This is a genomic window from Sphingomonas soli NBRC 100801, assembly GCF_001591025.1.
Lineage (GTDB): Bacteria > Pseudomonadota > Alphaproteobacteria > Sphingomonadales > Sphingomonadaceae > Sphingomonas > Sphingomonas soli.
Genome location: NZ_BCTZ01000012.1, coordinates 219,948 through 273,617 on the forward strand (window position 1 = coordinate 219,948; position 53,670 = coordinate 273,617).

The 53,670-nt window shown below is 65.3% G+C and carries 61 protein-coding genes, 1 tRNA gene, 1 pseudogene and 1 riboswitch (2 of these 64 running past the window's edge); of the genes and pseudogenes, 40 read left to right on the top strand and 23 right to left on the bottom strand.

Going from position 1 to position 53,670, the window contains the following annotated elements; translation table 11 throughout:
• On the bottom strand, positions 1-227 hold the 5' end (the start) of the coding sequence (gene crtY / locus SSO01S_RS09025) for a lycopene beta-cyclase CrtY (RefSeq protein WP_066798274.1). 937 nt of this gene lie to the left of the window's left edge; only the first 227 of its 1,164 coding nucleotides appear in the window; it begins with the start codon at positions 225-227; its stop codon lies beyond the left edge, outside the window.
• Positions 228-357: 130 nt separating this feature from the next.
• Positions 358-972, bottom strand: a complete 615-nt coding sequence (locus SSO01S_RS09030) for a glutathione S-transferase C-terminal domain-containing protein (RefSeq protein WP_066798275.1) — start codon at positions 970-972, stop codon at positions 358-360.
• A gap of 85 nt (positions 973-1,057) precedes the next feature.
• Between SSO01S_RS09030 and SSO01S_RS09035 the strand changes: the two genes are divergently transcribed.
• The 6 genes from SSO01S_RS09035 (at position 1,058) to SSO01S_RS09060 (ending at position 6,061) form a co-directional block, all read left to right on the top strand.
• Positions 1,058-1,687 carry a TetR/AcrR family transcriptional regulator gene (locus SSO01S_RS09035; protein WP_066798276.1) on the top strand — a complete coding sequence of 210 codons (630 nt, stop codon included), beginning with the start codon at positions 1,058-1,060 and terminating at the stop codon, positions 1,685-1,687.
• 146 nt (positions 1,688-1,833) lie between these two features.
• Complete coding sequence (locus SSO01S_RS09040; protein WP_066798277.1) at positions 1,834-2,553, top strand: hypothetical protein; 720 nt, start codon at positions 1,834-1,836, stop codon at positions 2,551-2,553.
• On the top strand, positions 2,550-3,305 hold the full coding sequence (locus SSO01S_RS09045) for a sterol desaturase family protein (protein WP_439646559.1): 756 nt from the start codon (positions 2,550-2,552) through the stop codon (positions 3,303-3,305). The genes SSO01S_RS09040 and SSO01S_RS09045 overlap by 4 nt, the downstream gene beginning before the upstream one ends.
• On the top strand, positions 3,256-3,672 hold the full coding sequence (locus SSO01S_RS09050) for a DUF2141 domain-containing protein (protein ID WP_245646680.1): 417 nt from the start codon (positions 3,256-3,258) through the stop codon (positions 3,670-3,672). Before SSO01S_RS09045 ends, SSO01S_RS09050 begins: the two co-directional genes overlap by 50 nt.
• A gap of 83 nt (positions 3,673-3,755) precedes the next feature.
• Positions 3,756-3,866: riboswitch (TPP riboswitch) on the top strand.
• Positions 3,867-3,902: 36 nt separating this feature from the next.
• The gene (gene thiC, locus SSO01S_RS09055; RefSeq protein WP_066798279.1) at positions 3,903-5,798 is read left to right on the top strand and encodes a phosphomethylpyrimidine synthase ThiC; all 1,896 of its coding nucleotides are present in this window, start codon (positions 3,903-3,905) and stop codon (positions 5,796-5,798) included.
• A gap of 62 nt (positions 5,799-5,860) precedes the next feature.
• Entirely contained in the window at positions 5,861-6,061 is a 201-nt protein-coding gene (locus SSO01S_RS09060) for a dodecin family protein (RefSeq protein ID WP_066798281.1), read from the top strand.
• A 219-nt stretch (positions 6,062-6,280) separates the two neighbouring features.
• On the opposite strand, the gene SSO01S_RS09065 is transcribed toward SSO01S_RS09060, so the two are convergent.
• Positions 6,281-6,511, bottom strand: coding sequence for a DUF2061 domain-containing protein (locus SSO01S_RS09065; RefSeq protein WP_066798283.1), 231 nt, complete (start codon positions 6,509-6,511; stop codon positions 6,281-6,283).
• Between the two features lie 157 nt (positions 6,512-6,668).
• Here SSO01S_RS09065 and SSO01S_RS09070 point away from each other — a divergent pair, with 157 nt between their 5' ends.
• Entirely contained in the window at positions 6,669-7,283 is a 615-nt protein-coding gene (locus SSO01S_RS09070; protein ID WP_066798285.1) for a DUF6445 family protein, read from the top strand.
• A 54-nt stretch (positions 7,284-7,337) separates the two neighbouring features.
• On the opposite strand, the gene SSO01S_RS17220 is transcribed toward SSO01S_RS09070, so the two are convergent.
• Entirely contained in the window at positions 7,338-8,588 is a 1,251-nt protein-coding gene (locus tag SSO01S_RS17220; protein WP_083942928.1) for a Fic family protein, read from the bottom strand.
• Between the two features lie 313 nt (positions 8,589-8,901).
• Between SSO01S_RS17220 and SSO01S_RS09075 the strand changes: the two genes are divergently transcribed.
• Positions 8,902-9,837, top strand: coding sequence for a hypothetical protein (locus SSO01S_RS09075; protein ID WP_066798286.1), 936 nt, complete (start codon positions 8,902-8,904; stop codon positions 9,835-9,837).
• A gap of 48 nt (positions 9,838-9,885) precedes the next feature.
• Here the strand turns inward: SSO01S_RS09075 and SSO01S_RS09080 are convergent, their stop codons facing one another.
• From SSO01S_RS09080 to ung, 3 genes are all read right to left on the bottom strand, one after another.
• The gene (locus tag SSO01S_RS09080) at positions 9,886-10,197 is read right to left on the bottom strand and encodes an alkylphosphonate utilization protein (RefSeq protein WP_066798287.1); all 312 of its coding nucleotides are present in this window, start codon (positions 10,195-10,197) and stop codon (positions 9,886-9,888) included.
• A gap of 83 nt (positions 10,198-10,280) precedes the next feature.
• Positions 10,281-10,742: a pyridoxamine 5'-phosphate oxidase family protein gene (locus SSO01S_RS09085; protein WP_066798288.1), complete on the bottom strand. Its 462-nt coding sequence runs from the start codon at positions 10,740-10,742 to the stop codon at positions 10,281-10,283.
• 41 nt (positions 10,743-10,783) lie between these two features.
• Positions 10,784-11,482 (bottom strand): uracil-DNA glycosylase, encoded by a 699-nt coding sequence (gene ung / locus SSO01S_RS09090; RefSeq protein ID WP_066798289.1) that lies wholly within the window; start codon positions 11,480-11,482, stop codon positions 10,784-10,786.
• Positions 11,483-11,527: 45 nt separating this feature from the next.
• On the opposite strand from ung, the gene SSO01S_RS09095 reads away from it, so the two are divergent.
• The gene (locus SSO01S_RS09095; RefSeq protein WP_066798291.1) at positions 11,528-11,899 is read left to right on the top strand and encodes a tRNA-binding protein; all 372 of its coding nucleotides are present in this window, start codon (positions 11,528-11,530) and stop codon (positions 11,897-11,899) included.
• Between the two features lie 74 nt (positions 11,900-11,973).
• A complete protein-coding gene (locus SSO01S_RS09100; RefSeq protein ID WP_066798293.1) occupies positions 11,974-12,498 on the top strand; it encodes a carbohydrate binding domain-containing protein in 525 nt (174 codons plus the stop codon).
• On the opposite strand, the gene ubiG is transcribed toward SSO01S_RS09100, so the two are convergent.
• Positions 12,499-13,230, bottom strand: a complete 732-nt coding sequence (gene ubiG / locus SSO01S_RS09105; protein ID WP_066798297.1) for a bifunctional 2-polyprenyl-6-hydroxyphenol methylase/3-demethylubiquinol 3-O-methyltransferase UbiG — start codon at positions 13,228-13,230, stop codon at positions 12,499-12,501.
• 58 nt (positions 13,231-13,288) lie between these two features.
• On the opposite strand from ubiG, the gene SSO01S_RS09110 reads away from it, so the two are divergent.
• The 5 genes from SSO01S_RS09110 to SSO01S_RS09130 all read left to right on the top strand — a co-directional run bounded on the left by SSO01S_RS09110 (position 13,289) and on the right by SSO01S_RS09130 (position 18,006).
• Positions 13,289-14,539 (top strand): aspartate kinase, encoded by a 1,251-nt coding sequence (locus SSO01S_RS09110; RefSeq protein WP_066798299.1) that lies wholly within the window; start codon positions 13,289-13,291, stop codon positions 14,537-14,539.
• A gap of 33 nt (positions 14,540-14,572) precedes the next feature.
• Positions 14,573-15,508, top strand: coding sequence for an oxygen-dependent tRNA uridine(34) hydroxylase TrhO (trhO, locus tag SSO01S_RS09115; RefSeq protein WP_066798301.1), 936 nt, complete (start codon positions 14,573-14,575; stop codon positions 15,506-15,508).
• 120 nt (positions 15,509-15,628) lie between these two features.
• A complete protein-coding gene (locus SSO01S_RS09120) occupies positions 15,629-16,348 on the top strand; it encodes a hypothetical protein (protein ID WP_245646681.1) in 720 nt (239 codons plus the stop codon).
• Positions 16,345-16,968, top strand: a complete 624-nt coding sequence (locus SSO01S_RS09125; RefSeq protein WP_066798310.1) for a glutathione S-transferase N-terminal domain-containing protein — start codon at positions 16,345-16,347, stop codon at positions 16,966-16,968. The genes SSO01S_RS09120 and SSO01S_RS09125 overlap by 4 nt, the downstream gene beginning before the upstream one ends.
• A 9-nt stretch (positions 16,969-16,977) precedes the next feature.
• Positions 16,978-18,006 carry an NAD(P)H-dependent flavin oxidoreductase gene (locus tag SSO01S_RS09130; protein ID WP_066798312.1) on the top strand — a complete coding sequence of 343 codons (1,029 nt, stop codon included), beginning with the start codon at positions 16,978-16,980 and terminating at the stop codon, positions 18,004-18,006.
• A 7-nt stretch (positions 18,007-18,013) separates the two neighbouring features.
• Here SSO01S_RS09130 and SSO01S_RS09135 read toward each other — a convergent pair whose 3' ends face one another.
• Together SSO01S_RS09135 and SSO01S_RS09140 are read right to left on the bottom strand one after the other, a co-directional pair.
• A complete protein-coding gene (locus SSO01S_RS09135; protein ID WP_066798314.1) occupies positions 18,014-18,976 on the bottom strand; it encodes a hypothetical protein in 963 nt (320 codons plus the stop codon).
• Entirely contained in the window at positions 18,976-19,320 is a 345-nt protein-coding gene (locus SSO01S_RS09140; protein ID WP_066798316.1) for a PadR family transcriptional regulator, read from the bottom strand. Before SSO01S_RS09140 ends, SSO01S_RS09135 begins: the two co-directional genes overlap by 1 nt.
• Before the next feature lie 147 nt (positions 19,321-19,467).
• Between SSO01S_RS09140 and SSO01S_RS09145 the strand changes: the two genes are divergently transcribed.
• The 8 genes from SSO01S_RS09145 (at position 19,468) to SSO01S_RS09180 (ending at position 28,204) form a co-directional block, all read left to right on the top strand.
• Positions 19,468-20,157, top strand: a complete 690-nt coding sequence (locus SSO01S_RS09145) for a hypothetical protein (RefSeq protein WP_066798318.1) — start codon at positions 19,468-19,470, stop codon at positions 20,155-20,157.
• 45 nt (positions 20,158-20,202) lie between these two features.
• On the top strand, positions 20,203-22,479 hold the full coding sequence (gene ptsP, locus SSO01S_RS09150; protein ID WP_066798320.1) for a phosphoenolpyruvate--protein phosphotransferase: 2,277 nt from the start codon (positions 20,203-20,205) through the stop codon (positions 22,477-22,479).
• 63 nt (positions 22,480-22,542) lie between these two features.
• The gene (locus SSO01S_RS09155; protein WP_157073698.1) at positions 22,543-23,535 is read left to right on the top strand and encodes a helix-turn-helix domain-containing protein; all 993 of its coding nucleotides are present in this window, start codon (positions 22,543-22,545) and stop codon (positions 23,533-23,535) included.
• Between the two features lie 73 nt (positions 23,536-23,608).
• Positions 23,609-24,547 carry a tetratricopeptide repeat protein gene (locus SSO01S_RS09160; RefSeq protein WP_066798322.1) on the top strand — a complete coding sequence of 313 codons (939 nt, stop codon included), beginning with the start codon at positions 23,609-23,611 and terminating at the stop codon, positions 24,545-24,547.
• Positions 24,548-24,551: 4 nt separating this feature from the next.
• On the top strand, positions 24,552-25,526 hold the full coding sequence (gene tilS / locus SSO01S_RS09165) for a tRNA lysidine(34) synthetase TilS (protein WP_245646684.1): 975 nt from the start codon (positions 24,552-24,554) through the stop codon (positions 25,524-25,526).
• Between the two features lie 81 nt (positions 25,527-25,607).
• Positions 25,608-27,575: an ATP-dependent zinc metalloprotease FtsH gene (gene ftsH, locus SSO01S_RS09170; RefSeq protein ID WP_066798326.1), complete on the top strand. Its 1,968-nt coding sequence runs from the start codon at positions 25,608-25,610 to the stop codon at positions 27,573-27,575.
• Positions 27,576-27,632: 57 nt separating this feature from the next.
• A complete protein-coding gene (locus SSO01S_RS09175) occupies positions 27,633-28,004 on the top strand; it encodes a hypothetical protein (RefSeq protein WP_245646686.1) in 372 nt (123 codons plus the stop codon).
• Positions 28,001-28,204: a hypothetical protein gene (locus SSO01S_RS09180; protein ID WP_066798330.1), complete on the top strand. Its 204-nt coding sequence runs from the start codon at positions 28,001-28,003 to the stop codon at positions 28,202-28,204. The genes SSO01S_RS09175 and SSO01S_RS09180 overlap by 4 nt, the downstream gene beginning before the upstream one ends.
• 84 nt (positions 28,205-28,288) lie before the next feature.
• Here the strand turns inward: SSO01S_RS09180 and SSO01S_RS09185 are convergent, their stop codons facing one another.
• The gene (locus SSO01S_RS09185) at positions 28,289-29,338 is read right to left on the bottom strand and encodes a DUF3667 domain-containing protein (RefSeq protein WP_066798332.1); all 1,050 of its coding nucleotides are present in this window, start codon (positions 29,336-29,338) and stop codon (positions 28,289-28,291) included.
• Between the two features lie 45 nt (positions 29,339-29,383).
• Between SSO01S_RS09185 and SSO01S_RS09190 the strand changes: the two genes are divergently transcribed.
• The 9 genes from SSO01S_RS09190 to SSO01S_RS09230 all read left to right on the top strand — a co-directional run bounded on the left by SSO01S_RS09190 (position 29,384) and on the right by SSO01S_RS09230 (position 36,189).
• The gene (locus SSO01S_RS09190; protein WP_066798334.1) at positions 29,384-30,640 is read left to right on the top strand and encodes a glutamate-5-semialdehyde dehydrogenase; all 1,257 of its coding nucleotides are present in this window, start codon (positions 29,384-29,386) and stop codon (positions 30,638-30,640) included.
• The gene (locus SSO01S_RS09195) at positions 30,637-31,263 is read left to right on the top strand and encodes a nicotinate-nucleotide adenylyltransferase (protein WP_066798336.1); all 627 of its coding nucleotides are present in this window, start codon (positions 30,637-30,639) and stop codon (positions 31,261-31,263) included. The genes SSO01S_RS09190 and SSO01S_RS09195 overlap by 4 nt, the downstream gene beginning before the upstream one ends.
• 8 nt (positions 31,264-31,271) lie before the next feature.
• A complete protein-coding gene (rsfS, locus tag SSO01S_RS09200; RefSeq protein WP_066798338.1) occupies positions 31,272-31,655 on the top strand; it encodes a ribosome silencing factor in 384 nt (127 codons plus the stop codon).
• Between the two features lie 10 nt (positions 31,656-31,665).
• A complete protein-coding gene (locus tag SSO01S_RS09205; RefSeq protein WP_066798340.1) occupies positions 31,666-32,088 on the top strand; it encodes a 23S rRNA (pseudouridine(1915)-N(3))-methyltransferase RlmH in 423 nt (140 codons plus the stop codon).
• Positions 32,089-32,092: 4 nt separating this feature from the next.
• On the top strand, positions 32,093-33,265 hold the full coding sequence (locus tag SSO01S_RS09210; protein ID WP_245646688.1) for a murein hydrolase activator EnvC family protein: 1,173 nt from the start codon (positions 32,093-32,095) through the stop codon (positions 33,263-33,265).
• A 101-nt stretch (positions 33,266-33,366) separates the two neighbouring features.
• Complete coding sequence (locus SSO01S_RS09215) at positions 33,367-34,698, top strand: S41 family peptidase (protein WP_066798342.1); 1,332 nt, start codon at positions 33,367-33,369, stop codon at positions 34,696-34,698.
• A 4-nt stretch (positions 34,699-34,702) separates the two neighbouring features.
• Positions 34,703-35,185, top strand: coding sequence for a disulfide bond formation protein B (locus SSO01S_RS09220; protein WP_066798344.1), 483 nt, complete (start codon positions 34,703-34,705; stop codon positions 35,183-35,185).
• On the top strand, positions 35,182-35,715 hold the full coding sequence (locus SSO01S_RS09225) for a demethoxyubiquinone hydroxylase family protein (protein WP_066798346.1): 534 nt from the start codon (positions 35,182-35,184) through the stop codon (positions 35,713-35,715). The genes SSO01S_RS09220 and SSO01S_RS09225 overlap by 4 nt, the downstream gene beginning before the upstream one ends.
• A gap of 69 nt (positions 35,716-35,784) precedes the next feature.
• A complete protein-coding gene (locus SSO01S_RS09230; RefSeq protein WP_066798349.1) occupies positions 35,785-36,189 on the top strand; it encodes a hypothetical protein in 405 nt (134 codons plus the stop codon).
• A gap of 38 nt (positions 36,190-36,227) precedes the next feature.
• Here SSO01S_RS09230 and SSO01S_RS09235 read toward each other — a convergent pair whose 3' ends face one another.
• Positions 36,228-37,436 carry a glycosyltransferase 87 family protein gene (locus SSO01S_RS09235; protein WP_066798351.1) on the bottom strand — a complete coding sequence of 403 codons (1,209 nt, stop codon included), beginning with the start codon at positions 37,434-37,436 and terminating at the stop codon, positions 36,228-36,230.
• 72 nt (positions 37,437-37,508) lie between these two features.
• Between SSO01S_RS09235 and SSO01S_RS09240 the strand changes: the two genes are divergently transcribed.
• The 5 genes from SSO01S_RS09240 to SSO01S_RS09260 all read left to right on the top strand — a co-directional run bounded on the left by SSO01S_RS09240 (position 37,509) and on the right by SSO01S_RS09260 (position 42,911).
• On the top strand, positions 37,509-38,759 hold the full coding sequence (locus SSO01S_RS09240; RefSeq protein ID WP_066798352.1) for a putative DNA modification/repair radical SAM protein: 1,251 nt from the start codon (positions 37,509-37,511) through the stop codon (positions 38,757-38,759).
• 33 nt (positions 38,760-38,792) lie between these two features.
• On the top strand, positions 38,793-39,269 hold the full coding sequence (locus SSO01S_RS09245) for a hemerythrin domain-containing protein (protein ID WP_066798354.1): 477 nt from the start codon (positions 38,793-38,795) through the stop codon (positions 39,267-39,269).
• Positions 39,270-39,330: 61 nt separating this feature from the next.
• On the top strand, positions 39,331-40,518 hold the full coding sequence (locus tag SSO01S_RS09250; protein WP_066798424.1) for a parallel beta-helix domain-containing protein: 1,188 nt from the start codon (positions 39,331-39,333) through the stop codon (positions 40,516-40,518).
• Positions 40,515-41,522, top strand: a complete 1,008-nt coding sequence (locus tag SSO01S_RS09255) for an SO2930 family diheme c-type cytochrome (RefSeq protein ID WP_245646690.1) — start codon at positions 40,515-40,517, stop codon at positions 41,520-41,522. The genes SSO01S_RS09250 and SSO01S_RS09255 overlap by 4 nt, the downstream gene beginning before the upstream one ends.
• A 6-nt stretch (positions 41,523-41,528) precedes the next feature.
• Positions 41,529-42,911 (top strand): UdgX family uracil-DNA binding protein, encoded by a 1,383-nt coding sequence (locus SSO01S_RS09260; RefSeq protein ID WP_066798358.1) that lies wholly within the window; start codon positions 41,529-41,531, stop codon positions 42,909-42,911.
• A gap of 146 nt (positions 42,912-43,057) precedes the next feature.
• On the opposite strand, the pseudogene SSO01S_RS17225 reads toward SSO01S_RS09260, so the two are convergent.
• From SSO01S_RS17225 to SSO01S_RS09275, 4 genes and pseudogenes are all read right to left on the bottom strand, one after another.
• A pseudogene (locus SSO01S_RS17225) lies at positions 43,058-43,162 on the bottom strand (NAD(P)-dependent oxidoreductase); the annotation flags it as partial.
• 465 nt (positions 43,163-43,627) lie between these two features.
• Positions 43,628-44,650: a GGDEF domain-containing protein gene (locus SSO01S_RS09265; protein ID WP_066798360.1), complete on the bottom strand. Its 1,023-nt coding sequence runs from the start codon at positions 44,648-44,650 to the stop codon at positions 43,628-43,630.
• Between the two features lie 115 nt (positions 44,651-44,765).
• On the bottom strand, positions 44,766-45,314 hold the full coding sequence (locus tag SSO01S_RS09270) for a peroxiredoxin (RefSeq protein WP_066798362.1): 549 nt from the start codon (positions 45,312-45,314) through the stop codon (positions 44,766-44,768).
• A 52-nt stretch (positions 45,315-45,366) separates the two neighbouring features.
• Positions 45,367-46,425, bottom strand: coding sequence for a phospholipase A (locus SSO01S_RS09275; protein ID WP_066798425.1), 1,059 nt, complete (start codon positions 46,423-46,425; stop codon positions 45,367-45,369).
• Positions 46,426-46,521: 96 nt separating this feature from the next.
• On the opposite strand from SSO01S_RS09275, the gene hisN reads away from it, so the two are divergent.
• Entirely contained in the window at positions 46,522-47,304 is a 783-nt protein-coding gene (gene hisN, locus SSO01S_RS09280) for a histidinol-phosphatase (protein ID WP_066798363.1), read from the top strand.
• 25 nt (positions 47,305-47,329) lie between these two features.
• On the opposite strand, the gene SSO01S_RS09285 is transcribed toward hisN, so the two are convergent.
• Complete coding sequence (locus tag SSO01S_RS09285; RefSeq protein ID WP_066798426.1) at positions 47,330-47,800, bottom strand: DUF6456 domain-containing protein; 471 nt, start codon at positions 47,798-47,800, stop codon at positions 47,330-47,332.
• A gap of 93 nt (positions 47,801-47,893) precedes the next feature.
• Between SSO01S_RS09285 and SSO01S_RS09290 the strand changes: the two genes are divergently transcribed.
• Both SSO01S_RS09290 and SSO01S_RS09295 read left to right on the top strand, forming a co-directional pair.
• On the top strand, positions 47,894-48,457 hold the full coding sequence (locus tag SSO01S_RS09290; RefSeq protein WP_066798427.1) for a helix-turn-helix domain-containing protein: 564 nt from the start codon (positions 47,894-47,896) through the stop codon (positions 48,455-48,457).
• A 70-nt stretch (positions 48,458-48,527) separates the two neighbouring features.
• Entirely contained in the window at positions 48,528-48,893 is a 366-nt protein-coding gene (locus tag SSO01S_RS09295; protein WP_066798364.1) for a hypothetical protein, read from the top strand.
• 66 nt (positions 48,894-48,959) lie between these two features.
• Here the strand turns inward: SSO01S_RS09295 and SSO01S_RS09300 are convergent.
• The 6 genes from SSO01S_RS09300 to SSO01S_RS09325 form a co-directional block, all read right to left on the bottom strand.
• A tRNA-Val gene (locus SSO01S_RS09300) sits at positions 48,960-49,035 on the bottom strand.
• A 44-nt stretch (positions 49,036-49,079) separates the two neighbouring features.
• Positions 49,080-50,003 carry a winged helix DNA-binding protein gene (locus SSO01S_RS09305; RefSeq protein ID WP_066798365.1) on the bottom strand — a complete coding sequence of 308 codons (924 nt, stop codon included), beginning with the start codon at positions 50,001-50,003 and terminating at the stop codon, positions 49,080-49,082.
• Positions 50,004-50,120: 117 nt separating this feature from the next.
• Positions 50,121-51,053, bottom strand: coding sequence for a hypothetical protein (locus SSO01S_RS09310; RefSeq protein ID WP_066798368.1), 933 nt, complete (start codon positions 51,051-51,053; stop codon positions 50,121-50,123).
• A 26-nt stretch (positions 51,054-51,079) separates the two neighbouring features.
• The gene (locus SSO01S_RS09315) at positions 51,080-52,540 is read right to left on the bottom strand and encodes an NAD(P)(+) transhydrogenase (Re/Si-specific) subunit beta (protein ID WP_066798372.1); all 1,461 of its coding nucleotides are present in this window, start codon (positions 52,538-52,540) and stop codon (positions 51,080-51,082) included.
• A 1-nt stretch (position 52,541) separates the two neighbouring features.
• The gene (locus SSO01S_RS09320) at positions 52,542-52,835 is read right to left on the bottom strand and encodes an NAD(P) transhydrogenase subunit alpha part 2 (protein WP_066798374.1); all 294 of its coding nucleotides are present in this window, start codon (positions 52,833-52,835) and stop codon (positions 52,542-52,544) included.
• 25 nt (positions 52,836-52,860) lie between these two features.
• Positions 52,861-53,670: the 3' portion of an NAD(P) transhydrogenase subunit alpha gene (locus SSO01S_RS09325; RefSeq protein ID WP_066798376.1), read on the bottom strand. 312 nt of this gene lie beyond the right edge of the window; the window shows 810 of its 1,122 coding nt (coding positions 313-1,122); its start codon lies off the right edge, out of view; the stop codon is at positions 52,861-52,863.

Genomic DNA, 53,670 nt, shown 5'->3' on the forward strand with positions numbered 1-53,670 from the left:
TCATAGCTCGCCCAGCCATGGCAGATCAGCGGCGCGGTGAGCCAGCGATTCGCGGGCGCCACATCGCTCGCGAAGAACGACCAGAGATGGTTTCCCCCCAGCGCGCGCCCGCTCTCGATCAGCCGCACATCGGCATGCGGGCGCTTCTTCCTGAGCGCCAGCGCGAGCAGTCCTCCGGATAGTCCGCCGCCGACAATGGCGACGTCGCACTTGATGGTTGCGGGCATCGGCCCGGCCTAGCCCAAGCTGTCTTGTGCATACAAATAAAAAGCCCCCTCCGGCTTGGGGCCGAAGGGGGCAGGTGTGGCGGGAGTGGCCGACGCGGCCACGCCCGAAAGGCGTTCAGGCGAAACGGGTTCAGGCCGCCTGTTTGAGCAGCGTCAATTCGGCGGCCATCGCGCGGGCGACCGACGGCCGCGCGCGCAGGCGGGTCCTGTAGGCAAGCAGCACCGGCCAGTCCTGGATCGGCACCTGGGCGGCCTCGCACCAGTTGAGCACCGCCAGCAGATAGGCGTCGGCCACGCTGAAGCGGTCCTCCAGAAAGTTTTGCCCCTCCAGATGCTGCGAAAGCACGGCAAACGGCCGGGCCGCGCGGGCGCGCGCACTATCCCTGTCGCCTTCGCCTGCCTTGCCGAGCAGCGGCGCGAAAACCGATTTGTGCAGCTCGGTCGCAATGAAGTTCAGCCAGGCTATCATCCGGTAATGCGCGTCGGAAAAGCCGGTGAAGTTGAGCGTCCCCTCGGGCGCCAGCTCGGCGATATAGGTCAGCACTGCGGGGCCTTCGGTCAGCACGAAGCCGCTGCTGGTCTGGATCGCGGGCACATATCCCATCGGGCTGATCTCGCGGAAATCGCGTCCGTCGGGCAGGCGGTAATCGCGTCCCACCTCGACATAATCTGCATCCAGCCCGGCCTCTTCCAGGGCGATCCGCGCCGCGAGCGAGCAGGCAAAGGGACGGAAATACAGCTTCATGGCGGCCTCCCGATGGCGCTTGTATTTTTATACAATCCCGCACAAAAATGGACCGGTCAAGAATTATTTGCGAGTGTGCATAAAAATGCCCGTCCGTGGGCGCGGCCGTCCGCGCAGTTTCGATCCCGATGAAGCGCTGCGTCTTGCCGGCGAGCGCTTCCGGACGCAGGGCCTGGCGGGCACGTCGCTCGACGATCTGTCCGAAGCCACCGGGCTCGCGCGCCCCAGCCTTGCCGCCGCCTTTGGCGACAAGCGCGCGCTCTACATCGCGACGATCGAGCGCCTCACCGCCCGCGTCGAAGAACATCTCCTGCGCCTCGGCGAACGCGGTCTGCCGCTCGGCCCCCTGATCGAACGCTTGCTGGTGGGCGGCATCGATCTCTATTTCGCGGGAGCCGATCAGCCGGAAGGCTGCCTGATCATCAACACCGCCGCCACCGCCGCCGCCAGCGATGATGAGGTCCGCGCCCGCCTCTCGGCGTTCATCGCGATGCAGGACCGGCGGATCACCGGATTGCTCGCTGCCGCCGGCAGCCCCGCGCCCGAAGCGCATGGCCGTATCGTCGCCGCGATGCTCCATTCGCTCAGCGTCCGCGCCCGTGCAGGCGAGCCGCGCGAGGTGCTGGTCGATCTGGCCAAGGATGCCGCCTCCCTGATCGCGGGAACCAACTCCTCCTCCGGAGGGGGGGCGGCGAAGTTGGTGGGGGGGGCGTAACCTCTGGGCGGTACCGCTGTTGCTCTCGCGCGCCTCTCGCCCGATCCCGCTCCTTCAACGCCTTCCAGAATCACCTTCGATGCGCAAATTTGCAGTTTCGTTTCCGTAACTTGCAACACCCGCAAAGCCCGGTATCGCTTTGCCCCATGACCATCGCACTTCTCGTCGCGGCGCTCGCAGCAGCGCCTTCCGGACAGGATGTCCCGCTTCCCCCTGTCCAGTTCCCGACCCTGCCTAAAGGGGCGGATCAGGCCGCGAGCTTCGGCGTGCATGGCTGGGCCCTCGAAGCTTCGGCAAAGGGCGATCTGAACGCTGACGGAAAGCCCGATATCGCGTTCGTCCTGCGCGGCGTCTTCACCGCCAATCGCGTGAAGCGCGAGATGTGCGAAAGCCCGCTCGATACCAATCCGCGCATCCTCGCCGTCGCCTTTGCCGACGGCGATGGCTATCGGCTCGCCTTCACCGACACCACGCTCATTCCCCGGCGCGAGGATGGTTGCGCGGTCGATCCCTTCGGCGCTGAATCGCTATCGATCGTAAAGGGCACGCTGCGCATCGGGTTCGAGCGGATGATGAGCATGGGCGGCGGGGATGCCGGCTCCACGACTTTCACGTTCCGCTGGCAGGATAATGCCATGCGCCTGATCGGGTGGGACTATTCGAACGTGCAGCGCTATAGCGGCGAAATGGTCAGCATCAGCCTGAACTATCTCACCCGACGCGCCAAGACCGCCACAGGCCGGATCGACAGCGACAGGGAAAAGATCGTGTGGAGCGGGCTCAAGCCCGCTCCGCTGCTGACGCTCGACGCGGTTGGCGATGGTCTGGCGTTCGATCCCGAGGGCCGGATCGCAAAGATGCCATGAGCCTGCTGGCCGCCGCCGCGCTTTCCGCGCTGGCGATGACGCTCATCGTCGGCGTGCGCTATCTGATCGTCTCGGGCGCGTTCGCCTTTGCCACGCGGGCGCGGCATCCCGGCCTCTATGCCGGGCAGGGGCGGCAGATCCGCCGCGAGATAGGCTGGAGCCTCGCCAGCGCGGCGATCTACGGCGTCCCTGCAGGAATCATTGCCTGGGGCTGGCAGAATCGGGGCTGGACGCTGATCTACACCCAGGCCGATGCCTATCCGCTCTGGTATCTGCCCGTTTCGGTTCTGCTCTATCTGCTCGCGCACGACACCTGGTTCTACTGGACGCATCGCTGGATGCACCGCCCGCGCTGGTTCCGCATCGCCCATGCCGTCCACCATGCCAGCCGCCCGCCCACCGCATGGGCGGCGATGAGCTTCCACTGGGTCGAGGCGCTCAGCGGCGCTGTGGTAATCCCGCTACTGGTCTTCATAATTCCGATTCACGCCGCCGCGCTGGGTCTGGTGCTGGCGATCATGACGGTTATGGGCGTCACCAATCATATGGGCTGGGAGGTTTTCCCCCGGTTCATCCATAGCGGGCCATTGGGGGCCTGGCTCATCACCGCGAGCCATCATCAGCGGCACCACGAATTTTATGGATGCAATTATGGCCTCTATTTCCGGCACTGGGACCGGCTCTGCGGCACGGACCGGGGTCTTGGCGATTTCAGCCGCGCTGCTGCTGGCCGCCGCCGCGCCGGTTCCTGAGACCAGCCTTCAGATCGACATTGTCGGGCTGCGCTCGCAAAAGGGCGTCGTTCAGCTCTGCCTGACGCGTGAGCCAAAGGGTTTTCCCGATTGCACCAAGGATCCCGGCTCGATCCGCCGCACGCTGCCGGCCAGCAATCCGCGCATCCGGCTGACCGGCCTCGCCCACGGCGATTATGCGATCTCGGTGATCCATGATGCCAATGGCAATGCGAAGCTGGATACCGCGCTGGGCATCCCGCGCGAAGGCTTCGGCTTTTCGCGCAACCCGGCGATCGGCTTCGGCCCGCCCAGCTTCGCCGCCGCGCGTTTCACCATCGGCGATGCCGCCCAGACGCAACAGGTGCGGATGAAGTATCTGCTTTAGCCGCGCCGGCGCTTCCAATCGCGTCCTCGACCACGCGACCGGCGCGGCGGGGCTGGCGCTTGGCTTCCAAGCCTTCTACAAGACGGCCATCCCCGGGGGAGCGCTATTCCTGCGCTTGAGAGGAGGGCAGGAGCCTTCGACCCGCTGAACCTGATCCGGTTGACACCGGCGTAGGGAGGGAGCGGTCCGTCACCATAAGGTCCGTTTCCTCCGCATGGAGTGGAACTGACATGGCCGACATCCCCGCACGTACCGAACTGAACGTCACCACTGGCCCCATTCGCGGCAGCCGCAAGGTCCATGTCGGGCCGCTGAACGTCGCGATGCGCGAGATCGATCTCGAGCCCAGTTCGGGCGAGCCGCCCCTGCGCGTCTATGACACGTCCGGCCCCTATACCGATCCGCAGGCGCGCATCGATATCATGGCCGGCCTGCCCGAGCTTCGCCGCGAATGGATCCGTGGCCGCGGCGATGTGGAGGAGGTCGCCCAGCGCGATGTCCGCCCCGAGGACAATGGCCAGCTCGGCCCCGATCGCTCCGGCGGTGTCCAGCCTTTCCCCAATGTGCGCAAACAGGTGCTGCGCGCCAAGCCGGGCATGAACGTCACCCAGATGCACTATGCCCGGCGCGGCATCATCACGCCCGAGATGGAATATGTCGCCACGCGCGAGAATCTCGGCCGCCAGCGCCTCAAGGAATATGCCCGCGACGGTGAGAGCTTCGGCGCGTCCATCCCCGATTACGTCACCCCGGAATTCGTCCGCGACGAAGTCGCGCGCGGCCGCGCGATCATCCCGTCGAACATCAACCACCCGGAATCCGAACCGATGGCGATCGGCCGCAATTTCCTGGTGAAGATCAACGCCAATATCGGCAATTCGGCGGTCGCCTCCAACGTCGCCTCCGAAGTCGACAAGATGGTCTGGTCGATCCGCTGGGGCGCGGACACGGTCATGGACCTCTCCACCGGCCGCAACATCCATGACACGCGCGAATGGATCCTGCGCAACTCGCCCGTCCCGATCGGCACCGTGCCCATCTATCAGGCGCTCGAAAAGGTCGGAGGCATTGCCGAGGATCTGACCTGGGAAATCTTCCGCGACACGCTGATCGAACAGGCCGAGCAGGGCGTCGATTATTTCACCATCCATGCCGGCGTTCGCCTCGCTTATATCCCCATGGCGGCGAAGCGCGTCACGGGCATCGTCTCGCGCGGCGGATCGATCATGGCGAAATGGTGCCTCGCGCACCACCGTGAGAGCTTCCTCTATGAGAAGTTCGACGAGATCACCGAGATCATGAAGGCCTATGACATCGCCTATTCGCTGGGCGACGGCCTGCGCCCCGGCTCGATCGCCGACGCGAACGACGAAGCCCAGTTCAGCGAACTCTACACGCTCGGCGAGCTCACCCACCGCGCGTGGAAGCAGGACGTCCAGGTGATGATCGAAGGCCCCGGCCATGTGCCGATGCACAAGATCAAGGAGAATATGGACAAGCAATTGGAGGTATGCGGCGAGGCCCCCTTCTACACGCTCGGCCCGCTCACCACCGATATCGCGCCCGGCTATGATCACATCACCAGCGGCATCGGCGCGGCGATGATCGGCTGGTACGGCACGGCGATGCTCTGTTACGTCACGCCAAAGGAGCATCTCGGCCTCCCCGATCGCGATGACGTGAAGGTCGGCGTCGTCACCTATAAGCTCGCAGCCCACGCCGCCGATCTCGCCAAGGGGCATCCGGCAGCGCAAATGCGCGACGACGCGCTCAGCCGCGCGCGCTTCGAATTCCGCTGGCGCGATCAGTTCAACCTCAGCCTCGATCCCGATACGGCGGAGGATTACCACGATCAGACGCTGCCCGCCGAAGGCGCCAAGTCCGCGCATTTCTGCTCGATGTGCGGCCCCAAATTCTGCTCGATGCAGATCAGCCAGGAGGTCCGCGAATTCGCCGGCAGGCAGAACCAGTCGGTCGAAGGCTTCCTCGCCACCGGCCCGACAGGCGCCGAAACCGCGCAGGCAAGCAAGGCCGCAGCGCTCGCCGGCATGGAAGAGATGAGCAAGCGCTTCAAGGAAACCGGCAGCGAACTCTATATGGGCGCGGGTGGCCGCGAGCACGATTGACAGGTTCGGCCCGTTGCGGTCCAAGGATCGCAGCGGGTTGGGGCTTCGTGAGGAGTCCGTAAATGTCTGTCGCCAAGAATATCGAAGTCATCGCATCGTCGACCACCAGCATCGAGGATGCGGTCAAATCCGGCGTCGCCAAGGTGGGTGAGACGGTGAAGAACATCCAGGGCGTCTGGGTGAAGGACATCAAGGCGGTGGTCAGCAGCAATGCCGTCACCGAATGGCGCGCGACCCTCGCGATCACCTTCGTCGTGGATTAGCCTGCGCCTCCCCTCCCTTTATGGGAGGGGACGATCTGCCCGATCAGCCATCCGCTATTCGCGCTGCCCCGCGAACAAAGAAAGGCCTCGCGCTTTCCCCGCGATTCCAGGAGACGGCGCGCGACGCGCCACATCGTCGCGTCCTTGCGCGCAAACTCCCTTCTTCTCCGCGCCTTCAGCGCCTCCGCGCGAACAATTTCCGCTCCCCGGGCCTCGCCCTCAATGCGCCGCGCCCATCCCGTCATGCCGGTGCATCAGCACCGCGCGCCAGCTCAGCTCGCCCCGCCAGGCGCGCTCGTGAAAGAAAAACACCACCGCATTCACCATCGGCTCGATCAGCGCGATGCCGCCGGCGATCGCCACCGATCCGGTCAGCGCATAGGCCACCGAAAACCCCACCAGCAGATGGAGCGCGAGAAAGCTGAGCGTTTTGGCAAGGTCGCGGTTCATAGCGCATCTATTTATTGCGAATCGTTCGCAATTCCAGACCCGCGTCTCGCTTTCTGTGATCGCCCCCGCCGATCAATCGAGCGTGCGCCGCCGCATCACGAGGGCTACCCCCATGCCCCCGATGGCCATTCCCCGCAGACCGCGTTAGCCTCCGCTTATGCCGCCCAGCTTCCTCATCATCGATGATTTCGCCGCAAACCCGCACGAGTTGCGCCGACAGGCGCTCGGCCTCGGCTATGATCCCGCGACGAAGCTCGGCAACTATCCCGGCATCACCTCCACGCGCGCGCTCCCGATCAAGGGGCTGGACGATTATGTCGGCCGCGTGATCGGTGCGCCGGTCCAGCCCGCCCCCGGCACCCTCCACGGCCATTGCCGCCTCACGCTGCGCGGCGATCGCGGCGTCAGCGGCGTCCATATCGATCCGGCTTTCTATTCGGGCATCCTCTATCTGAGCCTCCCCGAAGACTGCAAAGGCGGCACCGATTTCTACCGCCACCGCCGCACCGGCCTCGATCGCGTGCCGTTGAGCGCGGAGGGCATCGCCGCCGCCGGCTATACGGACGTGAACCGGCTGATAGAGGAAGTCGTCAATCAGGACACGCTCAAACCCGCCAAATGGGAAAAGACCTTCACCGCCCCCATGCGCTTCAACCGCCTGATCCTGTTCAGCCCCTGGATGTTCCACAATTCAGCGGCGGGATTTGGGGACAGGGCGGAGAATGGGCGGTTGGCGTATTTGATGTTTTTTGCGGGTGGCCTAGGGAGGTAAGCCCGCACAGCATTAGCTCCCCGTGAGCTTGCGGTGTCGCTATCATTCCTATTTCTACCGGATAAGCGTCGCGGCTTGCGGCGGAAAACTCACGTGGAAATCTTCTTTTCGGCGACGTGGGAGAAAGGCAAGTATGATGCCCTTGTTGGCTTTGAAAACGCTGCCTTCCCGCACGATCAACCCCTCTCTAATTAAATTATTAATGTCGCGAGATAGGGTCTTAGATGTCTTATTTGCGTACTCTTCTGCAAGCTCGGCGGTCAACCTCCTAATTTCCGAACGCGGTGCGCCCGCCTCCCGCTGAGTTAAGGCGAGAACTAGCTTTATCTGTCGTTTATCTGAGGAGGTCTTATCCTGACCAAATTTCTCGTAAACGTAATTTTCCCAAGCCACGGTCCATTGATAAGTACGAACTAGCGTCAATTGCGACCGAAGCTGGTCAACAAGGCCTCCAATTGAATAATTAACAAATGGCAGAGGATCTCCTCCATTTTTAGAAGATCTGGATAGCATCCTGTAATACTCACTACGAGTTTCATTGTAGTGATTACTTAGAAGATGAGCCGCGGTAGAGGGTAATCCCGACTCCATTAATATTCTAACCTCTACTGCCCTCGCGGTTCTACCATTTCCATCACCGAACGCGTGAATCCACGCCAAATACAAATGTGCAATTATCGCCTTTAAAATGCCATAGGTGATAACGTCTCCTTGGTTTGGAGCTTTGAATTGGTTGAGCCAGTCGCAAAGTTTTTCCATTAAGTATGGGCAATCTCTGCAATCAGGAGCCTTATAATCCATCACCCCAACGGAGGTTGTTCTATAAACTCCAGGATTTACATGCTCGTCTACGTCGAGGCCTGCTAATATTTCTCTGTTATATAATTTAATGTCATCGGGAGTAATCGGGCGGCATCCATTGGTTTCTATGGAATCCGCGATCTCGTTACTAATCCGCAACACATTATCAATTTCAGTTTGGAGGTATTTTTGTGATTGAGGCACCACCTCGGAACCCTCAATCCGAGCCAATACTTGCTCTTCGCTCAATGTGTTGCCTTCGATGGCGGCGGTCGCGTGGACGCCCTTTGCGAGATAGAGCCGGTGCAGCGTGGATGCGATGTCGGGGCGAAGTGGCACGCCCGCCAGATGCTCGCATTTCGATTTCGCCTCCCCGAGGTTGAGCCACATCGCAGCGACCGCTGCCTTTAGATCCATTCGAAAAGTTATGAATGGATGTGTCTTCTCGAATGTCTCTGGACCTGTCCTTTTGAGGAGTTCAAAAAGTGGCGTATATTCCGGCATATAGCTTCTCTCGATGGCCAGATGTGACGTTCTGATGTCCGCCTTACAGGAGCTATTTTCGGTAGGAAACCCTATATCATCCCTAAGCAGGCGATAATGTGCTCTCGATAGCGAGGTTTCTGAGTGATGCTCTTTGAAGACGGTGACGCGCAGCCTAATCCCGAAAGGATGGATGCCGGAACGCAGGTGGCTCGATCGGCAGATCGATCTTGCGAGTCTACCTTCCCTGATGGATGCTCCCGCGCCACACCTCGGGCGAAATCCATCCACCAATCGCTTCCAATGTAGGATTTCACCTGCTCCAAGCTCGTAGATGAGCAAACGATCCGATCCCGAAACCTTCGCACGCGCCACCAAGGACGCGCCCGAACCCGTCAACCTTGCCGATCTGCAGCAGCCTGCGCCTGCCTCTGCCGGGGCGCTCGCGGTGCGCGCGCCGGGCAGTCCGGGCACCGCGCTCGCCACCACCGATATGGAGGCGGATTCGCCCACGCCCTATATCGACGAGAACGGTTTCGATCCCGCCGATTACAAATGGGTGCCCGTGCGCCGCCGCAAGCGTGACGATGGCTGGACGGAGGAGAAGCAGCGGCGCTTCATCGAAACGCTCGCCGATACCGGCATGGTCGAGGAAGCGGCGCGCACCGTCGGCATGTCGCGCCAGAGCTGCTATCGCCTGCGCCGCACGCCGGGGGCGGAGGCGTTCGCGCGGGCATGGGATGCGGCGGTCCAGCAGGCGGCGCTCCATCTGGTCGATCTCGCCTTTGATCGCGCGATCAACGGGTCGGACGAGCCGATTTTCGATCGCGAGGGGCGTCGCGTCGGGCGGCGGATGAAGACCAATGATCGCCTGCTGATGTTCCTGCTGCGCGCGCATCTGCCCGATCGCTATCGCCACGCGCATCTGGGCACGCGGCATCCGTCCGAGCCGCCCGCGCCGCCCGCCTTGCCGCTGGCAGAGGCGATCGCCACGCTCGAGCCCGCCACCCCGCCCGATCCGCATCTGCTGCTCGCGCCCGAGGAGCTGGATGTCGAGGTGGAGGTCGCCGATATGCTCGATGGCGAGCTGCCGCGCTGGTATCGCGATCCCGGCGACGAGCCGCCCGCGCCCGAGCGGGACGAGGAGGATGAGGAGGAGGATCAGGGCCTTGGCGAAGCCTTCGAACGCGCGCTGGAGGCCGCGAAGCAGCAGGTCGCGGCCACCGCCCGGAAGCTGAAGGAGGCCTCTGAGGGCGACGCCGACGACTAGTGTCTTGGTGTCACTTTAGTGTCACCTTTCGCCATCGCGCGCGTCGGTTCAGCGCTTGCGGACGAACTCGGCGCGCAGCACCAGCCCCTTGATGCCGTCATGCTTGCAGTCGATCTCCTGCGCGTCGCCGGTGAGGCGGATCGATTTGATCAGCGTGCCGCGCTTCAGCGTCTGCCCCGCGCCCTTGACGGTCAGGTCCTTGATCAGCGTCACCTGGTCGCCATCGGCCAGCAGGTTGCCGACCGAGTCGCGGACTTCCACCACGTTCTCCGCGCTCGCCTTGGCGGCGGCATCGGCGGCGCTGATCCATTCGCCGGTTGCTTCGTCATATACGAAACTGTCTTCGTCGTTCGTGCTCATCCGGCCCTTGCCCGTTGCGGTGCGGGCGGCATGCCCGTCACCGGAGCCGCCCTAGCGAGCGGGAGGCGCGGGATCAAATCGGGTCAGCCGGTCGGCGTCGCCACCTCCGCCGCGCCGATCACCAGGTCGCCCTGGTCCTCGCCGTCCCAGTAGTGTGCGCGCTCGCCATGCACCTGGATCAGCACCAGCCCTGGCGTGTCCACGCCCTGCTCGAACCACATGTCGAGATCCTTGGCCCAGTGCGCCTCGAACGCGGCCTTGTCCTGGATGATGCTGGCCGTGCCCTCGATCGATACGAAGACGGGCTTCATCTTGAGCAGCCCGGCCTTGCCCTGAAAGCCCAGCGACACGCTGGGGTTGGCGCGGATGTCGCTGACGAGGCGGGTGTCCTCCAGCGCGAAGAACCAATTGTCGCCGTCATAGTCCACGTCGCGATTGTTGCTCATCGGCCGCGACGCGATCGTGCCGCCGTCGCTGTGGGTGGAGAGCATCGCGAAGTCGATGTCGCGCATCATCGCGGCGATCTCGGCGAGGGTCTTGGCCATGTCCTGCTCCTGTCATGTGTGGAGCGGGTAACGCGGCTGGCCTATTTTGGTTCGGGCAGCGCCCAGTCGATCGGCGCGAGGCCCCGGCTTTCGAGAAAGGCATTGGCCTTCGAGAAATGCCGGCAGCCGAGAAAGCCGCTATGGGCGGAGAGCGGCGAGGGGTGGGGAGCTTTGAGCACCAGGTGCCGCCCGCCCTTGTCGATCGAATCGACGAACGCCGCCTTCTTCTGGGCATGGCTGCCCCAGAGCAGGAAGACCACCGGTTCGGGCTTGGCGTTGACCAGCCGGATGATCGCGTCGGTGAAGCGTTCCCATCCGCGCCCCTGATGGCTCGCCGCCGCGCCCATCCGCACGGTCAGCACCGCGTTGAGCAGCAGCACGCCTTGCTTTGCCCAATGCTCCAGAAAGCCGTGCCGCGCGCGCGGGATGCCCAGATCCGCCTCCATCTCCTTGTAGATATTCTGCAGGCTGGGCGGGGTGCGCACGCCGGGCTGGACCGAGAAGCACAGGCCATGCGCCTGCCCCTCGCCATGATAGGGGTCCTGCCCCAGGATCACGACGCGCACCTGCTCGAGCGGCGTCAGGTCGAGCGCGCGGAACCAGTTGGCAGAGGCCGGGAAGATGCGCTTGCCCGCCGCCTTCTCGGCCACCAGGAACTGCCGCAGCGCCGCCATATAGGGATCGGCGAACTCGTCACGCAGCGGCTCCAGCCAGCTTGGATGCAGTTTCGGTTCGCCCATCCGCGCGGTCTCCCGGAAAGCAGCGTTCTGTGCAAGAGGGCGCCCATGCATATGACCCATGATCCCGCCGCTTTGCCTGCCGATACGATCGGCTTCGATCAGTTCCTCGCCGTCGATATCCGCGTTGGCACCGTGGTGGAGGCGCTGCCTTTTCCCGAGGCGCGCAAGCCCGCCTTTAAGTTGCTGATCGATTTCGGGCCTGCGATCGGCGTCAAGCGCTCCTCCGCGCAGATCACCGAGCATCACGGGCCGGAAGATCTCGTCGGCAGCCAGGTCGCCGCGGTGGTCAATTTCCCGCCGCGCCAGATCGGCCCGTTCATGTCCGAAGTGCTGACGCTCGGCTTTCCGGATGCGGAGGGGAAGGTGGTGCTGATCCGCCCCGCCAAGCCCGTCCCGAACGGTGAAAGGCTGTTCTAGTTTAACGCTAACATTTGCCGTTGAAACATGCCGGACACAGGCATAGCCTCCTCCAAAATTGACGGAGGGGAACCATGATCGCTCGTCTGGCCATCGCTGCCGCCACGTTGATCCTTGCCGGCCTCGCCACCGCGGCGACTGCGCCCGATCCAGTGATGCTCAACAATCCCAATCCGGCGGGCTTCCAGGTTTACGGCGTCCAGCCCCCGCCGCGCACCGTGGTGGACGAGGGCGTCGAGGGCGGCCGCGCGCTGCCGGTAACGGTCTCGGGCAAGGGTGAGGTCTGGGCGACCGGCGTCAACGTGCCGATCACCAAGGCGGTCAAGGCGGGCGACAAGATCACGATCTATTTCTGGGCGAAGCTTCAGGGAGCAACGGGCAGTGCGCGCATCGCCGCCGCCCAGCTCCAGCTGGCCGCCGCCCCCTATACGAAGATCTTCGGCGATGGCGTCACCATCACGCCGCAATGGAAGCTCTATCAGGTCAGCGGCGTCGCCGATGCCGCTTATCCCAAGGGCACGCTCAACGCCGCCTTCCACCTCAACACCGGCAGCCACACCGTGGTGCTGGGCGCGGTGGCGGTGCTCCAGGGCGGCTGATCAGGCGCGGACCGCCGTCACCAGATAGTTGAGCGCCTCGTTCGGCGAGATAACGAAGCCGCGCGCGGGCGAGAAGCTCAGGCCCTGCCGGTCGATCACGCGCATCCCCGCTTCGGCCAGCAACGCTTCCAGCTCCTCGGGGTTGATGAAGCGGCGCCAGTCATGCGTGCCTTTGGGGATCGCGCCCGTGCCTTCGCCGATCGTGATCATGGCCAGCCGCGACAGGGGCGTGCGGTTCGGGGTCGAGAGGATCATCAGCCCGCCCGGGGCCAGCGCATTCGCCAGCCCGCGCACAAAGGCGGCCGGATCGCTCACATGCTCGATCACCTCCATCGACACGACCATATCGAAGCTGCGTCCGGGTAGATCCTCGATTCCACCGTCGACATAGTCGATCGCGAGCCCGCCGGCCGCCGCATGCGCCCGCGCCGCGCCGATATTCTCGGCCGCAGCATCCACGCCCGTCATCGCCGCGCCCAGCCGGGCCAGCGGCTCGGTCAGCAGCCCCGCGCCGCAGCCCACGTCCACCCCCGTCTTGCCGGCGAGCGGGGTGAACGAGGCGCCATCGCCGCCCCAATGCGCATCCACCGCCGCGCGGATATAGCCCAGCCGCGCCGGGTTCAGCCGGTGGAGCATCGCGGATGAGCCCTTTGGGTCCCACCAGTCGGCCGCGAGCTTGCCGAAATGCTCAGCTTCTTTGCGGTCAATAGTTGCTATCATTGCTTTGGCCATGCTCGGCTCCTATCAGCCTGCCGTCCCACTCCCAAGGCCCGGAAGCAAGAACTCCCCAATGGCGCGCATCGTGATGAAGTTCGGCGGTACGTCGATGGCGGGGATCGAGCGCATCCGCAGCGTTGCCCAACGGGTGAAGCGCGAGCATGATGCGGGCAACGAAGTAGCAGTCGTCGTCTCGGCCATGGCGGGCGAGACCGACCGGCTGGTCGGCTTCTGCCGCGAGGCTTCGTCGCTTTACGATCCCAAGGAATATGACGTCGTCGTCTCTGCCGGCGAGCAGATCACCAGCGGGTTGTTGGCGATCGCGCTCCAGGCAATCGGCGTACCGGCGCGTAGCTGGCTCGGCTGGCAGCTACCGATTCGCACATCGGATGGCCACGCGTCGGCGCGCATAGCCGATATCGATACGACGGCCTTGCTCGCCTCGCTGGCGGCGGGGGAAGTCGCGGTAATTCCCGGTTTCCAGGGTCTGGCGGCAGGAGAGCGCGTGACGACGCTGGGTCGCGGCGGATCGGATACCTCGGCGGTGGCGATGGCCGCTGCGATGAAGGCGGATCGCTGTGATATCTACACTGATGTGGACGGCGTCTACACGACCGATCCGCGCATCGTGCCCAGGGCGCGCAAGCTCAAGCGCGTGACCTATGAAGAAATGCTCGAGCTCGCCAGCGTCGGGGCCAAGGTGCTCCAGACCCGCTCGGTGGGGCTCGCTATGAAGGAGAACGTCCGCGTCCAGGTGCTCTCGTCGTTCGTCGATGCCGACGGCGACAGCGAGCCCGGCACCCTGATCGTGGGCGAAGAGGAGATCGACGACATGGAACGCCAGCTCATCACGGGCATCGCGCACGACAAGAACGAGGCCAAGGTGACGCTCACCGCCGTTTCCGATCGTCCTGGTTCGGTAGCCTCGATCTTCACGCCGCTTGCCGACGCCAATATCAATGTCGACATGATCGTGCAGAACATCGCGCATTCGACCGGCTCGACAGATGTGACCTTCACGGTGCCCCAGGCCGAGCTCGCCCGCGCGCTCGATGTGCTGGAAAAGGCGCAGGCGTCGATCGGCTATACCTCGCTGATGCATGACACACGCGTCTCCAAGGTGTCGATCGTCGGTGTCGGGATGCGGAGCCATGCGGGGGTGGCTGCGACGATGTTCAAGACGCTGGGGGATCGGGGCATAAACATCCAGGCGATCGCCACTTCGGAGATCAAAGTCTCGGTTTTGATCGAAGAGGATTATACCGAGCTGGCCGTTCGCGTGCTCCACACCGCTTATGGTCTCGACGCCGAAGACGCGGCCTGACTTTTCGCGCGGCTTCCTGCTAGGGGCGCGGGCGTGACCCAGATTCCGCCCGTTCGCGTCGCCGCGCTGTACCAGTTCACCCGCTTCGAGGATTGCGCGGCGATCCAGAAGGCGCTTGCCGCGATCTGCCGCGCGCAGGGCGTCAAGGGCACGCTGCTCATCGCTCGCGAGGGCATCAACGGCACGATCGCAGGAAGCGATAACGGCATCGGCGCGGTGCTGGAGCATATCCGCACGCTCCCCGGCTGCGCCGAAATCGAGGTCAAGGAATCGCGCGCCGAAACCCTGCCTTTCCACCGGATGAAGGTACGGCTCAAGCGCGAGATCGTGACGATGGGCCAGCCCGATATCGACCCGCTCGACACCGGCCATTACGTCGCGCCCGAGGACTGGAACGCGCTGATCGCCGAGCCCGGCACGATCCTGATCGACACGCGCAACGATTATGAAGTCGCGCTCGGCACCTTCTCCGGCGCGATCGACCCGCACACAAAGAGCTTCGGCGAATTTCCGGATTGGTTCGAAGCGCATCGCGAGGAACTTGCCGCCGCACCCAAGGTGGCGATGTTCTGCACCGGCGGCATACGCTGCGAGAAATCCACGGCTTTCCTGAAAGCCCAGGGCATCGATCAGGTCTATCACCTGAAGGGCGGCATCCTCGCCTATCTCGAGCATATTCCCGAAGAGCAGAGCAGCTGGGAAGGCGAGTGCTTCGTCTTTGACGAGCGCGTAACGGTCGCCCATGGCCTCGTGCCCGGGGGGTATGCGCTGTGCCGCGCATGCCGGATGCCGGTGAGCGAAGGGGACAAGGCCTCGCCGCTCTATGAGCCCGGCGTCTCGTGCCCCGCCTGCTACGCGAGCCGCACCGACGAACAGCGCGCCCGCTATGCCGAGCGCCAGCGCCAGGAGCAGCTCGCCGCCGCGCGGGGCGAAGCGCATGTCGGCGCGGTGTTTCGCGACGCTGACTGACGCAAGCCGCCATTTTCCAGTCGCCTTCCCGCCGCATCCATTGTGTTGGGTCGGCGGGTGACGTGGCGGCTTCCCCCCTTGCGACTGGATTCGGGGCCGTTCCGCCGCCGCGGCGCGGCGTTGCTGCTCACGCTCCTGCTCGAAGCGCTGTTGATCCTCCTGCTCCTGTCCATGATCCCGCCCGTGCCCGGCAACAAGAAGCCTGGCACCACCACGGTATTCTCGGTCGCGGCGGAGGGGGAGGACGAGGCCGATTCAGCCAAATCCGAGACGGCCGAGAGCAAGGCGCGGTCCAAACCCGCCACCGCCACGGTCCGGCCCGCCGTGCCGCCGCCCGAAATCCCGCCACCCCCCGTGCCGCCCACGCCGCGCGGCCCGCTGCCGTTCATCGTGATGACCCGTGACGAGTATCGCGCCGCGCAGATCAGCAACCTGCCCCAGCGCCCCTCGGATCCCGGCGCGGCGGCTGCGCCATCGGGCACGGCGGGCGCTTCGGGCGAGATGGCGGGCGACACGCCGCTCGCGGGTGGAAAGGGGCCGGGCGGCGAGCCGCTTTATGCAGCCGAATGGTATCGCAGGCCGCGCCAGTCTGAACTGGCATCCTATCTTCCGCAGCGATGGGCGCGCGAAGGCACGGGCCTAATCGCCTGCCGGACCGCACCGCGCTACCGCGTCGAGGATTGCAGGATCCTGGGTGAGAGTCCGCCTGGATCGGGCTATGGCTATGCCGTGCTTCAGGCGTCGTTCCAGTTCCTCGTCAGGCCGCCGCGCGTTGGCGGCAAGGAGATGGTGGGCGCCTGGGTCTCGATCCGTATCGACTATACGGTGATCGTCAAATGACGATCCTCTACAGCTTCCGCCGCTGCCCCTACGCGATCCGCGCCCGAATGGCGCTGCTGGTCAGCGGCGTGGCGTATGAGCATCGCGAGGTAAGGCTCCGCGACAAGCCGCCGGAAATGCTTGCGGCCTCGCCCAAGGGAACGGTGCCGGTGCTTGTGCTGTCAGACGGTCAGGTGATCGACGAAAGCCTGGATATCATGCGCTGGGCGCTTGACCGGAACGATCCCGAGCATTGGCTGGCGGGCGATGATACGGGTCTGATCGCCGCCAATGACGGCGCATTCAAGCATCACCTCGACCGGTACAAATATCCCGATCGCCACGCCTCCGATCCGCTGGAGCACCGCGCGGCGGCGCTAGCGCTTCTGGCTCCGCTGGAAGCCCGGCTAGCCGCCGCGCCATGGCTTTGTGGTGACACCCGGACACTCACCGACGCCGCGATCACGCCCTTTGTCCGTCAGTTCGCGGCTGTTGATCGGGAATGGTTCGACGCGCAGCCCTTGCCCGCGCTTCAGCGCTGGCTGGCGTTGCAGCTCGCTTCGCCGCTCTTTGCCGAGGTGATGCGCGTGCACGAACAATGGCGCGCGAGCCCCTTGCCCGACGCCCCTGCCCGCGAGTAGGCGAGGCGCATGAGCAATGAAAGCATCGGCGCCGAGCGCCTGCAACGCCGCATGGCGCGGGGCGCGGAATTCCTGGGCAGCGAAGTCGCTATCCTGTGCGGTGCGATGTCCTGGGTCAGCGAGCGGAATCTCGTCTCGGCGATGTCCAACGCGGGCGGCTTCGGCCTGATCGCCTGTGGCGCGATGAGCTCCGAGCTGCTCGATGCCGAGATTGCCGCGACCAAGGCGCTGACCGACAAGCCGTTTGGCGTGAACCTTATCACGATGCACCCGCAGCTTATGGATCTGATCCAGGTTTGTGCGAAGCATCAGGTCAGCCATGTCGTGCTCGCCGGGGGCCTGCCGCCCAAGGGCTCGGTCGAGGCGATCAAGGAAACCGGCGCCAAGGTAATCTGCTTCGCGCCCGCGCTCAGCCTTGCCAAGAAGCTCATCCGTTCGGGCGTCGATGCGCTGGTGGTCGAGGGGATGGAGGCTGGCGGCCATATCGGCCCCGTCTCGACCAGCGTGCTGGCGCAGGAAATTCTCCCCGAGCTCGCCGAGCAGGTCCCGGTCTTCGTCGCGGGTGGCATTGGCCGGGGCGAAGCGATCGCGGGCTATCTCGATCAGGGCGCGGCGGGCGTCCAGCTCGGCACGCGCTTCGTTTGCGCGACCGAGAGCATCGCCCATCCCAATTTCAAGCGCGCTTTCCTTCGCGCCTCGGCGCGGGACGCCGTCGCCAGCGTTCAGATCGATCCGCGCCTGCCCGTCATTCCGGTCCGCGCGCTCAAGAACGCGTCGTCGGAGCTGTTCACCGCCAAGCAGCGCGAAGTTGCCCAGTTGCTCGACGAGGGCAAGGTCGAGATGCTGGAGGCCCAGCTCCAGATCGAACATTATTGGGCAGGCGCGCTCCGCCGTGCCGTGATCGAAGGCGATGTCGACAATGGCTCGCTGATGGCGGGTCAGTCGGTGGGCATGGTGACGAAGGAAGAGCCGGTCGCCGAGATCATTGCCACGCTGATGGCCGAGGCCGCCCATGCTCTGGAGAAGCGGGCGGCCTGACCTGCCTTCAATTGCGGCGCTCGCGATAGATCTGCCACAGCTCCACGCCGCACTGGAGGATCGTGATCGCGCCGATCGCGGGAATGCCGATCTGCATTGCGATATCGAGCCCCTCCTGAATATGCGCGAGTTGTTCTGCATCCGCGTTGACGGGAATGACCGTCGCCAATTGCCCGGAGCGGTACAGGATCGCGCAGATTGCGGCGGTGCCGGCTGCGCAAGCGACACACAGCAAAGCCCGCAGCGGTTTCCAGGCGGGTACCAATAAAGATGCCGCATCGCGCGCGATCCCTGCCGCGATCAGCGCGGCTACCGGCCAGTACAGCGCGGTCCAGATCGGCGCGGCCTGTATCAGCACGTCCGATTCGCGCGGCATCCAGTTGATATGGAAGGCACCCATCCACCAGCCAAGAAAGGCGATGCCCAGAATAACTCCCGCGATCGGCTCGCCGATCTTGCGCGGCCGGGCCTCGATGCGTGGGAGGCTGGGGAGGGATTCGGGCTTCCACGTGCGCAGGTAATCGGAAAGCCAGCCCGTTCGCTCCATCACCGCAAACGCCAGAGTGACGAGTGCGGCGCTAAGCAGCAGCGAGGTTGCAGCCCCGCTGCTCGCCTGGGAGATCGTCTGCGCCAATGGCGCGGCGCTGGCGATCACACGCCCTCCAAACCGGAACGCTTCGATCACCAGAACGATGGCCAGCACGATGCGGAGCGCCAACCAGTAAAAGGGAAACAGCTGTGCGCCGATCAGCGCGCGCTGATCGTGATAGCCGCCCGCTACGGTGATCGGGTGGCCGAATTCTTTGAGAAGCACGCTGATTTCGCGTTGGTCCAGCGAACGGCCCAGCGCTTCTTCGCGATCCTCGATCCGGCTTTCGATCACTTCGCGCAGTTCGGCGAGAATGTCGTCGGTTTTGCCAGCGGGCAGGTTCCACCGCACCGCGCCAAGATAGCGTTCGATCAGGTCCATTATTCGTCCCCTTTTGTGTCGAGGCGAAGGATCGATTCGGAGATCGCATTCCATTCGCCGAGCAATTGCGCGAGCACAGACTCCCCGTCGGCGCTGAGACGGTAGAACCGCTTGTTGCGCTTGGCGTCTTCGCGCCATTCGCTGGTCAGAAGTCCCTGGGTCTCCAGGCGACGCAGCAACGGATAGAGTGCGCTTTCCTCGATCGGCAGCCCCGCCGCCTCAAGGCTCTGGCGCAGCGTGTAGCCGTAGCGCTCCTCGCGAAGCGCCACGAGCACGGCCAGCACCAGCGAACCGCGCCGCAACTCCACACGCATCTTTTCAAACAGGTCGCCTTCGACTGGCATTTGCTGTGTCTCACATCGTGTACAACATACACTGTATGCCATACAGTATGTGGCGGCGCAACCCTTGGTTTCTGCGATGCGGTTAACGCGATCTTCAGCCTGTGGCGTCACGGGTTGATGACGCCGGGGGGCGATAAGGATTGAACGATGCGCGCCCCGCTTTTCCACGCCTTGCTGCTGGTCCTGATGGCTACGGGCTGCTCGCGCGGCACGCAGCGCGCCGAGGTCGCAGCGTCGGTGGCGCAGAGGCCGGTTGCAAGGCCGATGCCGGTCCCGCCCGCGAGCGCGGCCCCCAATCTCCTATTGCCTGCCCGGCTTCCGGATGGCGACTATGCCACTCCCAATCGCAATCTATCCGAGGCCGCGACGATCTGGCACGTCCGCTCGGCGTTCAACGTGGCGGTTCTGACCTGCACAAGCGAGCCAGGGCTTGCCCCGGACTATAACCAGCTTCTCCGCCTCCACCGCGAGCCGCTGAAGCGCGCGCATGCCAGCCTTGCCGCGGAACAGAGCGGCGGTTTCGATGCGACGATGACGCGGGTTTATAATTATTTTTCGCAACCACCCGTGCAGCGCGATTTCTGCCCGGCCGCAAAGGGTCTGCTCGCCGAAGCTTTGGCGACGCCGCCCGCTGCCTTTCCCGCCTTTGCGCGCGAGGCATTGCTCCGGCTCGATGCGCCGTTCATCGCATTCTATCGTGCGTACGATGCCTATCGCGCCGATCTGGCGCTCTGGCGCGCCGGCGGCGCATCGCCCCGGATCGCTTATGATTCGCATGGATTTCTGAGCGAGACGGCGCTCGCGGGCGGCGGCCCCGCGCAAATCGCGATTCGCTGAACCGCAGCGTTGGAAAGCCCGCGCGCAATCTGTTAGCGCTCACCCATGGCCCAAGCCGCAGCAGCCTCCGCTCGTGAAATCCTGACCCGCCTTCACGAAGTGATGGCCAGGCGCCTGCCAGCGCAATCGAAGCTCAATTCGGTGGTCCAGACGATCGGAGAGGTCCTCAACAGCGAGGTCTGCTCTATCTATCTCCTGCGCGAGGGGGTGCTCGAGCTATATGCGACGCGCGGCCTTTCGCAGGATGCGGTGCATGTGACCAAGCTTGCGCTCGGCGAGGGTCTGGTCGGCACGATCGCGGCCAATGTCGAAACGCTCAACCTCGATGAAGCGGAGATGCACCCGGCCTTCGCATACCGGCCGGAAACGGGCGAGGAGGCGTTCCACAGCTTTGCCGGCGTGCCGATCATCCGGCGCGAGCGCGCGGTGGGGGTACTCGCAGTCCAGCATTCGGACCCGCGCCGTTACGCAGAGGTCGAGATCGAAGCGCTGCAGACCGTGGCGATGGTGCTTTCGGAACTGATCGCAAACGCCGATCTGGTCGATTCCACCGGCGCCGCATCGAGCCGGCCGCAACCGACCAGCGCGAGCCATGCGCGAGGCTTCAAGCTCGTCGAAGGCATGGCGGCGGGCGTCGCGGTGTTCCATCAGCCGCGCATCACCATCGAGCATACGGTCGCCGAGGATACCGAGGCGGAACGGCACCGCGTCTATGCCGCGTTTGACAAGATGCGCGAGCAGATCGACCGGATGGCGAGCCAGGCCGAGTTCGGCGTCGGCGGCGAGCATGACGAGATTCTCGCGACCTACCGGATGTTCGCCTATGACGAAGGCTGGTCGCGCCGGATCAACGAGGCGATCGACAGCGGCCTTACTGCGGAGGCCGCGATCGAGCGCGTGCAGCAGCGTACCCGGCAGCGCATGCGCGAGATCGACGATCCATTGCTGCGCGACCGGATGCACGATCTGGAGGATCTGGCGAACCGGCTGCTCCGTATCGTCTCGGGCCAGCTGGGCACCGCCGCGCAGATGGGGTTGCGCCAGGATTCGATCCTGATCGCGCGCAACATGGGGCCCGCCGAGCTGCTCGAATATGACCGCCGCCGGCTGAAGGGCGTGATCCTGGAAGAGGGCTCGCTCACCGCGCACGTCACCATCGTCGCCCGGGCGATGGGGGTGCCCGTGCTCGGCCGCGTGCGCGACGTGCGGCGGCTGATCGCCGAGGGCGACATGCTCTTGCTGGATACGGCGGAGGAGAGCCTCTTCATCCGCCCCACACCGGCGACCGAGGAGGCCTTTTCGGCCAAGCTCGCGCTCAGCCAGAAGCGCCGGGCCTCGTTCGCCCGGCTGAAGGGCGAAGCGCCGGTCACAGTGGACGGGCACCGCGTCACGGTGATGGTCAATGCAGGGCTGCGCGATGATCTCGCCGCGCTCGATCTCACCGGGGCGGACGGTATCGGCCTGTTCCGCACCGAATTCCAGTTCCTCGTCTCGGCCACGCTTCCCCAGCGCGAAGCGCAGCGCCGCCTCTACAAGGATGTTCTCGATGCCGCCGGCGATCGCCCGGTAACGTTCCGGACGGTCGATATCGGCGGCGACAAGGCGTTGCCCTATCTCAATCATGACGAGGATGGCGACGAAGAGAACCCCGCAATGGGCTGGCGCGCGTTGCGCCTCGCATTGGACCGTGATGGCCTGATGAAGGCGCAGGCGCGTGCGCTGATCGAAGCGGGTGCGGGCAAGACGCTCAACATCATGTTCCCGATGGTTTCCGAGCCCTGGGAATTCGATGAAGCGCGCGCGCTGTTCGAGGCCCAGCGCGCCTGGCTCGTGGCCCGCGGCAAGAAGGTGCCCGTCGATATCCGCTACGGCGCGATGCTCGAAGTGCCGGCGCTCGCCGAAGTGCTCGATATCCTGTTGCCCAAGCTGGATTTCCTCTCGATCGGCACCAACGATCTCACACAGTTCCTGTTCGCCGCGGATCGCGCCCACCCGCGACTGGCGCTGCGCTATGACTGGCTCAGTCCGTCGATCTTGCGCTTTCTCAAGCGGGTCGCCGATGCGTGCCATGCAGCCGAGGTCCCTGTCGGTGTGTGCGGAGAAATGGGCGGGCGTCCGCTTGAGGCGATGGCCCTGATCGGGCTCGGGATCGATCGGCTTTCGATCACGCCCGCTGCCGTGGGACCGATCAAGGCGATGGTCCGCTCGCTCCAGCGCGACGCTTTGGTCGAGACGGTGGAGGCGCTGTTGAAGGACGGCAATGTCCCGATCCGCGAAGCGCTTACCGCCTGGGCTTCGGAACATTCGGTTGAACTGAGCTGATCCGGGGCCGGATTCGCATTTGCGAGCGTTGACAGCGACCTGCGCCTGAGGGACACCCCCGCTGTGGCGGCCAAACGGGCGTACCCGCTGCTGGAGAGCGTGATGGAAGGCGAGACTGCGGAAGACCCTACGCTGTTTCCCGCGACCGTCGGCGAAAAGCTTCGTGGCGCGCGCGAAGCGCTGGGCCTTGAGCTCGCGGAAGTCGCCGCGCGCACCCGGATTCCGCAGCGCCATCTCGAAGCGATCGAAAAGTCGAATTACGATGGCCTGCCGTCGGTCACCTATGCGGTGGGCTTCGCCAAATCCTATGCGCGCGCAGTCGGTGTCGACGAAGTCGAGCTTGCCCGCGCGCTGCGCACCGAACTCGGGCGCAATCCGGAACGGCTTCAGTCCGTACCATCCTATGAGATGGAGGACCTGACCCGCGTGCCGCCGCGCGGACTTGCATGGGCAGGGATAGCGGTCGCTCTGCTTGCGCTGATCGGGGTCACGCTCTGGTACGGTACCGGCCTGTTCCGCGGCAGCGCGCCACCGCCCGAAACGCTGCTCATCCCGGAAAGCAACTCGTCCGAACCGGATAACAGCATAGCTGCGGCACCGGTCGCCGGAGGCCAGGTCACGCTGGTCGCGCTTAATACCGTATGGCTGCGGGTAACCGACGCGAACGGCCAGAAATTGTTCGAGAAGGAAATGGCTGCCGGCGAGCGGTACGACGTGCCTGCCGATGCGCAGGATCCCCGCGTCCGCACGCCGCGCCCGGACCGCCTCCAAGTGCTGATAAACGGTTCGCAAGTGCCGCCCTTGTCGCAGAAGGCGGAGTTGGTCGAAACCGGCATCAGCGCGGCTTCGCTCCAGGCGCGCGGTCAGCCGGTGGCCGCCGCTTCTCCGGCGCCCGCGCCAACGCCTTCGGGAAGCCCGGCACCATCGCTCAGGCTCTCGCCAAATGCTACGCCGACGGCATCGCCGACGCGCGCGCCGGTTTTGCCGTCTCCCACCCCGGCGCCGGTGCGTCCGGCCGCACAGCCTGCGACGGGTAACACCAGCGCTGCGCCGTAAGGACTGGCGGGAGCGGCGGGATGGCCGCTATATGCGCTATTTTCCGTGAACCTGCACCGGGGGGTGTGAACCTATGCGTATCTTGATCTCTGCGGCGCTGATGACCTCCGCTTTTGGTTTGACCGGGACCGCGCTGGCGCAGGATGCTGCGATCACCGGCCGTGTGGACCGGCTTGAGCGTGAGATGCGGGCCGTGCAGCGCAAGGTGTTTCCGGGCGGCGCGGGCCAGACCGTCGAGCCGCAGATCGTGCCCGAATCGAACGTCACCTTGCCCGGCACGCCGTCGGGCAGTGCGCTGGTCGATCTGAGCGCCCGCGTCACTGCGCTGGAGAGCCAGTCTGCATCGCTCACCGGCCAGATCGAGCAGGGCCAGTATCGCCTGCGCCAGCTTGAGGAGGCTTTCGCTGCCTATAAGCGCTCGACCGATGCGCGGATCAAGGCGCTGGAGGACACTGCATCCTCGATCGCTGAACGCGATCCGATCGTGCCGGCGGGTGACGTTGTGATCGCTCCTCCCGCCAAGCCGGCGGCCAAACCGGTCGCTGAAACCCCCGTGAGCCCCGCAGTTGCCGGAACCCGCGCGCAGCAGGTCGCCGCGATCGCAAAGCCCGAGAGCGGGGATCCGGCCGAGGACGGCTACACCTATGGGTTCCGGCTGTGGCAGGCAAAGCTCTATCCGGAGGCGCGCCGCGAACTAGAGGCAGTGGCGACCAAATATCCCAAGCACCGCCGCGCCAGCTATGCCCAAAACCTGCTGGGCCGCGCCTATCTGGATGCCAATGCACCCAGCCTCGCCGCCGTCGCATTCTATCAGAATTACAAGAATAACCCGAATGGGGAGCGGGCGCCGGACAGCCTTTATTATTTGGCGCAGGCGCTGGTGAAATTGAAAAAACCGGCCGCCGAAGTTTGCAAGGTCTATGGCGAGCTCACCCAGCTTTACGGTGACAAATTGTCGGCGGAGATGACAGCCGGGGTTGCCAAGGGGCGCGCCGAACAGAAGTGCAAGTGATCCGGTGACGCTCGATCCGCAAAGGGTCGAGCGCTTCGGGGATGACGCGGTGGCGCTGCTCGGCGCGGAGCCATCGGCGCAGCATCCGCTCGCGCTGGCCGTATCGGGCGGCCCGGACAGCATGGCGATGCTCGCACTGGCGCACGCCGCCTTTCCCGGCGCGATCATCGCCGCGACGGTCGATCACCGCCTTCGCCCGGCAGCGGCGGACGAAGCCGCGATGGTCGCCGCGCATTGCGCCCGGCTGGAGGTGCCGCACGCGATCCTGTGCCCGCCAAACCCGGTCGCAGGATCGAGCATCCAGGCCCGCGCCCGCGAAGCCCGCTACGCCCTGCTCCTGCAATGGGCGCTGGACGCAGGCGCAACGGCGCTGCTCACCGCGCACCATATCGAGGACCAGGCCGAAACCTTCCTGATGCGCGCCGCGCGCAGCTCGGGCGTCGCGGGGCTCGCCGGAATCCGCCGGAGCCGGGCAATGAAGATGCCGGATGGCCGCAGCCTGCGGCTGATCCGCCCTTTGCTCGAATGGCGGCGTGCCGAGCTGCGCGCCATCGCGGAACAAGGCCCCTTTGCCGAAGACCCGACCAACCGGGATCCCGCACATGACCGCACCCGTTTCCGCCAGCTCCTAGACGAAAGTCCTGAGCTCGACCCCGTCCAGATCGCCGCAACCGCCACCTACGCCGCGGAAGCCCAGCAGGCGCTGGAAGACGTCACGGACCTGCTCTGGAACAACCGGGCCATGCTGAGCGAGGGATGCGTCGAGATCGAGCTTGGCGACCTGAACCGCGAGCTTCGCCGTCGCCTCGCGCGGCGCGCCGTGGGGCATGTGCTGGCACGCCCGTTCGACGGCGCGGCGATCGAGCCGCTGCTCGATGCGCTGGAGGCGGGCAGGGGGGCGACCCAGGCAGGCGTGATGGTGTCGATGAAGGGCGCCGCAGCGCGATTTCGCCCGGCTCCACCCCGTCGATCACACTGATCGACCCAAAGTCGCGCCCGTTCCATTGCCATTAACCTGCGCGCGCCTATCTTAGGGTGACCATTAAGGTACCAGGATTCGATGAGCGACAACGACAAGCAGCAGGGCGGTGACAATCAGGGGGGCAGCCCCTGGATGAAGAGCCTGTTGATCTGGGTGGGTATTCTCGCAGCGCTCGCGCTGTTCGTATCCCTGTTCCCGCAGCCCGAAGGGCAGAAGACGGGCAACACGATCCCCTATTCGACCTTCCTGGACAAGGTGGAGGGCGGCGAGGTTCGCGACGTAAGCCTGTCGGCGGCGAATGGCGCGGTCACGGGCACCTTCACCACGGGCGACACCAAGTTCCGCACGACCAATCCCGGCGACGCGCAGCTCGTCGAGCGCCTCCGCGCCAAGGGCGTGGTGATCAACGCGCGCCCCGAAGAGCAGCCGTCGATCTGGCTCTACATGCTGTATAACTCGCTGCCCGTCCTGCTCTTCCTGGGCATCGCTTTCTTCGTGCTGCGCCAGATGCAGAAGAATTCCGGCTCGGGCGCGATGGGCTTTGGCAAGTCGCGCGCCAAGCTACTGACGCAGCGCGAAGGCAAGGTGACCTTCGACGACGTCGCGGGCATCGACGAAGCCCGCGAGGAGCTGCAGGAGATCGTCGAGTTCCTGAAGGACCCTACCAAGTTTGCGCGCCTTGGCGGCAAGATTCCGAAGGGTGCATTGCTCGTCGGCGCGCCGGGCACCGGCAAGACCCTGCTCGCCCGCGCGATCGCCGGCGAAGCGGGCGTGCCCTTCTTCTCGATCTCCGGCTCGGACTTTGTCGAGATGTTCGTCGGCGTCGGCGCGAGCCGCGTGCGCGACATGTTTGAACAGGCCAAGAAATCGGCCCCGTGCATCGTCTTCATCGACGAAATCGACGCGGTCGGCCGCGCGCGCGGCGCTGGCCTCGGCAACCAGAATGACGAGCGCGAGCAGACGCTGAACCAGCTCCTCGTCGAGATGGACGGCTTCGACGCGAACGAAGGCATCATCATCGTGGCGGCGACCAACCGCCCCGACGTGCTCGATCCCGCATTGCTGCGTCCGGGCCGCTTCGACCGCCAGGTCCAGGTGCCGCGCCCCGATATCGAGGGCCGCGTGAAGATCCTGCAGGTCCATATGAAGAAGGTGCCGCTGGCGCCCGACGTCGATCCGCGCGTCATCGCGCGCGGCACGCCGGGCTTCTCGGGCGCGGATCTCGCCAATCTGGTCAACGAGGCGGCATTGCTGGCCGCACGGCGCGGCAAAAGGCTGGTGGCGGCGCAGGAATTCGATGACGCGCGCGACAAGGTGCTGATGGGCGCCGAGCGCCGCTCGATGGTGATGACCGAGGACGAAAAGCGGATGACGGCCTATCACGAGGCCGGGCATGCCCTGGTCTTCGCGCACGAGCCGACCGCCGATCCGATCCACAAGGCGACGATCATCCCGCGCGGCTTTGCGCTGGGCATGGTCCAGCCGCTGCCGGAGCGCGACAGCTATTCGTACCATCGCGACAAGATGCATGCCGATATCGCCGTGGCGTTTGGCGGCCGCGTCGCCGAGGAGCTGATCTTCGGCTATGACAAGGTCAGCTCGGGCGCATCGAACGACATCATGCAGGCGACGCGCCTGGCGCGTGCGATGGTTACCAAATGGGGCCTTTCGGACGAGCTCGGCCCGCTCGATTTCTCCGAAAGCGAAGACAGCTTCACCGGCTATTCGGTGGCGCGTTCCAAGCCGATGTCGGACGAAACCGCCCGGCTGATCGACAGCGAGGTCAAGCGCTTCGTCGAGCAGGGGCTGGCGCGTGCGCGGCAGATCCTGACCGATCATATCGATCAGCTCCACACGATCGCGCTGGCGCTGCTCGAATATGAGACGCTGACCGGCGAGGATATCAAGCGGCTGATCGCGGGCGACGACATCCACCGCGAGGATCCCGGCGCGAAAGCGCCGACGGTCGCGGTCGCGGGAACGTCGATTCCCAAAATCCGCAGGCCCAAGGGGCCCTTCGGCAATCCGACGCCGCAAGGCGCCTGAGTTCAGCCACAAGTGTTTCGTAAAACCCTCCCGGGAGCGATCCTGGGAGGGTTTTTCGTGCGCAAGCTACTGATTCCGGCGGCAATGGGCCTCAGCCTCGTCGCAACGTCCGCCAGCGCGATGACCGTCGCCGAGTTTCTCGCCAAGGCGAAGGCGCTCCAGGCCAGGGGCATGCTTGCGGCCTTCTCGTCCGACGTGACCCTGCTCAAGAACGAGATGGCGGGGATCGCCACGGCCTATCGCGCGGAGCTGGAGGGCGCGCGCGCCGTCGGCCGCACGCCGCATAGCTGCCCGCCGCCCAAGGGGCAGACAAGGCTCCAGCCCGCCGAGTTCATCGCCGAGCTGGAGAAGATCCCGCCCCCGCGCCGCGGCATGAGCATGAAGGCTGCGTTCTACGGCATCATGGCGCGGCGCTATCCGTGCCGATGAGCAGATTTGGCTGGGCGATGGGCCTGTTGCTGCTCGGCGCGGCGGCCCCGGTTCAGGCGATGCCAGTCCGCGAATTCCTCCAGCGCTGGGAGCGGCTCGCCGCGCTTGGCGATATGGTCAAGCTCGATCCTCCTATCTCGCCGCATTGCCGCCCGCCGAGCAGGAGAGCGAGCTCAAGCCCGCAATCTACGCCTATATGATCAAGACCTATCCCTGCTGAAAAGCGTCCCTGACCGAGGGCGATTCCGGAGGGAAAGGGGGACATTGGGCCGGATGGACCGGGCCTAGCTCATGCCCAGCGCGAGCAGGATGATGAGGAACAACAGGATCACGATCAGGATGAAGAAGCTCAGGATCACCGAGCGCACGATCGCCGGGAACCAGCGCAGCGCATAGGCCTGTTTCAACTGGCGGGTGAGGTGGACGAAGGGCACCACCAGCACTGCGAATATGATCAGCCCCTCGCTTGCCCCGATCTCGCCCAGCACCGTGACGGCGATCAGCAGCAGCGACATGAAGGCGATCGAATAGGTGACGAACACCGTGTGATCGTAGAGGTGGAATTCGCGCCGCCACGCGAAGAGCAGCCACATGAAGGGCAGCGACAGCGGGATGAGCAACCAGGAGAATTTATAGCTGCTGGCCTGCAGCTTGTAGAGCATCAGCGACGGGTTCTTCTTCCATTTCTCGATGCCGTGATCGAGCATCGCCCAGCCGCTGAGACTGGTCGATACCCGGTAAGTGCCATTCTCACTGGCCTTTCCGACCGCTGCCAGGCCGGCGATTTCCTCGTCCAGCTCGGCGATGCGCTGCGCGTCGCGCGCGCGCTTGGGGTCATCGGCCGCGCGCGCGTCCCGCGCCTTGATCAGCTCGGCGCGATCGTCGGCCAGCCCCTTGCGCACCAGCTCGATCTGCTCGGACGCGTTGCCGGTCTTGAGATCGGCCGGCGCGGAAATTCCGGCCCAGGAGAAGACTGCGAACATCGCGAAGATCGAGAAGAGGAACAATGCCATCGGCGAGACGAATCGCGCGCGTTCCCCCTCGACATAGCGCCGCGTCAGCTCGCCCGGCCACCATGCGAGCAGCGGCAGCGTGCGCCAGAGCTTGCCCTCGAAATGCGCGACGCCGTGCAATATTTCATGCCCGATCGCGCCCAGAGAGCGATGGACATGCCCGCTCTGCCCGCAGCGATGGCAATGCGCGCCGATCAGCGCCGTTCCGCAATTCAGGCACAGATGCCCGGCGTCATGCCCTTCGCCCCGGTTCGGTTCCACCGCGCGGCCCAGCAATGCGCCGGTCGCCAATTCCCCTGCCGCTTCGATTTCCCCGACCATCAAGCGGGCCTATCAGCTTCGTTTCGCGCGTGCTAGCGGGGCGGAATGGCTGAGAATGTGCCCCAGATGATCGCCCGGATGGGCAGCAATGCCCGGAGCGCCGCCGCGCAGCTCGCGGGCATGTCGAGCGCGGCGAAGCGCAATGCTTTGCTTGCCGCGGCACAGGCGATCCGGGCCGATAGCGCGGCGATTGTTGCGGCCAACGCGCGCGATATGGCCGCCGCCGAGGCAAATGGCCTGTCCGGCGCGCTGCTTGATCGGCTCCGGCTCGATGCCGCGCGCGTCGAGGCCATGGCGGCGGGCGTCGAGGCGGTGGCGAAGCTGGCGGACCCGGTGGGCGACGTGATCGAGCGCACCGAGCGGCCCAACGGGCTGGTGCTCAGCCGCGTTCGCGTGCCCATCGGCGTGATCGGCATCATCTATGAAAGTCGCCCCAACGTGACCGCCGATGCGGGCGCGCTCGCGGCGATGTCTGGCAATGCGGCGATCCTGCGCGGCGGATCGGAAGCGGTGCACAGCAACCGCGCGATCCACACCGCGCTTGCCCGCGGGCTCGAAGCGGGCGGCATGCCGGCCGATGCGGTCCAGCTCGTTCCCACCACCGATCGTGCCGCGGTCGGCGCGATGCTGACGGCCGAGGGACTGATCGACATGGTGGTGCCGCGCGGGGGCAAGAGCCTGGTCGCGCGCGTGCAGAGCGAGGCGCGGGTGCCCGTGCTCGCGCATCTCGACGGAATCAACCACAGCTATATCGATGGCGCCGCCGAGCCCGGCATGGCGCGCGATCTGGCGCTCAACGCCAAGATGCGCCGCACCGGCATTTGCGGCGCGACCGAGACGCTGCTGATCGACCGCGCCTTTGCCGATCCCGCCCCCGTGCTGGCGGCGCTGGCCGATGCGGGCTGCGAGCTGCGCGGCGATGCGGAGGTGCAGGCGATCGAGCCGCGCACCCGTCCGCTCGAAGATGGCGACTGGGACACCGAATATCTCGACGCGATCCTTTCGGTGAAGCTGGTCGACGGGGTCGAGGAGGCGATGGCGCATATCGCCGCGCACGCCTCGCACCATACCGACGCGATCATCACCGAGGATGCGGGTGTGGCCGAGCGTTTCCTCGCGGGCGTGGATAGCGCGATCGTGATGTGGAACGCCTCGACGCAATTTGCCGATGGTGGCGAGTTCGGGCTGGGCGCCGAGATCGGCATCTCCACCGGGCGGCTGCATGCGCGCGGCCCGGTCGCGCTGGAGGGGCTGACGACGTATAAATGGGTGGTGCGCGGAACCGGCCAGGCGCGGCCTTGAAGCGGGTCGGCCTGCTCGGCGGTTCGTTCAACCCGGCGCACAAGGGGCATCGCGCGATCTCGCTCCATGCCCTGCGCGCGCTCGATCTGGATGAAGTGTGGTGGCTGGTGTCGCCGGGCAATCCGCTCAAGCCGGTAGAGGGCATGGCGCCGCTCGCCGCGCGGCTCGCCTCGGCGCGCAGGATGGCCCGGCATGCGCCGATCCGCCCGACCGAGATCGAGACCCGGCTCAAGACGCGCTACACCATCGACACGCTTACGAAGCTGCCGCGCCTGTTTCCCAAACATCGCTTCATCTGGCTGATGGGGGCGGACAATCTCGGCCAGTTTCATGCGTGGCGCGATTGGCGCGGGATCGCGCGTCAGGTTCCGATTGCGGTAATCGCCCGTCCGGGATATGATCGGCAGGCCCGCGCAAGTCCTGCGATGGGTTGGCTGCGGCGCGCTGTGCGGCCCGCAGGCCAGGCAAAGAATTGGACGCGTTGGAGATTGCCGGCCCTCGTGCTGCTGCGCTTTCGCCCCGATCCGACTTCGGCGACGAGCCTTCGGGCCGCCGACCCTGCCTGGCATCGGCGTTTTTCGTCGTCTCCATCAAGCAATCGCGCAGCTATCGTTCACCCTTAGGAGGCCCCTTGGCCACATCGCCCAATGTAACGCGTGCTTCCGGCTCCGAAGGAGTCGAGGCGCTGCACAAGCTTATCCTGGCGTCACTCGACGATGATCAGGCGGTCGAGACCGTCTCGATCCCGCTCGCGGGCAAGAGCAGCATCGCCGATTACATGGTAGTATCGTCGGGCCGCTCGACGCGGCAGGTCGCGTCCATGGCGAACAAGCTCGCCGAGAAGATCAAGGCCGAAAGCGGCCGCAGCCCGCGCGTCGAGGGTCTGCAGACCGCCGATTGGGTGCTGATCGACGCGGGTGACGTGATCATCCATCTGTTCCGCCCCGAAGTGCGCAGCTTCTACAATCTCGAGCGGATGTGGTCGTTCGGCGAAGCGCCGACCGCCAACGCCTGAGCGGCTCCGCGTGCTGCTCCATATCGTAGCGCGCGGGAAGATCGGCCGCAGCCCGGAGGCGGAGCTGGTGACGCGGTATCTGAAGCGCGTCACCTGGCCGACCAGGATCACCGAGCTTCCCGATACGGGCGGCAAGATGCCCGATCTCGCTCCGGGCACGCGGCTGGTCATGCTCGATGAGCTGGGCGAGAACCTGCCTTCGCGCGTGCTGGCCGAGCGGCTGGGGGCGTGGCGCGACGAAGGGGTGCGCGAAGCGCGCTTCCTGATCGGTGCGGCGGACGGGTTCGACGACGCCGAGCGCGAGAAGGCGGACCTGCTCCTTTCGTTCGGGCGGGCCACCTGGCCGCACATGCTGGCGCGCGCGATGCTGGCCGAACAATTGTGGCGCGCCGCGTCGATCCTTGCCAACCACCCCTATCACCGCGAAGGATAAGCGCGTGTTCCGCGCCGCCACCCTCTCGCTCAGCATGCTGGCGATCCTCGCGACGGGCAGCTTCGCCGCTGCGCAGATCCCCAGCCTGGAAGAGCAGCAGTCGCGCCTGCGCAGCGCCAATAACCAGTCGCGCGAAGCGCTGGCCCGCAGCCGAGCACTCGAGCAGGCCGCCGCCGCCGAGCGCGACCAGGCCGCCCAGGCGCGCGCGCAGGAAGCTGCCGCCGCCGAGCGAATCAAGGCCGCCGAGGCGGATATCGCCGCCGCTGCCGCGCGCATCGGCATCGTCGATCGCCAGCTCGCCGATCAGCGCACCCGCGTCGCCGAGCGCCAGGGTCCGATCCTCCGGCTGATCGCCGCGCTGCAATCCATGGCGCGCCGGCCCCCGGTGCTCGGACTCGTCCAGCCGGGATCGACCGAGGATATGGTCCATGTCCGCGCGGTTCTGGGCACGGCAATGCCGGTGGTCGAGGCGCGGACCGCCGATGTTCGCGCCGAGCTTGGCCGCATCCGCGCGCTTCGCGCCGAAGCCACCGCCGCAGTCGCAAGCCTCAAGCAGGCGCGCAACCGGATCGAGGCCGAACGCGTCGCGCTGGTGAAGCTCGAAGCCGAGCATCGCGCGCGTTCGCGCGAGCTCGATCGCGGCGCGCTGATCGAATCGGATCGCGCGCTCGCGCTGGGCGAGCAGGCTCGCGACCTTGTCGACCAGATGGAATCCGCGGGGCAGGCCGCCGAGCTGCAGGGCGATCTTGCCGCGCTGCCCGGGCCGCTGCCGCGCACCGGCGATCCCGCCCCGCCGAAGCGCAGCGCAGGCGGCGCGCCCTATCGCCTGCCGGTTGCCGGCCAGGTCGTGACCGGCATGGGCGAATTGTCGTCCACCGGCGTTCGCGCTCGCGGCATCACCATGGCCTGTGCGCCCGGCGCGGCGGCGGTCGCGCCTGCGGGTGGCCGGATCATCTACGCCGCCCCCTTCCGCGCATATGGCGGGGTGGTGATCGTCGATCATGGCAATGGCTGGACCTCGCTGATCACCGGCCTGGGCGCGGTATCGGTCAAGGTGGGCGATCAGGTGGCGCAAGGCGCACCGATCGGCCAGGCGCCCACAGGCGACGCCCCGCGCCTCACCATCGAGCTGCGCCGGCGCGGCCAGCCGATGGACCTGGCGCAATTGCTCGACTGACACGCCGTGCAAATGCCGTTATCCTGCCCTACATCACTGCTGCGCCAGCCTGGCCGCCGGCTCGTTATCCTGGGCGGTTCGTTATTGTGAAGGTCGTTCCCATGCTTCGTCCCCTTCTCCAGGTCACCGCCGCCGTCAGTGCGCTTGCGCTCATTCCCGTCGCTTCGGGGGCGATGGCGCAGGTCGATACGGCCAGCTACCGCCAGCTCGACATGTTCATGGAGGTCTTCAATCGCGTGAAGGCCAATTATGTCGAGAAGGTCGATGACGCGACGCTGGTGAAGGGTGCGATCCAGGGCATGCTCGCCGCGCTCGATCCGCACAGCTCGTTCGCCGACGGGCTCGATTTCGACAATCTGAAGATCCAGACCGAGGGCAATTATGGCGGCCTGGGGCTCACGGTTACGCAGGAAAATGGCGCGGTAAAGGTCATCGCGCCGACCGAGGACACGCCCGCGCACCGCGCCGGCATCAAATCGGGCGATTACATCACCCATCTCGACGGCAAGTTCATCGTCGGCGGCAGCCTGGACGAAGCGATCGAGCAGATGCGCGGCAAGCCGGGCACCAATATCACGCTCACCGTGGTCCGCCCGGGGGCTGAAAAGCCGCTCCAGTTCACCCTTACGCGCGAGATCATCGTGCAGCGTCCGGTGAAGTGGGAGGTCAAGGACGGCGTCGGCATCATCAACATCAACACCTTCACCGCGCAGACCGGTGCTGACACGATCAAGGCGATCCAGGAGATCGACAAGAAGCTCGGGCGCAAGCCGCTCGGCTATATCGTCGATCTGCGCGAGAATGGCGGCGGGCTGTTGAGCGAGGCGATTGCGGTCGCCGACGTGTTCCTGAGCCATGGCGAGATCGTCTCGCAGCGCGGCCGCGAGAAATCGGATATCGAGCGCTATTATGCCGAAAGCATGGTTCCGGGCGATCTCGCCCGCGGCTTGCCGGTGGTGGTGCTCGTCGATTCGGGCACGGCCTCGGCATCGGAAATCGTCGCCGGGGCGATCCAGGATCATCATCGCGGGCTGGTGATGGGCGTGCGCAGCTTCGGCAAGGGCTCGGTCCAGTCGATCCTGCCGATGGGCGATCGTGCGGCGCTGCGCCTCACCACCGCGCGCTATTATACGCCGTCGGGCCATTCGGTGCAGGAAGGCGGAATCCGTCCCGATCTGGTCGTGCCGCAGATTTCGGACAAGGATTACAAGGAGCGCCCGGTGATCCGCGAAGCCGATCTGCGCCGCCACCTGATCAACAACGACAAGGTCGACGATAACGTGCTTGAAGAAGATACCGCCACCGATCCGCGCTTCTCGGCGACGCCGGAGCAGCTGAAGAAGCAGGGGATCGAGGATTTCCAGCTTCATTATGCGCTCCAGACGATCGGGCGCCTCGGCACCAAGCCGCAGGTCGCGGCGAAGAATCGCTGATCGCATGCGCACCGACGGACTTCGCACCGCGCAGCTGATCGCGCTCTTCCTGCCGCTGGCGCTGATCGCCGGCGCGCTCGGCTCGCAATTCTTCGGCGGCCTGGTGCCGTGCGAAATGTGCCATTGGCAGCGCTGGCCGCATTATGCCGCGATCATCGTCGCGGCGGTTTCGTTCGCGGTTCCCTATGGGCCGACGCGGATGCTGTTCATCCTGTTCGCCGCGGTGCTGATCGCGCTTTCGGGCGGGATCGGGGTGTTCCATGCCGGCGTCGAATATCATTGGTGGCCCGGCATCACGCCTTGCTCCACCACGGTCGCGGGGGGCGATCCGATGAAGATCCTGATGGAGCAGATCGGCAAGCCGCTGGTCCGCTGCGATGCCGCGCAATGGGAATTGTTCGGGATCAGCCTGGCCGGCTTCAATGCGATCATTTCGCTTTCCGGCGCGGTGGCGATCTTCGCTCTGGCCGTCCGCCGCGCGCGATGAGCTGGAAGCCCGGCGACGCGCGCGAGCGCATGCATTCCATGGTCCGCGTGGATCAGGCGGGCGAATATGGCGCGACGCGCATCTATGCCGGGCAATTGGCGGTGATGGGCGATCGGATACCGGCGGCGCGCACGATTGCGGGCATGGCCGCGCAGGAAGAGCGCCACCGTGCCTTTTTCGACAAGATGGTCGCCGATCGCGGCGTGCGCCCGACGGCGCTTCAGCCTTTCTGGAATGTCGCCGGCTTCGCGCTTGGCGCGGTGACGGCGGCGCTCGGCCCCCATGCGGCGATGGCATGCACCGCTGCGGTAGAGACCGAGATCGACCTGCATTATCGCCAGCAGCTCAATGAATTGGGTGACAGCGATCCGGAGCTGCGCGACGCGGTGGCGCAGTTTCGCGAGGAGGAGCTGGAGCATCTCGATACCGCGATCCAGTCGGGCGCGGAGAACCTTCCGGCCTATCCTTTGTTATCCGGAATGATACGCCTGGGGTGTCGCGCGGCGATTGCGCTGTCGAAACGAATCTGACACGTCTGGGATCTGACAGGTGAGGTTAAGCCAGAAGCCGGTACAAGGCGCCGGAACAGGAGCAGGCAGATGCTGAAGAAAATCGCGATCCTGGCCGCATTGGCCGCCGCTCCGGCGCTGGTGCCGAATGCGCAGGCGCAGAACGCGCCCACCAACGGCGTCCTGCTCATCTACGGCGACGACAAATGCCCGACCAACAATGATGGCGAGGAGATCGTGGTCTGCCAGCGCCTCGACGAGGCCGAGCGCTTCCGCATTCCCAAGACGCTGCGAGAACAGGCGGGCCGCCCGCAGGCGAATGAAAGCTGGGCCGTACGCTCGCAGGGCGCGCTCGACGCCGGCCAGTTCGGCACCGGGAGCTGCACTGCGGTGGGCGCGGGCGGCGGCACCGGCTGCTTTGTCCAGCAGGCGACTGCGGCGAAGAAGGAAGCCAAGGCGCGCAAGGAAGCCGAGCAGAATCTGCCGCTGCCCTGATCGCTGCATTGCCCTCCCGATAAGGGGAGGGCGCGGGTTCAGTGCTGCGGGGGCCGGGTCACCCATTCCGGCGGATCGCGGCGCACTGCATCGACGATCAGCCAAAGCATGGCTGCGGCGCGAATGACCGACGCGCAGGCGACGTCGGCAAATTGCGCCGATGGGTGTGCGCCTTCCATCCCCGCCAGATACCAGAATTCGGCGAAATAGGCGGCCACATCACCGAGCAGGAATAGGGCCACCGGCCAGAGGCGGGGCGCGGTGAGCAGCAGCATCGGATACAGCCACAGATCGAATTGCGGCGAATAGACCTTGTTGGTCAGCATGAACCAGGCGAGCACCGGGGTGAACAGCACCCAGAGATGGTCGCGATGCCGCCGCCAGCCGAGCCCCGTGATCGCCGCCGCGCCGAGGGCGAACAGGATTGCGGCGTAGCGGTTCTGGTCCTCTGCCCAGGTGAACAGCCAGCCCATATTGACCAATATGTTCCACGTGCCCGCGGCCGTGCCGCCGCGTTCCTCCGAGAATCGGTAGAACTCGCTCCAATTCTCATAGGCGAACCAGGCGACCGGCAGGTTGACCAAGGCCCATGCGCCGATCGCGGCCGCTGACAGCATTGCCGCGCGGATCAGCCGCTGGCCCCAATCGCGATTGCGCTCGAACAGCGCGCTCAGTCCGATCAGCGGCAGCATCAGCACCGGCCACAGCTTCGCGGCGGTGCCCAGCCCCGCCATCGCCGCCGCCTGCACCAGCCGGTTGCGCCGCGCGAGCAGCATCGCGGCGACCGCGAACGTCACCGCCACCATGTCCCAATTATGCCCGACATAGAGGATCAATGGCGGGGCCAGCGCCCACATCCATAGCCGGCGACTGTCCATGCCGGCGCTGATGAACAGCCGCAGCACCAGCATTGCGAGCAGCGCGTTGACGATCGTCGCGATGGCCAGGAAGTGCGTCGCATTGGCATGCTTGCCGAACAACAGGCGCGCCGCGCCGCCCTCTGCCCAGATCGCTGCGCCGGTGAGCACCGGATATTCCATGCGCGCCTGGAAATAGGGGATCCTGCCCTTGTCCACTTCGCGCGCGGTCCAGAAGGGGATCGCGTCGCTATAGCAACCGGTGGTGTATTGCTCGCCATTGGTCCAGCCGCCGGAGGTGCAATGGCCCTTGAACAGCCAACCCAGGCTGCAGGTCAGCGCCAGCGCCAGGAACAGCAGTCGCACGCGCCGGTCCGCAATCAGCCGCATTCACGCATCCCTTCGCCATGGCTTTCCCACAAGCGGCTGGACTCTGCAATATCAAGAACATAGTATGAACAAATGGCACAATTGGACCTGCGCGCGAAGCTGGCGATCCTGGCGGACGCCGCCAAATATGATGCGTCCTGCGCATCTTCGGGCACCGCGAAGCGCAAGTCCGCGCCGGGCGGCAAAGGGCTGGGATCGACCGAGGGCATGGGCATTTGCCATGCCTATGCGCCCGATGGCCGGTGCATCTCGCTGCTCAAGATCCTGCTGACCAACAGCTGCGTGTTCGATTGCCATTATTGCATCAATCGCAAGAGCTCGAACGTCCGCCGCGCGCGCTTCACGCCTGAGGAAATCGTCGACCTCACGCTCAATTTCTACAAGCGCAATTATATCGAGGGGCTGTTCCTCTCCTCGGGCATCATCGCGACGCCCGATTACACGATGGAGCAGATCGTCCGCGTGGCGCGGCTGCTGCGCGAGGAGCACGACTTTCGCGGCTATATCCATCTGAAGACGATCCCCGATGCCGATCCCGAGCTGGTGCATCAGGCGGGTCTTTATGCCGATCGCGTGTCGATCAATGTCGAGCTGCCCACCGTCGCGGGGCTCACGCGGCTGGCGCCCGAAAAGTCCGCGCCCCGGATCGAAGGCGCGATGCGCGACGTGAAAAGCTCGATCGAGGATCTGCGCGACGCGAAGAAGCGGTTCAAATCCGCGCCGCGCTTCGCGCCCGCGGGCCAGTCGACCCAGATGATCGTCGGCGCCGACGCCGCCACCGACGGCGACATCATCCGGCGCGCCGCGGGGCTGTATGGCAGCTTCGGGCTGCGCCGCGTCTATTATTCCGCGTTCAGCCCGATCCCCGATGCCAGCGCGGTGCTGCCACTCCAGCGCCCGCCCTTGATGCGCGAGCATCGGCTGTACCAGTCGGACTGGCTGATGCGCTTTTACGAGTATCAACCGGGCGAAGTCGCGCAGGCGACGGACCCCGCCACCGGCATGCTGCCGCTCGATATCGATCCCAAGCTCGCCTGGGCGCTCAGGTTTCGCGAGCGTTTTCCCGTCGATGTGAACCGCGCATCGCGGGAGGCGCTGCTGCGGGTGCCGGGGCTGGGGGTGAAGGCGGTCGATGCGATCCTCGCCACGCGGCGCTGGCGGCGGTTGCGGCTGGCCGATGTGGCGCGGCTGACGGTCTCGATCGCAAAGGTGCGGCCGTTCCTGATCGCGGAGGACTGGCGACCGGTGGCGCTCGCCGAAAAGGCGGATTTGCGATCGCTGGTCGCGCCCAGGCGCGAGCAACTGGAGCTATTCGCCGCCTGAACGGTTGGTGGTCCCGCAACGAAGGGAGATACCATGGCCGACGCGCGCATTTTTCAGGATTTGAAGGCCGATCACGATCGCCACCGCGCGATGCTGAAGGAGCTTGCCGCAGCCAATTACGCCGATCGCGCAGAATTGTTCGAAGCTTTGCGGATCGAGATCAGCGCCCATGCCGCCGCCGAGGAGGAATCGCTCTACGCGACGATGCTGGCCAATCCCGATCTGCGCGACGAGGCGCGCCATTCGGTTTCCGAGCATAAGGAGATCGACGATTTCTTCGGCGAACTGGCGGAGCTCGATCCGAAGAGCGCCGAATGGACCGCGAAGTTCAAGGAAATGCGCCACCGCTACGAGCATCATATCGACGAGGAGGAGGAAGAGATGTTTCCCTCGGCGGCGGAGAAGCTCTCCGGCGAGGAGGAACAGCGCCTCGCCAAGATATTCGAGCGCCGCAAGCCCAGGGAATTGGAGCGCGCCGAGGAGGAAGAGCCGGGCGATACCCGCGAATAACTGACAGGACTGTCAATTCGTCTCCGCTCGGCTAGACTGGCCGAAAATGCAGGAGAGAATGATGCTTCGGAACGCCTTGTTCGCCGCAGTGCTGATCGCCGCCCCCGCGAGCGCGAGGGATATCGTGGTCGCGGCTGGCCCCAATGCGCAGGAGCGCCTGCAGACCGCGTTGATCGAGGCTGAGCCCGGCGATGTGATCCGCATCGGCGCGGGACGCTTCGAGCTGACCGACGGACTCAGCCTCGACGTCAACCGCGTCACGGTGCGCGGCGCGGGCGCGGACAAGACGGTGCTCAGCTTCAAGGGGCAATTGGGCGCGGGCGAGGGGCTGCTCGTCACCTCGGACGATGTCGTCCTGCGGGATTTCGCGGTGGAGGACACCAAAGGCGACGGCATCAAGTCAAAGGGCGCGGACCGGATCGTCTATAAGAATGTCCGCGTCGAATGGACCGGCGGGCCAAAGGAAAGCAACGGCGCGTACGGCGTCTATCCGGTCTCCAGCACGCATGTCCTGGTCGATGGCGTCACCGTGAAGGGCGCGTCGGACGCCGGCATCTATGTCGGCCAGTCCGAGCAGATCATCGTCCGCAATTCGTTCGTCAGCCAGAATGTCGCGGGGATCGAGATCGAGAATAGCCGCCATGCCGACGTCTATGGCAACATCGCAACGCACAATACCGGCGGCATATTGGTGTTCGACATGCCCAGCCTGCCCAAGATGGGGGGCGGCGACGTGCGCGTGTTCAAGAATCGCTCGGTCGATAATGATACGCCCAATTTCGCGCCCAAGGGCAATATCGTCGCCAGCGTGCCCACCGGCACGGGCGTGCTGATCATGGCCAACGATAATGTCCATGTCTTCGACAATGATCTGTCGGGCAATGGCACCAGCAACGTGATGCTCGTCGCCTATCGCGAGAAGCATGAGGATCCCAAATTCGATCCGCTTCCCAGCAATATCGTGATCTCGGGCAATCGCCACGGTCGCGCGGGCTTCGCGCCGCAATTGCCCGGGGGCGATCAGCTTGCGGCAGCCTTTGGCGGCAGCATCCCGCCGATCCTGTGGGACGGGATCGGCGATCCCGCGACGCTGCACGTCGATGACAAGGCGCCGGTGCTCAGCATGGGCCTGAAGCCGGGCGCGCCGGTCGAGAGCGCCCAGCCTGCGCCGACCGAGCTGAAGGGCAAGGCGGCGGCCCAGCCAGCCGCGATCGTGCTTCCTGCATCGATGGAGGCCGCCGCCAAGTGAAGGCGCTGCTCGCTGCGGCCTTGCTTCTGGGCGCCGCGCTGCTCGGCCGCCCGGCTGGCGTGAACGATGCCGCGATCGTTGCGGACGGCTATCCCGCGCGCCTTTCGGACTATGGCTTCTTCGCCGATCTGGCGAAGCGGACGCCCAATGCGCGCGTCACCGGCTATGATCTGGAGACGCCGCTCTTCTCCGATTATGCCGGGAAGGAGCGCTATCTCTATCTGCCTGCGGGCGCGAAGGCCGGATATCAGAGCGACGCGCCGCTCGATCTTCCGGTCGGCGCGGCGCTGATCAAGACCTTTGGCTATCAGCAGGACGGCGCGTTCAAGCCGTTGGAGACGCGCCTGCTGCTTCACCGCGCGAGCGGCTGGGTCGCGATCCCCTATGTCTGGAACGCCGACGGCACCGATGCCGATCTCAAGCGCGCAGGCACCCGCATTCCCGTCACCTTCACCGATCCTTCGGGCGAGCGCCGCAGCATCAGCTATGCTGTGCCCAACCAGAACCAGTGCAAGGATTGCCATGCGCTGGAAGGCAGAATCACGCCGATCGGCACCAAGGCGCGCTATCTGAACCATCGCGGCCAGCTCGAAGGCCTGCTTGCCGCCGGCATGCTCGATCGCCTGCCCAGGGACGCACCGCGCATCGCCCGCTGGGATGACGGCACGGCCCCGCTCGACGAGCGCGCCCGCGCCTATCTCGAGATCAACTGCGCGCATTGCCACAATCCGGCGGGTGCGGCGTCGAATTCGGGATTGTTCCTCGACTGGCGGCAACCCAATCCGATCGCGCGTGGCCTCTACAAGCGCCCGGTAGCGGCGGGGCGCGGTTCGGGCGGGCACGATTTCGCGATTCAGCCGGGAAGCGCGCAGGAGTCGATCCTGATCTACCGCATGGAATCGACCGATCCCGGCGTGGCGATGCCCGAGCTTGGCCGCGCAACGGTGCATAAGGAAGGCGTCGCGATGCTGCGCGAATGGATCGATACGCTTCCCGCGCGTTGAGACGCGATGCGCGTCATAGCTTTATCGGCGGAGGATGATTTCGAAGGGTGGCGCGATGCCGCCCGGGCGCTTGCCTCCGCGCGCGTGCCGCCGTCCGAAATCGTGTGGCAAATGGGGGAGCATCCCGCCGATCTGTTCGGCGACGAAGCGGTGCTCGAACCCGCGACGCCCGCCGCCCTGCGCGTGCCGCGCGCCTTTCTCGATCTTGCGCAGAGCGTGATCCTGCACAGCGATCCGCAGCGCTTTGCCTTGCTCTACACCTTGCTCGCAGGGCTTATCGAAGCGCCGAAGCGCATCGAGGATCGGGCCGATCCGCTGGTCCGCCGGCTGGAGGAGATGGCGAAGCAGGTGCGCCGTGACATTCACAAGATGCGCGCATTTGTCCGCTTTCGCGAGATCGCCGATGATGCCGGGCCGCGCTTCGTCGCCTGGTTCGAGCCCGAGCATCATATCGTGCGGGCCAATGCGCGCTTCTTCATGGATCGCTTCGCCAATATGCGCTGGTCGATCCTGACGCCCGAGCTTTCGATCCATTGGGATGGCGAGACGCTCTCCGAAGCGCCGGGTGCGAGCCGCGCCGATGCGCCGTCCGGCGATGCGATAGAGGATGTGTGGAAGACCTATTACGCCTCCACCTTCAATCCCGCGCGGCTGAAGACCAACGCGATGCTGAAGGAGATGCCGCGCAGATATTGGAAGAACATGCCCGAAACCGCGTTGATCGGCGAGCTGGTGGCGGGTGCGCGCCAGCGGGAGATCGCGATGGTGCAGACGGCACGGGAAAGCCTGGGCGGCAATATCGCGGGCGCGTGGGAAAGGTTGCGCGACGAGGCGATGGGGTGCACCCGCTGCCACCTCTACAAGCATGCGGCGCAGACCGTGTTCGGCGAAGGCCCGGTCGATGCCCGCATGATGTTCGTCGGCGAGCAGCCGGGGGATCAGGAGGATCTGTCCGGGCAGCCCTTTGTCGGCCCGGCAGGCCAGATGTTCGACCGCGCCATGGCCGATGCCGGGATCGATCGCGCGGCCGTGTACGTCACCAACGCGGTCAAGCATTTCAAGTTCGAGCAAAGGGGCAAGCGCCGCATCCATGCCAGGCCCGATGCGGGCGAGATCAGCGCCTGCCGCTGGTGGTATGCGCAGGAGCGGCTGTTGCTGCGCCCCGAAATGACCGTGGCGCTGGGCGCGACGGCGGCGCGCCAGATTCTGGGCAAGACCGTGACGATCAGCGCGATGCGGGGCCGGGCGATCGATCTGCCCGAAGGAGGGGTGGGTTGGGTCACCATCCATCCCAGCTTCCTGCTGCGCCTGCCCGACAAGGCGCGTGCCGAGGAGGAATATGCGCTTTTCGTCGAGGATCTGAAGGGTGCGGCCAGGGCCGGCAAATAGCCGAATGTTCCCAATGTTCGCAGTGCTGATGGCCTGTTGAACCGACTATCTGAAGGGGCGGAAGCAATGTCGTCCGCTCTTTGACAGCACCGGATGTCGCGCCAGCGAGTGCGTCTTGGTGTCAACTTTGTGTAACCTTTGGCGGTTCAGCCGTTGACGATGGTCCCGCCATTCGGGTGCAGCACCTGCCCCGACATATAGCTCGAATCCTCGCAGGCGAGGAACAGGAAGGCGGGGGAGACTTTGTTTGGGTGTCTTTGGATCATGTCGATCCTGCCGGTGCCGCTCACGGCGCAGGGTCAGCCGAGTACGGCTGAACCCTGCATGCTGCCGGCGATGATCGCTGCGATGCCCGCAGAGGCGATCATGCCGGTCATGAAGCTGCGAACCATGCTGTCCTCCTGTGTCCGGGGCATCACGCGAAGGGCGCGATGACGCCGGAGAAGAGCACGAGGCTGGCGGTCATGATTACCGCGCCAAACACGGCGGCGGTCTGCTGGAACGAGTCGAGACGAGCGCTCATTTTCTTACTCCCTGGTTCGGCCTGCCGGACCATCCGGCGGCTGATGCAGGAAGCTTTGCAGAGAGCGTGCCAATTCACTAAGTCATTGAATTTACGTCGACGACGTAATTAAATTTCGCGATGTTGGTGTTTTCCACGCCTTGAATTGGGGATTTTCACCATTTAAAAGCGAACACTCAGTGTCCGATTCCGGTCAATCCCAACGCAGGCAGTTTCGGCCGGCGGTCTTCGCCGCATATAAAAGCTGGTCGGCGCGCTGGAACAGGCTGTGGAACCGGTCTTCGGGCTTGGCCAGCGTGACGCCGGCGGAGAAGGTCACCTCGCCCAGCGGGGCATCGTCCTCGCGCAGGCGATAATGCTTGGTCGCGACGGTCGCGCGCGCGGTGTCGAGCATCAGGCGCGCATTTTCCAGCGTGGTCCCTGAGAAGAGAATGGCGAACTCCTCGCCGCCATAGCGCGCGACAAGATGCCCCTTGCACTTGGCCGAGAGCGCCTGCGCGATGGCCTTGAGCACGCGGTCGCCCACGGCGTGGCCGAACCGGTCGTTGACCGACTTGAAATGATCCACGTCGCACACCGCCAGGCACAGGCTCTCGCCCGTCGCGGCCTGCGCAGCATAGGCTTCCTCGAAGGCGCGGCGATTGGGCAGGTCGGTCAGTGGGTCGCGCCGCGCATTGTCGCGCGCTTCCTCAAGCTTCTTGCGCAGCTCGCTTGCTTCGCGCGTTGCCGAATCCAGGCGCGCCTCGGCGGTCTGGACGCGCTCGACCATCGCGGCGGTGATTCGTGCGATCTCGGTGATGTCGCCGCCGCCGGACGAGCGCTGCATCGCCTCGGCGCTTGCGGCCAGGTCCCGGCCAAAGCCCTGGGTCTCGGCGCGGATCGCCGTCACCATGTCTTCGAAACCCTCGACCTGCATCTGGGTCTGGGCGACCAGCCCGTCCGCCTTTTGCGCCGCTGCCTTCGCATTGGGCGCCGGCTTGTGCTCGCACCCCAGCGATTCGATGTCGCGGCGGGTCAGCCTGACCCCGCCATCGGTGAGCGCGGATACCGCGCGCGCCAACGGGCCATTGGGATCGACGAACAAATGATAGGCAAAGGCATAATTGGCTGGATCGGGATCCAGCCGCTGCTCGATCAGGAAAGTTCCGATTCGCGCATACAGACGCCGCGCGGGGTCTTCCCCGCCTGCTCCTCGTATGGCGCTCGCCCCGGCCATGCTTCGCTGATCCCCGCTGCTGGGCCGCTCCCGGATGGACGCGGCGTCTCCTGGGGATGTCGTAAGCGCCGTTTGCTAACATCCGGTGAGCAAAGATTTCCGAGAAGTGAATATGTCAGCGGCGGGGATGCGCCTTGCGATATTTCTGCACCTCGGCGAGCGTCATCCGGATGTGCGCGGCCGGATTATTGTCGGTGTGGGCGAACAGAATCCTGCCCGTGGGCGCGATGACGAAACTGGTGCGGCTGGTGATCGTCGTGGGCGTACCGTCAGGCTTTCTGAGCAGGACGTCATAGCCCTTGATCACTGCGGGCGTGGCGGCGGCGACGGCGAACTTGCCCGCGCAATGCATGCTCGAGAATTTCTCGAGCTGGTCGACATTGCCGGCGGTCATACCGATCACGGTCGCGCCCTCCTTGGTGAAGTCGGACAGCGCCTCGGCAAAGGCGTTGGCTTCGGCGTTGCAGCCCGCCGTGAAGGCTGCCGGGAAGAAATAGAGGACGACCGGGCCCTTTTTGAGCGCCGCCTTCAGGCTCACCGAGATCGGCTTGCCCGCCACTGCCCCCGCAGCGGTAAAATCGGGCGCTTTCTTGCCCGGTGCCAATGCGGCGGTCGCCGGCACCGAGAGCGAAAGTGCGAGGGCGGCGAACAGAAACGGGCGCATGGCGGCTCTCCTGAAATGTCTTAGTTATGCTAGGGCAAGGCGGCGTTCATGTCTAACGGGTGAGTGCAATGCCGATGCGCGCACGGCTCGCGTTGCGGCGATAATCGTCGAGCGCCTCGCCATGGCCGGTAAATGCCTGGCCAAAGATGTAGAAGCCCATCCCTCCGCCGATCCGGGTGAGCGGATAGGAGACAAATAGTTCGCCGGCCCCCTTGCCGGTCTCGAAGTTCCCGCGCGCGGTCAGCGCGACCTTGAGCCCGTCCTTCTGGCCGATCGCGGCGGTGAGCGCGGTGTAGCCAAAGGTGTCGCGCAATCCCGGAGCGGCGCTTTTCGCTCCGGTGTAGAACCACGCCATCGGCGCCACATCGAGTCGCCAGTCGCCGCCCAGATCGAACGACTTTTCGGCGCGCGCGAAGATGCGATTCACATCGATCGAGCCGGGCACGCCGCGCCCGTTTGAATCATGGCGATAGCCGATTGCGATCTTGCTCGTCTCGTCCAGTGGAATGTCGGCATAGACTTCGGGGCTGTAGTTGGTGGCGCGAAACGGCCCCGACGGCCGGTCGAGTGCCCAGAACATCGTCTGGGTATAGGCAAAGCGCAGGTTGCCCAGCCGTAGCGGTGCATCCTCCTCGAACGGGCGAAATGCGAAACTGACTTGCAGCTTGCCGCCCGCATCACCCGTCCCGAACGCTGCATAGATCGGTTCATGCGCCTCGAACCGATCCGTGAACGCAGCGGAACTGCCCGTCGAACTCTGCACCACGGTTTCGCCGGGCGGTATCCGGGCGGCGGGGTGCGCTTCACCTGGCGGCACCGCCCTTCCCGCGACCTGTACCGGTACGTAGCGGGCCTTCGCGAAGCCGCCGGGTGCCACGGTATGCGCGGGCCCCGGCGCACGCTCCAGAATCAGCCGCGTGCCATCGGCTGCGGTGACTTCGAGCTCGCGCGGGCCGCTGTCGCTGACCGGCGCATCGCCTTCGTTGACGAGGAATACCTCCACGCCGCGCAAGGCTTCGGTCTCGGACCCGGGCTGGGCAGGGACGGCGCGGATCTGCGCGGCGGCGGGGCTGGCGGCGAGCAGGCCGAGAGCGATAAGGAGCAGGCGCATGGTCGCGCTGGGTGCCAGCACGCTTGCCGCTTGGCGAGTCAAAACGCGCGAAGCCCGGCTCTTGCCGGTGCTGTCTGCCGACCCTAGGCAAGGGTCATGCCCATCTCCCGAACCGATATCGCCCTTGCCGAACGACTGGCAGACGCAGCGGGGGCTGCGATCCGCCCCTATTTTCGCGCCGAGCATGGGCTGGAGGCGAAGGACGACCTCTCGCCGGTGACACTCGCGGATCGCGCTGCCGAGGAGGCGATGCGCAAGCTGATCATCGCCGAGGCTCCCGCTGACGGGATCGTGGGCGAGGAGTTCGGCGTACGCGAAGGCACGAGCAAGCGCCAATGGGTGCTCGATCCTATCGATGGCACGCGCGCCTTCATCGCAGGCCGCCCGACCTTCGGCACGCTGATCGCGCTGATCGAGGATGGCTGGCCGATGCTCGGGATTATCGATCAGCCGATTATTGGCGAACGCTGGCTGGGCGTCGCCGGGCGGACCACCTTGTTCAACGGCCAGCCCGCCGCCACGCGCCGCTGCCGCGACCTCAAGGACGCCATCCTTGGCACTACATCGCCTGCGTTGTTCGCGGATGACGAGCTCCACGCCTTCGAGCATCTCGATGCGGCGGTGATGAGCGTCGTGCTGGGTGGCGACTGCTATAATTATGGCTGCGTCGCCAGCGGCTGGATGGACATTGTCGTCGAGGCGAACCTCAAGCTCCATGACTTTGCGGCGCTGGTTCCGATCGTTGAAGGCGCGGGCGGGCGGATGTGCGACTGGCAGGGCGATCCGCTCCACGCAGGCAGCGTCGGCCAGGTGATCGCCGCCGGGGATCCGGCGCGGATCGACGATATTCTGGAAGCGCTCGCCTGCCGGGGCCATTGACGGCCCCGGACAGGCAGGCCCCGAACTATTTCGCCAGACCATAATGGCTGGCGACGCGGTCGAGCGCGAGGCACAGCACAAGCTTCCCGGCGCGGCTGGGCCAGCCCAGCGCCTTCTCTGCAGCCACTATGCCGTCGCCCGCGCAGATCACGCGCCACAGGATATCGGCGAGCCCTGGCCCCGCCGCATCGATCGCCGCATCGAAGCGGCGTTTCGCCGAGATTTGGGCGAGGGTGGGATCGAGCCTGCCCGGCGCCCCCTGGCGCGGTGCGCGCGGCGCGGCATCCCAGCGCATCGTGACGCGCGGGCCCAGAGCGGCGGTTTCATAATCGGTGCGTAGCCTTTCGCCCGCCTCGAACTGGCGCGCATCGACGAGCCCGCGTGACCGTAGCCAGCCGAGGGGGGACTCGGCGAGGTTCACGGTAACCGTGCGCCCCCTGCCTGCCCGTGGCGCAAGGCGTCCGTGATCGATCTCCCGTTCGGCCAATTCGCGCATGTTGATCGCCTTCTTCCGTTGAGCGCGATTCGCTTGCCACGACGGCACATTTGTAGGAAAGCAAAAAACCAAACAGGTTAGATGGAGTGGGCGATGATCACGGCGATTCGCGAAGTCCGTCGGGCGAAGGGGCTTACGCTCGACGATGTGGCGCAGCGTTGCGTGCCGCCCACGACCGCGCAGACGATCGGGCGGCTGGAGATGGGAACGCGCACCGTGTCGGTGGGCTGGCTGAATCGGATCGCCGCCGCGCTGCAAGTCGATGCCGCCGATCTGGTGCGCCTGCCCGACCGTCCCGAAATTCCGGTCGCCGCAGTGCTGGACGGCAATGGCGCGCAGGCTCCGCGCCGGGAGGCGACCGTGGTTCCGCCGCGCGGTGAGCCTGGGCTGATCGCGGTCACGGTCAGCGGCGGAACGGGGGATTACCGCGCGGGCGACGAGATCTGGTGCGCAACGCTGGCACCCGATGCATATTATCATGCGCTCAATCGCGACGTGCTGGTGCCGCGCCCGGCGGGGCGCTTCATGTTCGGCCGGCTGATCGGGCGCGAGGAGGGCAAGCTCCATCTGTTGCCGCTCGGTGCGGGCGCGCGGCAGCAGGTTATTGCCGATCCGGCATGGATTGCGCGCGCGGTTCGCCTGGTGCGACCGCTATGACAGGACTTGCCCAACGGTGCGGATAGGCGCAGATTCGGTCCAGCCGAATAGGCACGCAGGGGAGAATGCGATGATGAAGCTGGCCATAGCAGCGGCCGCGATACTGGCGGCGACGCCGGCGCTGGCGGATGACTGGGATTTCGTGCTGATCAATGGCAGCGGAAAGACCATCAAGACGATCGAGATCGCGGCTACGGGGACGACGACCTGGCAGGCGAACAAGGTCGATCCGGAGTTCAAGAAGGAAGATTCCACCGTCAAGAACGGCGCCCGGACGACCGTGCATTTCGACAAGGGTCCGGGATGCAAATATGACGTGAAGCTCAACTTCACCGACGATAGCTCGGCAACCCTCACCGGCGTGAACGTCTGCGACAATTCCTTCGTCACGGCGAAGCTGAACGCGGCGGGCGTCGCGAGCTTCACCTCTAACTGAAATGGTCTGCCCGCCGCGGGAAATCCCCGCAGCGCTGTGCCGCGAAAGCGACGTCCACCCGGGTCATGGTGGGCGCTGACGGGCTCGAACCGCCGACCCTCTCGGTGTAAACGAGATGCTCTACCAACTGAGCTAAGCGCCCTTGCGCGGGGGCGATGCCAAACCCTGCGCTCCGGGGCAAGGCTTTTACGCCAAAGCGAGCCCGGCGCGCTTGGCGGCGGCGACATAGGATCGCATGCCTTCCAGCCCCTTGGCGCTTAGCGCGATATAGGCGCGGCGGCGGTCGCTGGGGTCTGCCTGGCGCTCGAACAGGCCGTTTTCGTGCATTGTGCCGATCCAGCGCAGCGCCGTGGTGGGGGGCACGGCCGCAGCGATGCACAGGCTCGATACCGATACCCGGCGCTTCTCCAGCGTTGCGGCGAACAGGTCGAGCAGCATGTCCCACGCGGGATCGGCGAACAGGTCGGCGGGAAAGAACTGTCCGCGCAACCGCCGCGACCGGATCAGCGCGCGGATCTCGGCGGCACTGGTTTCACCCGTCGCGTACTCGTCTGCCGGGCCGCGATAGCTGTTCCCCGGATCCCGCACCGACCCTTGCGGCTCGCCCCTGGTAAGCCGCGCAAGCGTATCGGCAATACGCGCGACTTCCTCGTTCAGCCGCTGCAGCCGAATCGATTCAGGTTCCCGCGTGACGTCGTGCAGCGCTGCCCCTTGCCATCTCCGCGCCCGCGCCAGTGCGATGGCGGCAACCCGCTCGGAGAGGCTGGGTTCGCACAACAGCTGGCTATGGGGTCCGAACAGATGCGCGGCGAGATCGAGCTGATCCGGCGCCATTGCGACCAAAATGGACATATGTTCGTCGCGGGCCATCGCGTCCGCTCGGGCGAGCACGATATCGAGCTGGTCCGGGGAAGCCGACGCCGTTTCGATCAGGATCAGATCAAGCGCGCCCCCGCCGATATGTGGGGTGGCATGCGCGAAATCGGTGTGCGTGCGCAGCCTTACGCCTGAAAGCGCAAGCGCTTCCGCTGCATCGCTGGCCGCACCCTCTGCGATCAGCAAGGCATTGGTATCGGCCGCATATGCATCGGCCTGCTCGATCTTCAGCATCGCCCCACCGCCCCCGGTTCGTCTTTCGTTCCGAAGCTGACGCATCGCTGCGGAACGGCTGAGTCCGTTTGCCTCCGTTATGGAGGTGATTTGGCGATAGCCGAGCGGGAGGGTTAATTATATCTCCGCTTCGGACCAGTCCTGTGCCGGATCCGCATCCTCACCCCGGTCGATCAGCAACTCGCGGGTCGCGCTGGCGATAACGCCGGGGCCGAGCACCAGTCCCGCAGCGGCGATCAGCGAGCCGATAAGTGTCTGTGCGAGCCGCTCCAGGATCGACATTTCCTGCTGACGCTGGGTGAATTCCAGCGCAGCCAGTTCCATCGCCGCGGGATCGCCACGTGCAGCCCACATCGCTGCCCAATAATCGCCCATGAGCACCCAGCTTATCGCGATGCCCAGCGCGACGAGGAACAGCATGACGATCAGATAGGACGTGAACAGCTTCCAGAATCGCCCGCGCCCCAGCTCCCACGCCGCGTCAACACTGAAGCTGCCGCGATAAAGGGTGAGCGGGAACATCAGCGACAGGCGAACCGCCAGCCAGAGCGTCGCGCAGAAATAGGCGACGAACAGGAGGACCATCACCAACCCGCTGACCATGCCATCCCCAGCCACCATGACGAGGAACGAGCCGAGGAACATCAGCAGCAATTGCGTGAGGAACATGCCGACGAACGCGACGACGGCGGAGATCATCACCAGGGCGGCGATGCGCAATTCGTCCGTGCCTAGGCGGAGCGAGGCGAAGCCGCGTTGTTCGGGGCGGAGGACCGTGCGGAATACAGCGTTCATAAGCACGACGCCCAGGATGAACATCGCGACATAGGCGATCGCGAAGGCCAGCCAGAAACCGGCGGCAGGGACTTCGTCGGTCTGCAAATAGGCGGCCGCACCCGGACCCTCGAGCGAGCCGGTCAGCCAATAGGTGAGGCCAATGCCGACGGCGAGCGAGGCCAGCAGATTCACCGCCGTCCAAACCACCACCGCGTCGGGGCGCTCGCGAAACAGGCGGAACGCGCCGCCAACGATCGAACCCACGCTTGCCATGGCCGGCCTTCCCCCTGTTTCGCGCCTTAATCGAGCGACTTGACGACCTCCTCGACCATCTTCTTCGCATCGGCGAGCAGCATCATCGTGTTGTCGGCGTAGAAGACGTCGTTGTCCACGCCGGCATAGCCCACTCCGCCCATCGAGCGCTTGATGAAAAGGACCGTTTTGGCCTTGCCCACATCGAACACGGGCATGCCGTAGATTGGCGAGGATTTGTCGGTCTTGGCGGCGGGATTGACCACGTCATTGGCGCCGATGATGAACGCCACGTCGGTCTGCGCGAACTCGCTGTTGATGTCCTCAAGCTCGAAGACCTCGTCATAGGGCACGTTTGCCTCGGCGAGCAGCACGTTCATGTGCCCGGGCATGCGCCCGGCGACCGGATGGATGGCGTATTTCACGCGCACGCCATGCTCCTTGAGCTTGTCAGCCATCTCGCGAAGCACATGCTGCGCCTGCGCGACCGCCATGCCGTAGCCCGGCACGATGATGACCTGCTCGGCCTGGCTCATCAGGAACGCGGCGTCCTCAGCCGAGCCGCGCTTCCATGGGCGCTGCTCCTTCGCCTCGCCCGACCCCCCCCCCGTGTCGCCGCCGAAGCCGCCGGCGATCACGCTGATGAAGCTGCGGTTCATCGCGCGGCACATGATGTAGCTGAGGATCGCGCCCGACGAGCCGACCAGCGCACCGGTGATGATCATCGCGCTATTGTGGAGCGTGAAACCCATCGCCGCCGCGGCCCAGCCCGAATAGCTGTTGAGCATCGAGACGACGACCGGCATGTCCGCGCCGCCGATCGGCACGATCAGCAGGAAGCCGATGACAAAGCTGAGCGCCGTCACCGTCCAGAAGATCCAGGGCGACTGATCCTGGGTGAAATAGGCGATCAGCCCGAGGATGCCGGCGAGGACCGCGAGGTTGATGACGTGGCGGCCCGGCAGCAGGATGGGCTTGCCGCCCATATTGCCGTTGAGCTTGAGGAACGCGATCACCGAGCCGGAGAAGGTGATCGCGCCGATCGCGACGCCGAGGCCCATCTCGACTCGGCTGACCGGCAGGATCGCGCCGGCCGCGTCGACGATGCCGAACGCGGCGGGATTGAGGAAGGCGGCGGCCGCGACGAGCACCGCTGCCAAGCCGACCAGCGAGTGAAAGGCGGCGACGAGCTGTGGCATCGCGGTCATCGCGATCTTGCGCGCGGTGACCACGCCGATGACTGCCCCGATGGCGATGGCGGCGAGGATCTGGGCGATAGTCACGATATCGGGGATGTCGCTGATGTAATCGCTAGGGTCCGGGTCAATCCCCATTGGAATATGCGTCAGCAGCGTCGTCACTACGGCGATGGTCATGCCGATCATCCCGAAGCGGTTGCCGCGCTGGCTGCTGGTGGGGGAAGAAAGCCCGCGAAGCGCGAGGATGAAGCAGACGCCTGCGATCAGATAGGCGAGCGACGCCCAGGGGTTTGCTGCGACATGCTCCATCTCAGCGCGCCTTCTTCTTGTACATCGCCAGCATGCGCGCGGTCACCGCGAAGCCGCCGAAGATGTTGACGCTGGCCAGCACCACCGCGAGCAGCCCGAGCCATTTGGAGACCGTGCCGCCATTGCCGATGCCCGCCGCCGCCGCCGCGATCAGCGCGCCGACGATGATGACCGAGGAGATGGCGTTGGTCACGGCCATCAGTGGCGTGTGCAAAGCGGGCGTGACCGACCAGACCACATAATAGCCGACGAAACACGCCAGCACGAAGATCGACAGGATCGATATGAAGTCCATGATTTACGCGCCCCCTTTTGCGCGATCAGCCGGTCAGCCGCTCGTGTACCACCTTGCCGCCCTGGGTGACCCGCACGGCATTACCGATTTCCTCGTCCAGCACCGGCTTGCCGGCTTCCTTGTCCCAAAAGGCCGATAGGAAGTTGAACAAATTGCGCGCGAACAGCGCCGAGGCATCCGACGCCAGCCGCGACGCGACATTCCTGTGGCCGACGATCTTCACGCCGTGCTTTTCGATGACCTCGCCCGCGACTGCGCCTTCGACGTTGCCGCCGCTTTCAACCGCGAGATCGACGATCACGCTGCCCGGCCGCATCGTCGCGATCTGGGCGTCGCTGATCAGCCGGGGCGCGGGGCGGCCGGGGATCAGCGCGGTGGTGATCACGATATCCTGCTTGGCGATGTGTGATGAGACCAGTTCGGCCTGCGCGGCCTGATATTCGGCGGACATTTCGGTGGCGTAGCCGCCCGTGCCCTCGCCTTCGATGCCGGCGACGTTCTCGACGAAGATCGGCTTGGCACCGAGCGAGAGGATCTGCTCCTTGGTCGCGGCGCGAACGTCGGTGGCTGAGACCTGTGCGCCGAGGCGCCGCGCGGTGGCGATTGCCTGGAGCCCGGCGACGCCAACGCCCATCACGAAGACCTTGGCCGCAGAGACGGTGCCCGCCGCAGTCATCATCATCGGGAAGGCGCGGTCATATTCGCTCGCCGCGTCTAGCACCGCCTTGTACCCGGAAAGGTTCGATTGCGAGGAGAGGATGTCCATCGATTGCGCGCGGGTGATACGCGGCATGAATTCCATCGCCAGCGCCTCGATGCCCAGCGCGGCATATTC

Coding starts and splice junctions, on each gene's coding strand:
- SSO01S_RS09030 (WP_066798275.1), bottom strand. CDS start 972: ATGAAGCTGTATTTCCGTCCCTTTGCCTGCTCGCTCGCGGCGCGGATC.
- SSO01S_RS09035 (WP_066798276.1), top strand. CDS start 1,058: ATGCCCGTCCGTGGGCGCGGCCGTCCGCGCAGTTTCGATCCCGATGAA.
- SSO01S_RS09040 (WP_066798277.1), top strand. CDS start 1,834: ATGACCATCGCACTTCTCGTCGCGGCGCTCGCAGCAGCGCCTTCCGGA.
- SSO01S_RS09045 (WP_439646559.1), top strand. CDS start 2,550: ATGAGCCTGCTGGCCGCCGCCGCGCTTTCCGCGCTGGCGATGACGCTC.
- thiC (WP_066798279.1), top strand. CDS start 3,903: ATGGCCGACATCCCCGCACGTACCGAACTGAACGTCACCACTGGCCCC.
- SSO01S_RS09060 (WP_066798281.1), top strand. CDS start 5,861: ATGTCTGTCGCCAAGAATATCGAAGTCATCGCATCGTCGACCACCAGC.
- SSO01S_RS09065 (WP_066798283.1), bottom strand. CDS start 6,511: ATGAACCGCGACCTTGCCAAAACGCTCAGCTTTCTCGCGCTCCATCTG.
- SSO01S_RS09070 (WP_066798285.1), top strand. CDS start 6,669: ATGCCGCCCAGCTTCCTCATCATCGATGATTTCGCCGCAAACCCGCAC.
- SSO01S_RS17220 (WP_083942928.1), bottom strand. CDS start 8,588: ATGCCGGAATATACGCCACTTTTTGAACTCCTCAAAAGGACAGGTCCA.
- SSO01S_RS09075 (WP_066798286.1), top strand. CDS start 8,902: ATGAGCAAACGATCCGATCCCGAAACCTTCGCACGCGCCACCAAGGAC.
- SSO01S_RS09080 (WP_066798287.1), bottom strand. CDS start 10,197: ATGAGCACGAACGACGAAGACAGTTTCGTATATGACGAAGCAACCGGC.
- SSO01S_RS09085 (WP_066798288.1), bottom strand. CDS start 10,742: ATGGCCAAGACCCTCGCCGAGATCGCCGCGATGATGCGCGACATCGAC.
- ung (WP_066798289.1), bottom strand. CDS start 11,482: ATGGGCGAACCGAAACTGCATCCAAGCTGGCTGGAGCCGCTGCGTGAC.
- SSO01S_RS09095 (WP_066798291.1), top strand. CDS start 11,528: ATGCATATGACCCATGATCCCGCCGCTTTGCCTGCCGATACGATCGGC.
- SSO01S_RS09100 (WP_066798293.1), top strand. CDS start 11,974: ATGATCGCTCGTCTGGCCATCGCTGCCGCCACGTTGATCCTTGCCGGC.
- ubiG (WP_066798297.1), bottom strand. CDS start 13,230: ATGGCCAAAGCAATGATAGCAACTATTGACCGCAAAGAAGCTGAGCAT.
- SSO01S_RS09110 (WP_066798299.1), top strand. CDS start 13,289: ATGGCGCGCATCGTGATGAAGTTCGGCGGTACGTCGATGGCGGGGATC.
- SSO01S_RS09125 (WP_066798310.1), top strand. CDS start 16,345: ATGACGATCCTCTACAGCTTCCGCCGCTGCCCCTACGCGATCCGCGCC.
- SSO01S_RS09130 (WP_066798312.1), top strand. CDS start 16,978: ATGAGCAATGAAAGCATCGGCGCCGAGCGCCTGCAACGCCGCATGGCG.
- SSO01S_RS09135 (WP_066798314.1), bottom strand. CDS start 18,976: ATGGACCTGATCGAACGCTATCTTGGCGCGGTGCGGTGGAACCTGCCC.
- SSO01S_RS09140 (WP_066798316.1), bottom strand. CDS start 19,320: ATGCCAGTCGAAGGCGACCTGTTTGAAAAGATGCGTGTGGAGTTGCGG.
- SSO01S_RS09145 (WP_066798318.1), top strand. CDS start 19,468: ATGCGCGCCCCGCTTTTCCACGCCTTGCTGCTGGTCCTGATGGCTACG.
- ptsP (WP_066798320.1), top strand. CDS start 20,203: ATGGCCCAAGCCGCAGCAGCCTCCGCTCGTGAAATCCTGACCCGCCTT.
- SSO01S_RS09160 (WP_066798322.1), top strand. CDS start 23,609: ATGCGTATCTTGATCTCTGCGGCGCTGATGACCTCCGCTTTTGGTTTG.
- ftsH (WP_066798326.1), top strand. CDS start 25,608: ATGAGCGACAACGACAAGCAGCAGGGCGGTGACAATCAGGGGGGCAGC.
- SSO01S_RS09180 (WP_066798330.1), top strand. CDS start 28,001: ATGAGCAGATTTGGCTGGGCGATGGGCCTGTTGCTGCTCGGCGCGGCG.
- SSO01S_RS09185 (WP_066798332.1), bottom strand. CDS start 29,338: ATGGTCGGGGAAATCGAAGCGGCAGGGGAATTGGCGACCGGCGCATTG.
- SSO01S_RS09190 (WP_066798334.1), top strand. CDS start 29,384: ATGGCTGAGAATGTGCCCCAGATGATCGCCCGGATGGGCAGCAATGCC.
- SSO01S_RS09215 (WP_066798342.1), top strand. CDS start 33,367: ATGCTTCGTCCCCTTCTCCAGGTCACCGCCGCCGTCAGTGCGCTTGCG.
- SSO01S_RS09220 (WP_066798344.1), top strand. CDS start 34,703: ATGCGCACCGACGGACTTCGCACCGCGCAGCTGATCGCGCTCTTCCTG.
- SSO01S_RS09225 (WP_066798346.1), top strand. CDS start 35,182: ATGAGCTGGAAGCCCGGCGACGCGCGCGAGCGCATGCATTCCATGGTC.
- SSO01S_RS09230 (WP_066798349.1), top strand. CDS start 35,785: ATGCTGAAGAAAATCGCGATCCTGGCCGCATTGGCCGCCGCTCCGGCG.
- SSO01S_RS09235 (WP_066798351.1), bottom strand. CDS start 37,436: ATGCGGCTGATTGCGGACCGGCGCGTGCGACTGCTGTTCCTGGCGCTG.
- SSO01S_RS09240 (WP_066798352.1), top strand. CDS start 37,509: ATGGCACAATTGGACCTGCGCGCGAAGCTGGCGATCCTGGCGGACGCC.
- SSO01S_RS09245 (WP_066798354.1), top strand. CDS start 38,793: ATGGCCGACGCGCGCATTTTTCAGGATTTGAAGGCCGATCACGATCGC.
- SSO01S_RS09250 (WP_066798424.1), top strand. CDS start 39,331: ATGCTTCGGAACGCCTTGTTCGCCGCAGTGCTGATCGCCGCCCCCGCG.
- SSO01S_RS09260 (WP_066798358.1), top strand. CDS start 41,529: ATGCGCGTCATAGCTTTATCGGCGGAGGATGATTTCGAAGGGTGGCGC.
- SSO01S_RS09265 (WP_066798360.1), bottom strand. CDS start 44,650: ATGGCCGGGGCGAGCGCCATACGAGGAGCAGGCGGGGAAGACCCCGCG.
- SSO01S_RS09270 (WP_066798362.1), bottom strand. CDS start 45,314: ATGCGCCCGTTTCTGTTCGCCGCCCTCGCACTTTCGCTCTCGGTGCCG.
- SSO01S_RS09275 (WP_066798425.1), bottom strand. CDS start 46,425: ATGCGCCTGCTCCTTATCGCTCTCGGCCTGCTCGCCGCCAGCCCCGCC.
- hisN (WP_066798363.1), top strand. CDS start 46,522: ATGCCCATCTCCCGAACCGATATCGCCCTTGCCGAACGACTGGCAGAC.
- SSO01S_RS09285 (WP_066798426.1), bottom strand. CDS start 47,800: ATGCGCGAATTGGCCGAACGGGAGATCGATCACGGACGCCTTGCGCCA.
- SSO01S_RS09290 (WP_066798427.1), top strand. CDS start 47,894: ATGATCACGGCGATTCGCGAAGTCCGTCGGGCGAAGGGGCTTACGCTC.
- SSO01S_RS09295 (WP_066798364.1), top strand. CDS start 48,528: ATGATGAAGCTGGCCATAGCAGCGGCCGCGATACTGGCGGCGACGCCG.
- SSO01S_RS09305 (WP_066798365.1), bottom strand. CDS start 50,003: ATGCTGAAGATCGAGCAGGCCGATGCATATGCGGCCGATACCAATGCC.
- SSO01S_RS09310 (WP_066798368.1), bottom strand. CDS start 51,053: ATGGCAAGCGTGGGTTCGATCGTTGGCGGCGCGTTCCGCCTGTTTCGC.
- SSO01S_RS09315 (WP_066798372.1), bottom strand. CDS start 52,540: ATGGAGCATGTCGCAGCAAACCCCTGGGCGTCGCTCGCCTATCTGATC.
- SSO01S_RS09320 (WP_066798374.1), bottom strand. CDS start 52,835: ATGGACTTCATATCGATCCTGTCGATCTTCGTGCTGGCGTGTTTCGTC.